The 55,454-nt window shown below is 71.5% G+C and carries 54 protein-coding genes and 5 pseudogenes (1 of these 59 running past the window's edge); 29 read left to right on the top strand and 30 right to left on the bottom strand.

Annotated features, from left to right (window positions below; genetic code table 11):
• Together HYE82_RS02810 and HYE82_RS02815 are read left to right on the top strand one after the other, a co-directional pair.
• Window positions 1-1,176 (top strand): AI-2E family transporter (locus HYE82_RS02810; RefSeq protein ID WP_179172291.1); only part of this gene is annotated, 1,176 nt, incomplete at its 5' end.
• Entirely contained in the window at window positions 1,160-1,852 is a 693-nt protein-coding gene (locus HYE82_RS02815; RefSeq protein ID WP_179172292.1) for a hypothetical protein, read from the top strand. The genes HYE82_RS02810 and HYE82_RS02815, both read left to right, overlap by 17 nt.
• Window positions 1,853-1,921: 69 nt before the next feature.
• Here HYE82_RS02815 and HYE82_RS02820 read toward each other — a convergent pair whose 3' ends face one another.
• Together HYE82_RS02820 and HYE82_RS02825 are read right to left on the bottom strand one after the other, a co-directional pair.
• The gene (locus HYE82_RS02820) at window positions 1,922-2,458 is read right to left on the bottom strand and encodes an alkyl hydroperoxide reductase (protein ID WP_179172293.1); all 537 of its coding nucleotides are present in this window, start codon (window positions 2,456-2,458) and stop codon (window positions 1,922-1,924) included.
• A gap of 3 nt (window positions 2,459-2,461) precedes the next feature.
• Window positions 2,462-3,016, bottom strand: coding sequence for a peroxiredoxin (locus tag HYE82_RS02825; protein ID WP_179172294.1), 555 nt, complete (start codon window positions 3,014-3,016; stop codon window positions 2,462-2,464).
• 134 nt (window positions 3,017-3,150) lie between these two features.
• Here HYE82_RS02825 and HYE82_RS02830 point away from each other — a divergent pair, with 134 nt between their 5' ends.
• Window positions 3,151-4,098, top strand: coding sequence for a hydrogen peroxide-inducible genes activator (locus HYE82_RS02830; protein ID WP_179172295.1), 948 nt, complete (start codon window positions 3,151-3,153; stop codon window positions 4,096-4,098).
• Window positions 4,099-4,170: 72 nt separating this feature from the next.
• On the opposite strand, the gene HYE82_RS02835 is transcribed toward HYE82_RS02830, so the two are convergent.
• Genes HYE82_RS02835 through HYE82_RS02845 form a run of 3 tightly spaced genes read right to left on the bottom strand, consistent with a single transcriptional unit; the run spans window position 4,171 to window position 7,720 of the window.
• Window positions 4,171-6,516 carry an FtsX-like permease family protein gene (locus HYE82_RS02835; protein ID WP_179172296.1) on the bottom strand — a complete coding sequence of 782 codons (2,346 nt, stop codon included), beginning with the start codon at window positions 6,514-6,516 and terminating at the stop codon, window positions 4,171-4,173.
• The gene (locus tag HYE82_RS02840) at window positions 6,513-7,199 is read right to left on the bottom strand and encodes an ABC transporter ATP-binding protein (protein WP_179172297.1); all 687 of its coding nucleotides are present in this window, start codon (window positions 7,197-7,199) and stop codon (window positions 6,513-6,515) included. The genes HYE82_RS02835 and HYE82_RS02840 overlap by 4 nt, the downstream gene beginning before the upstream one ends.
• Window positions 7,196-7,720 carry a PadR family transcriptional regulator gene (locus HYE82_RS02845; protein ID WP_179172298.1) on the bottom strand — a complete coding sequence of 175 codons (525 nt, stop codon included), beginning with the start codon at window positions 7,718-7,720 and terminating at the stop codon, window positions 7,196-7,198. The genes HYE82_RS02840 and HYE82_RS02845 overlap by 4 nt, the downstream gene beginning before the upstream one ends.
• Window positions 7,721-7,924: 204 nt before the next feature.
• Here HYE82_RS02845 and HYE82_RS02850 point away from each other — a divergent pair, with 204 nt between their 5' ends.
• The gene (locus tag HYE82_RS02850) at window positions 7,925-9,415 is read left to right on the top strand and encodes a DUF2079 domain-containing protein (RefSeq protein ID WP_179172299.1); all 1,491 of its coding nucleotides are present in this window, start codon (window positions 7,925-7,927) and stop codon (window positions 9,413-9,415) included.
• 70 nt (window positions 9,416-9,485) lie between these two features.
• Here HYE82_RS02850 and HYE82_RS38840 read toward each other — a convergent pair whose 3' ends face one another.
• On the bottom strand, window positions 9,486-9,758 hold the full coding sequence (locus HYE82_RS38840; RefSeq protein ID WP_179172300.1) for a hypothetical protein: 273 nt from the start codon (window positions 9,756-9,758) through the stop codon (window positions 9,486-9,488).
• Complete coding sequence (locus tag HYE82_RS02860; RefSeq protein ID WP_179172301.1) at window positions 9,755-10,663, bottom strand: SPFH domain-containing protein; 909 nt, start codon at window positions 10,661-10,663, stop codon at window positions 9,755-9,757. The genes HYE82_RS38840 and HYE82_RS02860 overlap by 4 nt, the downstream gene beginning before the upstream one ends.
• Window positions 10,664-10,896: 233 nt before the next feature.
• On the opposite strand from HYE82_RS02860, the gene HYE82_RS02865 reads away from it, so the two are divergent.
• The gene (locus tag HYE82_RS02865; protein ID WP_179172302.1) at window positions 10,897-13,155 is read left to right on the top strand and encodes a transglycosylase domain-containing protein; all 2,259 of its coding nucleotides are present in this window, start codon (window positions 10,897-10,899) and stop codon (window positions 13,153-13,155) included.
• 116 nt (window positions 13,156-13,271) lie between these two features.
• On the opposite strand, the gene HYE82_RS02870 is transcribed toward HYE82_RS02865, so the two are convergent.
• The 4 genes from HYE82_RS02870 to HYE82_RS02885 form a co-directional block, all read right to left on the bottom strand.
• On the bottom strand, window positions 13,272-15,176 hold the full coding sequence (locus HYE82_RS02870) for a SpoIIE family protein phosphatase (protein ID WP_256986882.1): 1,905 nt from the start codon (window positions 15,174-15,176) through the stop codon (window positions 13,272-13,274).
• Window positions 15,177-16,104: 928 nt separating this feature from the next.
• Window positions 16,105-16,800: a DUF402 domain-containing protein gene (locus tag HYE82_RS02875; RefSeq protein ID WP_179172304.1), complete on the bottom strand. Its 696-nt coding sequence runs from the start codon at window positions 16,798-16,800 to the stop codon at window positions 16,105-16,107.
• Window positions 16,801-16,903: 103 nt separating this feature from the next.
• Window positions 16,904-18,322: an aspartate ammonia-lyase gene (locus tag HYE82_RS02880; RefSeq protein ID WP_179172305.1), complete on the bottom strand. Its 1,419-nt coding sequence runs from the start codon at window positions 18,320-18,322 to the stop codon at window positions 16,904-16,906.
• A 377-nt stretch (window positions 18,323-18,699) separates the two neighbouring features.
• Window positions 18,700-19,464, bottom strand: a complete 765-nt coding sequence (locus HYE82_RS02885) for a glycerophosphodiester phosphodiesterase family protein (protein WP_179172306.1) — start codon at window positions 19,462-19,464, stop codon at window positions 18,700-18,702.
• Window positions 19,465-19,516: 52 nt separating this feature from the next.
• Between HYE82_RS02885 and HYE82_RS02890 the strand changes: the two genes are divergently transcribed.
• The gene (locus tag HYE82_RS02890) at window positions 19,517-19,873 is read left to right on the top strand and encodes a hypothetical protein (RefSeq protein ID WP_179172307.1); all 357 of its coding nucleotides are present in this window, start codon (window positions 19,517-19,519) and stop codon (window positions 19,871-19,873) included.
• A 219-nt stretch (window positions 19,874-20,092) separates the two neighbouring features.
• Here the strand turns inward: HYE82_RS02890 and HYE82_RS02895 are convergent, their stop codons facing one another.
• Window positions 20,093-21,760, bottom strand: a complete 1,668-nt coding sequence (locus HYE82_RS02895; protein WP_179172308.1) for a fumarate hydratase — start codon at window positions 21,758-21,760, stop codon at window positions 20,093-20,095.
• A gap of 151 nt (window positions 21,761-21,911) precedes the next feature.
• Between HYE82_RS02895 and HYE82_RS02900 the strand changes: the two genes are divergently transcribed.
• Together HYE82_RS02900 and HYE82_RS02905 are read left to right on the top strand one after the other, a co-directional pair.
• Window positions 21,912-22,607, top strand: a complete 696-nt coding sequence (locus HYE82_RS02900) for a DUF1707 domain-containing protein (protein WP_309144182.1) — start codon at window positions 21,912-21,914, stop codon at window positions 22,605-22,607.
• Window positions 22,608-22,803: 196 nt separating this feature from the next.
• Entirely contained in the window at window positions 22,804-23,181 is a 378-nt protein-coding gene (locus HYE82_RS02905; RefSeq protein WP_218782197.1) for a WhiB family transcriptional regulator, read from the top strand.
• A 126-nt stretch (window positions 23,182-23,307) separates the two neighbouring features.
• Here HYE82_RS02905 and glpX read toward each other — a convergent pair whose 3' ends face one another.
• A complete protein-coding gene (glpX, locus tag HYE82_RS02910) occupies window positions 23,308-24,339 on the bottom strand; it encodes a class II fructose-bisphosphatase (protein ID WP_179172310.1) in 1,032 nt (343 codons plus the stop codon).
• Between the two features lie 259 nt (window positions 24,340-24,598).
• On the opposite strand from glpX, the gene HYE82_RS02915 reads away from it, so the two are divergent.
• Window positions 24,599-25,117, top strand: coding sequence for a DUF4245 domain-containing protein (locus tag HYE82_RS02915; RefSeq protein WP_256986884.1), 519 nt, complete (start codon window positions 24,599-24,601; stop codon window positions 25,115-25,117).
• Between the two features lie 216 nt (window positions 25,118-25,333).
• Here HYE82_RS02915 and HYE82_RS02920 read toward each other — a convergent pair whose 3' ends face one another.
• The 3 genes from HYE82_RS02920 to xseA form a co-directional block, all read right to left on the bottom strand.
• Window positions 25,334-25,924 (bottom strand): malonic semialdehyde reductase, encoded by a 591-nt coding sequence (locus tag HYE82_RS02920; RefSeq protein WP_179172312.1) that lies wholly within the window; start codon window positions 25,922-25,924, stop codon window positions 25,334-25,336.
• 97 nt (window positions 25,925-26,021) lie between these two features.
• Entirely contained in the window at window positions 26,022-26,258 is a 237-nt protein-coding gene (locus tag HYE82_RS02925) for an exodeoxyribonuclease VII small subunit (protein ID WP_179172313.1), read from the bottom strand.
• A 134-nt stretch (window positions 26,259-26,392) separates the two neighbouring features.
• A complete protein-coding gene (xseA, locus tag HYE82_RS02930; RefSeq protein ID WP_179172314.1) occupies window positions 26,393-27,673 on the bottom strand; it encodes an exodeoxyribonuclease VII large subunit in 1,281 nt (426 codons plus the stop codon).
• A gap of 347 nt (window positions 27,674-28,020) precedes the next feature.
• On the opposite strand from xseA, the gene HYE82_RS02935 reads away from it, so the two are divergent.
• Together HYE82_RS02935 and ppgK are read left to right on the top strand one after the other, a co-directional pair.
• A complete protein-coding gene (locus HYE82_RS02935; protein WP_179172315.1) occupies window positions 28,021-29,028 on the top strand; it encodes a 4-hydroxy-3-methylbut-2-enyl diphosphate reductase in 1,008 nt (335 codons plus the stop codon).
• A gap of 21 nt (window positions 29,029-29,049) precedes the next feature.
• Window positions 29,050-29,847 (top strand): polyphosphate--glucose phosphotransferase, encoded by a 798-nt coding sequence (gene ppgK / locus HYE82_RS02940; RefSeq protein WP_256986875.1) that lies wholly within the window; start codon window positions 29,050-29,052, stop codon window positions 29,845-29,847.
• Here ppgK and HYE82_RS02945 read toward each other — a convergent pair.
• Window positions 29,844-30,353 (bottom strand): DUF6542 domain-containing protein, encoded by a 510-nt coding sequence (locus HYE82_RS02945; protein WP_179172316.1) that lies wholly within the window; start codon window positions 30,351-30,353, stop codon window positions 29,844-29,846. The two genes, ppgK and HYE82_RS02945, sit on opposite strands and share 4 nt — an antisense overlap.
• Before the next feature lie 134 nt (window positions 30,354-30,487).
• Here HYE82_RS02945 and ychF point away from each other — a divergent pair, with 134 nt between their 5' ends.
• The 3 genes and pseudogenes from ychF to HYE82_RS02960 all read left to right on the top strand — a co-directional run bounded on the left by ychF (window position 30,488) and on the right by HYE82_RS02960 (window position 33,568).
• Window positions 30,488-31,576, top strand: coding sequence for a redox-regulated ATPase YchF (gene ychF / locus HYE82_RS02950; RefSeq protein WP_179172317.1), 1,089 nt, complete (start codon window positions 30,488-30,490; stop codon window positions 31,574-31,576).
• A 278-nt stretch (window positions 31,577-31,854) separates the two neighbouring features.
• Window positions 31,855-32,342: pseudogene (locus tag HYE82_RS02955) on the top strand (hypothetical protein).
• A 119-nt stretch (window positions 32,343-32,461) separates the two neighbouring features.
• Window positions 32,462-33,568, top strand: a complete 1,107-nt coding sequence (locus HYE82_RS02960) for a hypothetical protein (protein ID WP_179172318.1) — start codon at window positions 32,462-32,464, stop codon at window positions 33,566-33,568.
• Window positions 33,569-33,650: 82 nt separating this feature from the next.
• Here the strand turns inward: HYE82_RS02960 and HYE82_RS02965 are convergent, their stop codons facing one another.
• Both HYE82_RS02965 and HYE82_RS02970 read right to left on the bottom strand, forming a co-directional pair.
• Entirely contained in the window at window positions 33,651-34,175 is a 525-nt protein-coding gene (locus tag HYE82_RS02965) for a hypothetical protein (RefSeq protein ID WP_179172319.1), read from the bottom strand.
• A 202-nt stretch (window positions 34,176-34,377) separates the two neighbouring features.
• Window positions 34,378-34,650, bottom strand: coding sequence for a hypothetical protein (locus tag HYE82_RS02970; RefSeq protein WP_179172320.1), 273 nt, complete (start codon window positions 34,648-34,650; stop codon window positions 34,378-34,380).
• 326 nt (window positions 34,651-34,976) lie between these two features.
• On the opposite strand from HYE82_RS02970, the gene HYE82_RS02975 reads away from it, so the two are divergent.
• Window positions 34,977-35,696 carry a hypothetical protein gene (locus tag HYE82_RS02975; RefSeq protein WP_179172321.1) on the top strand — a complete coding sequence of 240 codons (720 nt, stop codon included), beginning with the start codon at window positions 34,977-34,979 and terminating at the stop codon, window positions 35,694-35,696.
• A gap of 139 nt (window positions 35,697-35,835) precedes the next feature.
• Here HYE82_RS02975 and HYE82_RS02980 read toward each other — a convergent pair whose 3' ends face one another.
• The 3 genes from HYE82_RS02980 to HYE82_RS02990 form a co-directional block, all read right to left on the bottom strand.
• Complete coding sequence (locus HYE82_RS02980) at window positions 35,836-36,264, bottom strand: hypothetical protein (RefSeq protein ID WP_179172322.1); 429 nt, start codon at window positions 36,262-36,264, stop codon at window positions 35,836-35,838.
• 422 nt (window positions 36,265-36,686) lie between these two features.
• On the bottom strand, window positions 36,687-37,040 hold the full coding sequence (locus HYE82_RS37595; protein WP_256986876.1) for a hypothetical protein: 354 nt from the start codon (window positions 37,038-37,040) through the stop codon (window positions 36,687-36,689).
• A 110-nt stretch (window positions 37,041-37,150) separates the two neighbouring features.
• Window positions 37,151-37,315: a helix-turn-helix domain-containing protein gene (locus HYE82_RS02990; protein ID WP_256986877.1), complete on the bottom strand. Its 165-nt coding sequence runs from the start codon at window positions 37,313-37,315 to the stop codon at window positions 37,151-37,153.
• 143 nt (window positions 37,316-37,458) lie between these two features.
• Between HYE82_RS02990 and HYE82_RS02995 the strand changes: the two genes are divergently transcribed.
• From HYE82_RS02995 to HYE82_RS37605, 5 genes and pseudogenes are all read left to right on the top strand, one after another.
• Window positions 37,459-38,022, top strand: coding sequence for a hypothetical protein (locus HYE82_RS02995; RefSeq protein ID WP_179172324.1), 564 nt, complete (start codon window positions 37,459-37,461; stop codon window positions 38,020-38,022).
• 180 nt (window positions 38,023-38,202) lie between these two features.
• Window positions 38,203-39,177: a site-specific integrase gene (locus HYE82_RS03000; RefSeq protein ID WP_256986878.1), complete on the top strand. Its 975-nt coding sequence runs from the start codon at window positions 38,203-38,205 to the stop codon at window positions 39,175-39,177.
• A 284-nt stretch (window positions 39,178-39,461) separates the two neighbouring features.
• A pseudogene (locus HYE82_RS03005) lies at window positions 39,462-39,764 on the top strand (hypothetical protein); the annotation flags it as partial.
• Between the two features lie 191 nt (window positions 39,765-39,955).
• Complete coding sequence (locus tag HYE82_RS37600; protein WP_256986879.1) at window positions 39,956-40,117, top strand: DUF2716 domain-containing protein; 162 nt, start codon at window positions 39,956-39,958, stop codon at window positions 40,115-40,117.
• Window positions 40,118-40,202: 85 nt separating this feature from the next.
• A complete protein-coding gene (locus tag HYE82_RS37605; RefSeq protein ID WP_256986886.1) occupies window positions 40,203-40,367 on the top strand; it encodes a DUF2716 domain-containing protein in 165 nt (54 codons plus the stop codon).
• Between the two features lie 198 nt (window positions 40,368-40,565).
• Here HYE82_RS37605 and HYE82_RS37610 read toward each other — a convergent pair.
• The 5 genes and pseudogenes from HYE82_RS37610 to HYE82_RS03035 form a co-directional block, all read right to left on the bottom strand.
• A pseudogene (locus tag HYE82_RS37610) lies at window positions 40,566-40,931 on the bottom strand (hypothetical protein); the annotation flags it as partial.
• 242 nt (window positions 40,932-41,173) lie between these two features.
• Complete coding sequence (locus HYE82_RS03020; RefSeq protein ID WP_179172326.1) at window positions 41,174-41,803, bottom strand: DUF6000 family protein; 630 nt, start codon at window positions 41,801-41,803, stop codon at window positions 41,174-41,176.
• 8 nt (window positions 41,804-41,811) lie between these two features.
• Window positions 41,812-41,943 carry a hypothetical protein gene (locus tag HYE82_RS03025; protein ID WP_256986880.1) on the bottom strand — a complete coding sequence of 44 codons (132 nt, stop codon included), beginning with the start codon at window positions 41,941-41,943 and terminating at the stop codon, window positions 41,812-41,814.
• A gap of 84 nt (window positions 41,944-42,027) precedes the next feature.
• Window positions 42,028-42,417, bottom strand: a complete 390-nt coding sequence (locus tag HYE82_RS03030) for a CPCC family cysteine-rich protein (RefSeq protein ID WP_179172327.1) — start codon at window positions 42,415-42,417, stop codon at window positions 42,028-42,030.
• A 341-nt stretch (window positions 42,418-42,758) separates the two neighbouring features.
• A pseudogene (locus HYE82_RS03035) lies at window positions 42,759-42,936 on the bottom strand (type II toxin-antitoxin system RelE/ParE family toxin); the annotation flags it as partial.
• A 173-nt stretch (window positions 42,937-43,109) separates the two neighbouring features.
• On the opposite strand from HYE82_RS03035, the pseudogene HYE82_RS03040 reads away from it, so the two are divergent.
• Window positions 43,110-43,310, top strand: a pseudogene (locus HYE82_RS03040) (type II toxin-antitoxin system Phd/YefM family antitoxin); the annotation flags it as partial.
• Window positions 43,311-43,383: 73 nt separating this feature from the next.
• Here HYE82_RS03040 and HYE82_RS03045 read toward each other — a convergent pair.
• A complete protein-coding gene (locus HYE82_RS03045) occupies window positions 43,384-44,370 on the bottom strand; it encodes an SMP-30/gluconolactonase/LRE family protein (protein ID WP_179172329.1) in 987 nt (328 codons plus the stop codon).
• Between the two features lie 129 nt (window positions 44,371-44,499).
• Here HYE82_RS03045 and HYE82_RS03050 point away from each other — a divergent pair, with 129 nt between their 5' ends.
• The 4 genes from HYE82_RS03050 (at window position 44,500) to HYE82_RS03065 (ending at window position 48,536) form a co-directional block, all read left to right on the top strand.
• A complete protein-coding gene (locus HYE82_RS03050; protein WP_179172330.1) occupies window positions 44,500-44,937 on the top strand; it encodes a MarR family winged helix-turn-helix transcriptional regulator in 438 nt (145 codons plus the stop codon).
• A gap of 550 nt (window positions 44,938-45,487) precedes the next feature.
• A complete protein-coding gene (locus tag HYE82_RS03055; protein WP_256986887.1) occupies window positions 45,488-46,465 on the top strand; it encodes an esterase family protein in 978 nt (325 codons plus the stop codon).
• 173 nt (window positions 46,466-46,638) lie between these two features.
• Complete coding sequence (locus HYE82_RS03060) at window positions 46,639-47,745, top strand: esterase family protein (protein ID WP_179172331.1); 1,107 nt, start codon at window positions 46,639-46,641, stop codon at window positions 47,743-47,745.
• A gap of 8 nt (window positions 47,746-47,753) precedes the next feature.
• A complete protein-coding gene (locus tag HYE82_RS03065; RefSeq protein ID WP_179172332.1) occupies window positions 47,754-48,536 on the top strand; it encodes a trypsin-like serine protease in 783 nt (260 codons plus the stop codon).
• A 154-nt stretch (window positions 48,537-48,690) separates the two neighbouring features.
• Here HYE82_RS03065 and HYE82_RS03070 read toward each other — a convergent pair whose 3' ends face one another.
• Both HYE82_RS03070 and HYE82_RS03075 read right to left on the bottom strand, forming a co-directional pair.
• A complete protein-coding gene (locus HYE82_RS03070) occupies window positions 48,691-49,500 on the bottom strand; it encodes an isocitrate lyase/phosphoenolpyruvate mutase family protein (protein ID WP_179172333.1) in 810 nt (269 codons plus the stop codon).
• Window positions 49,501-49,675: 175 nt separating this feature from the next.
• On the bottom strand, window positions 49,676-50,788 hold the full coding sequence (locus tag HYE82_RS03075) for a pyridoxal-phosphate dependent enzyme (RefSeq protein ID WP_179172334.1): 1,113 nt from the start codon (window positions 50,786-50,788) through the stop codon (window positions 49,676-49,678).
• 243 nt (window positions 50,789-51,031) lie between these two features.
• Here HYE82_RS03075 and HYE82_RS03080 point away from each other — a divergent pair, with 243 nt between their 5' ends.
• From HYE82_RS03080 to HYE82_RS03095, 4 genes are all read left to right on the top strand, one after another.
• Window positions 51,032-52,606 (top strand): S8 family peptidase, encoded by a 1,575-nt coding sequence (locus HYE82_RS03080; RefSeq protein WP_179172335.1) that lies wholly within the window; start codon window positions 51,032-51,034, stop codon window positions 52,604-52,606.
• 277 nt (window positions 52,607-52,883) lie between these two features.
• The gene (locus HYE82_RS03085) at window positions 52,884-54,071 is read left to right on the top strand and encodes a DUF4190 domain-containing protein (RefSeq protein ID WP_179172336.1); all 1,188 of its coding nucleotides are present in this window, start codon (window positions 52,884-52,886) and stop codon (window positions 54,069-54,071) included.
• A 139-nt stretch (window positions 54,072-54,210) separates the two neighbouring features.
• Entirely contained in the window at window positions 54,211-54,963 is a 753-nt protein-coding gene (locus tag HYE82_RS03090) for a GntR family transcriptional regulator (protein ID WP_179172337.1), read from the top strand.
• 433 nt (window positions 54,964-55,396) lie between these two features.
• Window positions 55,397-55,454, top strand: the 5' end (the start) of a protein-coding gene (locus tag HYE82_RS03095; protein WP_179172338.1) for an SPOR domain-containing protein. Its footprint extends 128 nt past the window's final position; only the first 58 of its 186 coding nucleotides appear in the window; the start codon lies at window positions 55,397-55,399; the stop codon falls past the right edge of the window.

The following is a 55,454-nucleotide window of genomic DNA, read 5'->3' on the forward strand; positions in this document are numbered from 1 at the left end:
CCCGCGCATCCCGCGCTGCCCGAACGCCCCGACCCGGCGAGCGTGCTCCCCTGGGGCATGCGGGTCGCGGCCGAGGCCAGCTGGCGGTTGCTGCTGCTCGCCGGGATGCTCTGGGTCCTGATGAAGGTGATCAGCGAAGTCCGGCTGGTCGTCCTCGCGTTCGCCGCGGCCATGCTGGTCACCGCGCTGCTCCAGCCCTTCGTGGTCCGGCTGCGCCGGCTCGGGCTGCCGCGCGGGCTCGCCACCGCCGTCACGGCCGTCCTCGGCTTCGTGATCATCGGCCTGGTCGGCTGGTTCGTGGTCTGGCAGGTCATGGAGAACCTCGACGACCTCTCCGCCCGGGTCCGCGACGGCATCAACGAGCTCAAACTCTGGGCACTGGACAGTCCGTTCCACGTGACCGAGAAGCAGATCAACGACATCGCGAAGAACCTCAGCGAGACCATCGGCACCAACACCGAGCAGATCACCTCCGCCGGCCTCCAGGGCGTGACCGTCCTGGTCGAGGTGCTCACCGGGATGCTGCTCGCGATGTTCTCGACGCTGTTCCTGCTCTACGACGGCGCGCGCATCTGGGGCTGGGCGCTGGGCCTGGTCCCGGCCGGCGCCCGCCGGGGCGTGGCCGGCGCCGGCCCGCGCGCCTGGCGGACCCTGACGGCGTACGTGCGCGGCACCGTCCTCGTCGCGCTCATCGACGCCATCTTCATCGGCCTGGGCATCTACTTCCTCAACGTGCCGATGGCGGTGCCGCTGGCCGTGTTCATCTTCCTGTTCGCCTTCATCCCGCTGGTCGGCGCGGTGGTCTCCGGCGCCCTCGCCGTGGTCGTCGCCCTGGTGACGCAGGGGCCGGTCGCCGCCCTGCTGGTGCTGGCCGTGGTGCTGGCGGTGCAGCAGATCGAGGGGCACGTGCTCCAGCCGTTCATCCTCGGCCGGGCCGTACGGGTGCACCCGCTCGCGGTGGTGCTGGTGGTGGCCGCGGGCGGCCTGGTCGCGGGCATCGGCGGGGCGGTCGTCGCCGTCCCGCTGGTCGCCGTCACCAACACCGTGGTCGGCTACCTGAAGGCCTACTCGCGTGACCAGCTCCTGCACGGGGCCGCGCCGATCGGCCCCGGCCCGCACGGGGCGACCGCAGTGGACCAGGCCGCGCGGGAGGCCGGCCGTGATCAGCGAGCCTGAGCTGGAGGGCGGCTGGGAGGACGACCGGCCGGCGCCGCAGCAGCAGGGCGATGCGGAGGGCACCGTACACAGGCCGCGGGCGCCGTGGATGTGGGCGCTGGGCGGGGCCGTGCTGGCCTCGGCGGTGTGGACGGCCTTACCGGTGCTGCAGGACCGTTCCTTCGGGGCGCCCCGCGTCGCGTACCGGCACACCGAGGACCTGTGCAAGGAGACCCGGCTCGACACCCTCGTCAAGACCACCGCGCCCGTCATGTCGAACCACCGGGCCCACCGGGAGAGCCCGGCCCTGGACTGGTCCCACTGCGAGTACTTCACGGAGTGGGAGGAGAAGGGCACCTCGTACCAGATGCAGATCATGGTCGAGCTGCACAAGAGGACCGACCCGGCACCGGAGTTCGGAGTTGCCCCGGGCCCCTTCCGGGAGTCGCTGTCGAACACCGGCGAGGCGGAGCAGGTGCCGGGGCTCGGCGAGCGGGCCCTGGTGAACGGCAAGTCCCCGTACACCTCGGGTCCCCGGCTCCAGGTGCTCGACGGCGGGGCGGTGTTCACCCTGTCCGTCGGGTGGCTCGGGGACACCGACGAGACGGGCGCCGGGGGCCCGCAGCCGGACGAGGACGCCGTCAAGGCGGCGATGATCGAGGACATGCGGATCCTGATGGCCCGGCTGAAGAAGTAGCCGCGAAAGCGGCGGAACGAGGAAGGGCCCGCTGCCGGGACGGCAGCGGGCCCTTCCTCGTACGGGCTGCTACTCGGCGAGGGCGGCCTCGGCGTCGAGGGTCACCGCGACGGCCTGGATCACCGAAGCGATCTTGAAGGCTTCCTGGATCGTGTCGCGCTCGACACCGGCCTTGCGCAGGACCTGCTCGTGCGAGTCGAGGCACTGGCCGCAGCCGTTGATCGCGGAGACCGCGAGCGACCACAGCTCGAAGTCGACCTTCTCCACGCCCGGGTTGCCGATGACGTTCATCCGCAGGCCCGCCCGCAGCGTGCCGTACTCCGGGTCGGAGAGCAGGTGGCGGGTGCGGTAGAAGACGTTGTTCATCGCCATGATCGCGGCGGCCGACTTGGCGGCCGTGTACGCCTCCGGCGACAGGGCCGCCTTCGCCTCGGGCTCCAGCTCACGCAGGACGCGCGGGGAGCGGGCGGCGATCGCGCAGGACAGGACCGTGCCCCACAGCTGCTGCTGCGTGAGGGTGTCCTGGTTGCCGATGACCGACCCGAGGTTCAGCTTCAGGTCCTTGGCGAAGTCCGGTATCGAGGACTTGAGGGAGTCGAGGGACATCCGTCACTCACCGGCCAGCAGGGCGCCGGCGTCCAGGGTGTCCTCGCCCTTGTTCCAGTTGCAGGGGCACAGCTCGTCCGTCTGCAGGGCGTCGAGGACCCGCAGGACCTCCTTGGGGTTACGGCCGACGGAGCCGGCGGTCACCATCGAGAACTGGATCTCGTTGTTCGGGTCGACGATGAAGACGGCGCGCTGCGCGAAGCCGTCCGCACCCTGCACGCCGCAGGCCTGCATCAGCTCGTGCTTGGAGTCGGCCAGCATCGGGAAGGGCAGGTCACGCAGGTCGGCGTGGTCCTTGCGCCAGGCGTGGTGGACGAACTCCGAGTCGCCGGAGACGCCGAGGATCTGGGCGTCGCGGTCGGCGAACTCCTCGTTCAGCTTGCCGAAGGCGGCGATCTCGGTCGGGCACACGAAGGTGAAGTCCTTCGGCCAGAAGAACACCACGCGCCACTTGCCCTCGTAGGTCTTGTGGTCGATCTGCGCGAACTCCTTGCCGGCTTCCAGCGAGACGCAGGCGGTCAGGTCGTACGTGGGGAACTTGTCACCGACAGTGAGCACGTGCTCTCCTTGCGAGAGAAAAGCGCCCTGATTGGGCGCTTTTCGAGGGGTTGGACGTGTCTCACATGCTGGCACAGCCAGCATTGATTGCGGAAATAGCTAGTCTTGTAGTGGGTGATCGGAGGTGCTTATCAGTGGCTGTCGGTAATAGAGGAGCGAAGCAGGCGACGCTCGCACAACTGCGCGCGTTCGCCGCCGTCGCCGAACACCTGCACTTCCGCGATGCCGCCGCCGCCATCGGAATGAGCCAGCCCGCGCTCTCCGGCGCCGTCTCCGCGCTGGAGGAGGCCCTCGGCGTACAGCTGCTGGAGCGCACCACCCGCAAGGTGCTGCTCTCCCCGGCCGGCGAGCGGATCGCCGTCCGCGCCCGGGCCGTCCTCGAAGCCATGGGCGCCCTGCTGGAGGAGGCCGAGGCGGTGCGGGCCCCCTTCACCGGGGCGCTGCGGCTCGGGGTGATCCCCACGGTCGCCCCGTACCTGCTGCCGACCGTACTCGGCCTGTTCCACCGCCGCTATCCGGGCATGGACCTCCAGGTGCACGAGGAGCAGACGGCCTCCCTGCTGGAGGGGCTCGCCGCCGGCCGGCTCGACCTGCTGCTGCTCGCCGTGCCGCTCGGTGTCCCCGGTGTCACCGAACTCCCCCTGTTCGACGAGGACTTCGTCCTGCTCGCGCCCCGCGAGCACCCGCTCGCCGGGCGCCGGGACATCCCGCGCGAGGAACTGCGCGGCCTGCAGCTGCTGCTGCTGGACGAGGGCCACTGCCTGCGCGACCAGGCCCTGGACATCTGCCGGGAGGCCGGGCGCACCGACGGCGCCGACGTCACCACCACCGCCGCCGGGCTGTCCACACTCGTCCAGCTGGTCGCGGGCGGGCTGGGCGTCACCCTGCTGCCGCGCACCGCGCTGCGGCTGGAGACCGCCCGCAACGAGTACCTGGCCACCGGATACTTCGCCGAGCCCGCCCCCACCCGGCGGATCGCGCTCGCCATGCGCACCGGCACCGCCCGGCAGGAGGAGTTCCGCGCCATCGCCGGCGCCCTGCGCGAAGCCGTGCGCCCGCTCCCGGTGTGGCCCGCCGCGTAGGCGGACCACCGGGAACGGGCGCACGGGAGTGCGGGCGCACGGATGTGCGTACGGCGCCGGGCGGCGCGGGCGTCACTCGGTGCGCAGGCCGTCCGGGCGCACCATGCGCAGCAGCGGCGGCAGGCTGACCAGGGTCACCACGACGACCACGCCCCCGCCGATGCCGGCCATCGCCGCGACCGACGCCCAGTCGATGCGGACGGGCACGGCGGTCATCCGCATCAGCACCGCGCCGAGCGTGAGGCCGACGGCCGTGGCCAGGGCCAGGCCGAGGAGGACCGGCAGGGCCGTCTGCCACAGCACCGACAGGCCGAGCGTCGAGCGCCTGGTGCCGAAGGCGACCAGGGCGGCCAGGAGCCTGCGGCGCTCGCGCAGCTGCTCCAGCTGGGACACCAGCAGGCTGGTGCCGATCAGGACGAGCACCAAGGTGGCGCCGATGAACAGGCCGGTCCGGATGGAGCCGAACTCGCCTGCCGTACGGGTCGACCGGAGGGTCATGACGGTGGCGAGCGGATCGGCCTTGTAGGCCGCCGTCCGGGCCCGCTCCATCGCGTCCGGCACGTTCGGGTCCAGCTGGACGAACACCTGGGCCGAGCCGTAGCCGCCCTCGCTCTTCGGGGCGGCCGCCGGGGTGACCAGCAGGCCGCTGCGCAGCCGGCCGGTCGGGTCCTTGCGGGCCTGCGCCGGGCGGGCCGAGGCGGGTACGGTCCAGGCGACGGGAGCCGGTCCGTCCGGGGCGTGGACGTTGCCCGTGAGCAGCTTCTCGCCGGGCGCCGCGGTGCCGCTGTCCCGGCCGCGCCCGGCGGCGGCGCCGGTCAGGACGAAGGCGTCGCCGTCCTGGCAGGAGGGCAGTTCGGCGACCTCGCGCAGGGCCGTGCACGTACCGATGGTCAGCTCGATCGTGTCCCCCTCCGCGCCCCCCGACGGGCCGTGGGAGGCAGCCCTCGTGGCCAGCGCATCGGCCCTGGCCACGCCCTTGGCACCGGATATCGCCGCCCCGAGGGCCTCCAGCCGCTCGTCGGTGCCGGAGCGCTTGAGGATCGACAGCGAGGCCCGGACGGGGTCGTGGTCGGTCTGCTCGGTGTACTCGCCCTCGACGCCCGCGAAGAGCATCTGCAGGGCGATCGCCCCGGCGACCGCGACCGCGATGCCGCCGACCAGCCGGGCCGCGGTGCCGCTGGTGAGCTGCAGGCGGCGCACGGCCAGCTGCCAGGAGACCGGACCGGCCCCGCCGAGCGGGCCGACGACCCGCTCCAGCAGCCAGGGCAGCAGGGCGATGACGCCGATGAGGAGCAGCACCACACCGGCGGAGACCTGCCACCCGTTGAACGGGCCGCCGTTCTTGACGCGGCCCATCATCGGGACCAGCAGGGCCAGACCGGCCGGCGGCAGCAGCAGCCGCCACCAGATGCGGCGCCTGACGGGGGCGGCCGAGCGCACCACGCCCAGCGGCTCGATGATCGCGTTGCGCAGCGCGAACAGGGTCACCAGGACGGCCGCGGCCGGGACGGCGACCGCGACGATCAGGGCCAGCGGCCCGTCGGGGGCGAGGTCCTCGGGGAAGAGGCTGCGGTCCTGGATGCTGACGTACGGGGTGAGCCGGCGGGCCGCCAGGAAGAACCCGGCGCCGAGGACCAGGCCGATCAGCGAGCCGGCGAGTGCCTCTCCGGCAGCGATCCGGCGGGTCATCCCGCCGTCCGCGCCGACCAGGCGCAGGGCGGCGAGCCGCTGGTCGCGGCGGTCCCCGCCGAAGCGGACGGCGGCCGCGACGAACACCGCGACCGGCACCAGCAGGACGGTGAACATGACCAGCACGAGGAGTGTCAGGACCGCGTCGAGGGGCGGGGAGTCGAGGTCGCTCTCGAAGGCGGTGATCCGCTCGACGGAGCGGCTGTCCGCCTCCTTGGACAGCCGGTCGGTGCCCGCGTAGTAGTAGAGCTCGCCCGGCCCGGTGAGGCCGGCGTCGCCGATGACCGCCGTGATCCGCCCGTCGAGGCGCTCGCGCAGCAGCTTGCCCTCGTCGCTCTTCAGCAGCCGGTCCAGGGCGGGGGAGACGGCGAGCTCGCCCGGGCCCGGGTACTTCTCCAGCCCGGGCGCGAGCGGCGCGTCGGGGCCCTCGGGCTCGACCAGGCGCCCGCTCACGTCGGCCGAGTGGTAGTTCATGTTCCCGCGGGCGGTCAGCAGGGTGTTCCGCCCCGGCGCGTCGGCGGTGGGCGAGGTGATCGTGTCGCGGGCCGCGCCCCGTGCGTCGCGGGCGGCCAGCGCGTTGGGCAGGCCGGTGGTGCCCAGCAGCAGGGCAACCCCGAGGCCGACGCCCACACCGGTCAGGAGGGTGCGTACCCAGCCCCCGCGGCCGCCGGCGACGGCGAACCGGACGCCCATGACCAGGTCGCGGGCCCAGGTCCGGAGCATGTTCATACGAACCGCTCCATGTCGCGGGACCGGCCGTCGCGCACGACGATCTCGCGGTCGGAGTAGGCGGCCACCCGGGTCTCGTGCGTGACGAGGACGACGGCGGTGTTGGCGGCCCGGGCGGACTCGGTCAGCAGCTGCATCACGAGTTCGCCGTTGAGCGAGTCGAGGGCCCCGGTGGGCTCGTCGGCGAAGATCACCCGCGGGGCGGTGACCAGGGCGCGGGCCACGGCCACGCGCTGGCCCTGGCCGCCGCTGACCTCGCCGGGGCGCTTGCGGGCCAGGTCGTCGACCTGGAGCTGCTCCATCCAGTGCAGGGAGGTCCGTTCGGCCTCCTTGCGCTTGACGCCGGTCAGCCGCAGCGGCAGGGCGACGTTCTCCACGCAGGTCAGCTCGGGCACGAGCCGGCCGAACTGGAAGACGAAGCCGAAGTCCGAGCGGCGCAGGGCGCTGCGCTCGCCGTCGTTCATGGCGGTCAGTTCGCGGCCCGCGTAGGTGATGGTGCCGGAGTCGGGTACGACGATCCCGGCCAGGCAGTGCAGCAGGGTCGACTTGCCGGAGCCGGAGGGCCCCATGACGGCGACGACCTCGCCGGCGTGAATGGAGAAATCGGCGTCGTCCAGGGCGTACGTGGACCCGTACGCCTTGCGGAGGCCGGTGGCGGCGAGCAGTGAGCCTGCGGGGGTCACCGGGTCACCTCCCGTCGGAGTTGGTCGAGGCGGGCGGCGGTGAGCTCCAGCCACCGCAGGTCGGCCTCCAGGTGGAACAGGGCGTGGTCGCAGATCAGCTGGTCGGCGAGGTCCCCCTTGCGCTTGCGCTGGGTCAGGACGCGCATGAGCCGCAGGTGTTCGCTGCGCTGGCTGTCCAGCAGGTCGGCGGCGCTGCGGCCGGTCAGGAGGGCGAGGACGACCTTGGTGTAGAGGGTCGACTGGAGGTAGGGCTCGGGTTTCTCGGGCTGGGCGAGCCAGGCGGAGACGTCGGTGACGCCGGCGTCGGTGATGGCGTAGCGCTTGCGCTCGGGTCCGCCGCCGGCCTCGATCCCGTCGACCTCGACGAGGCCGTTCTTCAGGAGGCGGGACATGGTCGAGTAGACCTGCCCGTAGGCGAGGGGGCGGTCGTGGCCGAACTTCTCGTCGAAGGCGCGCTTGAGGTCGTAGCCGTGCCGGGGGCCGGCCTCCAGGAGGGCGAGGAGCGTGTGACCGATGGACATGATCAGGACTATACACACGATGTATACCTGCCATGTATACATGCCGTGCATACGCGCGCCGCAGAGCCGGGTGCGCGGGTCCTGCGGCCATTCGAAGGGACTTGGGGGCCGGAAGCGGCGGCTCGGTGCGGCGGTCGGGGGCGGCTGGCACTTTGTGAGCAATGGCCCTGATTTGCATCGGTCTCGATCTCCGAAAGGCGCGCCATGCACGCACCTCCCGCGAACACCCCCGCGCTCCCGCCGCAGCAGTCCGTCATCCCGGCGCGGACGGAGGGGCAGCCGGCGCCGGGCGCCCCGCCCGACGGCCGGTCCGCACCACCGTGGTGGATGTGGGCCGTGGTCTCGGGGCTCTTCCTCGTCTACGCGACGCTGTCCCTGCGCACCCACGAGCGGCTGCTCTCGCACAGCTTCGACCTGGCGATCTTCGAACAGGCCGTCCGCTCCTACGCGGAAGGGCACCTGCCGGTCTCCGAGGTCAAGGGCCCCGGCTTCCCGCTGCTCGGCGACCACTTCTCGCCGGTGCTGGCCCTGCTGGCCCCGCTGTACTGGATCCAGCCGTCGGCCCGCACCCTGCTGCTGGCGCAGGCGGCCCTCGTCGCGGTGAGCGCCCTGCCGCTGATGCGGTGGGCGCACCGGGCACTGGGCACCGCCGCGGCCGTGGCGCTCGGGCTCGCCTACGGGCTCTCCTGGGGCCTCGCGAGCGGGATCGGCTTCGACTTCCACGAATGGGCCTTCGCCGTCCCGCTGCTGGCGTGCTCACTGGCGGCGCTGGGCCAAGGGCGGCTGCGGGCCGCCGTGCTGTGGGCGCTGCCGTTGCTGCTGGTGAAGGAGGACATGGGACTCACCGTGGCCGCTATCGGCCTGCTGGCCGCCCGGTGCGCCGGCAAGGGCGGGCGCCGGCTCGGGATCGCGGCCGCCGTGGCCGGGGTGGTGTGGATGGCGCTGGCGATGCTCGTGGTGCTGCCGGCGCTCAACCCGAGCGGCTCGTACTTCTACGCCGGCTTCCTCGGCGGCGGGGACGGCGCCGGCGGAGGACTCGGGCAGCTGCTGCACAAGGCCACCATCGGGCTCGTCACACCCGAGACCAAGGTGGCCACGCTGGTGATGCTGCTGGCACCGACCCTCTTCCTGGCCCTGCGCTCGCCGCTGGTCCTGGTCGCGGTGCCGACCCTGCTGTGGCGGGGGGTCTCCGACTACGCGTCCCACTGGGGGACCGGCTTCCACTACTCCCTCACCCTGATGCCGATCCTCTTCGCCGCGTTCACCGACGCCCTGCAGCGCCGCGGCACCACCGCCGCGGGACTGCGCCGCTACCTGCTGGGCGCGGTCGGGGTCTGCCTCGTGATGCTGCCCAGCCACTCGCTGGGACAGCTGCTCCAGCCGTCCTTCTGGCAGACCGATCCGCGGGTCGCGGTCGCGCACCACGTGATGGACCGGATCCCGGACGGCGCCACCGTCCAGGCTTCCGACCACCTCGTGCCCCACCTGGTCCACCGGACCAGCGTCAGCCTCTTCGGCTGGGCCGACAGCCGGCCCGACCCGGAGTGGATCGTGGTGGACACCCGGGTGCCGCCCGAGCTGCGCTGGCCGCTGAACCCCATGGACGAGTCCATCGCGCTGGCAGAGGCCAGGAGCCGCGGCTACCGCACCGCGGCCGAGGAGTCCGGCTTCGTCCTGCTCAGCCGCACCCGCTGAGCGGCGGCAGCCGGCGTACGGGCGCCGGGGCCGCAGTCGGAGGCCCGGGCCCCGGCCCCGGACCGGGTCCTCAGGAGCCCGGCCCCGACCGGGGCCGGCCGCGCGGCGGGATCGGGGCCGCCCCGCCCGGGAGCCGGCCGGTCTCCGCCAGGGCCCGCCGCAGCAGGAACTCGATCTGGGCGTTGGCGCTGCGCAGTTCCTCGCCGGCCCAGCGCGCGAGGGCCTCGTACACCTGCGGGTCGAGCCGCAGCAGCACCTGCTTGCGCGCCTGCCGGCCGGCGCGCGCAGCCCGCTTCGGCTCGGGCGCGCGCGCCGGTTCCTCCGCCTCCCCCGAGGGGCTCACTGGTAGAGGGTGCCCGTGTTGACGACGGGCTGGGCGGCGCGGTCCCCGCAGAGGACCACCATCAGGTTGGAGACCATGGCGGCCTTGCGCTCGGGGTCCAGCTCCACGATGTCCTCCTCCTGCAGGCGGGTCAGGGCCAGTTCCACCATGCCGACCGCCCCGTCGACGATCTGCTTGCGGGCCGCCACGACCGCGCCCGCCTGCTGGCGCTGGAGCATCGCGGAGGCGATCTCCGGAGCGTACGCGAGATGCGTGAAACGGGACTCGATGATCTCGACGCCGGCCGCGTCCACCCGCGCGGCGAGTTCCACGGCGAGCTTCTCGGTGATCTCCTCGGCGTTGCCGCGCAGCGACAGCCCGCCCTCCTCGTGGGCGTCGTAGGGGTACTCGATCGCGATGTGCCGGACCGCCGCCTCGGCCTGGGTCTCCACGAACTCGGCGAAGTCCTCCACCTCGAAGGTGGCGCGGGCGGTGTCCTCGACCCGCCACACCACGACCGCGGCCAGCTCGATCGGGTTGCCGTACGCGTCGTTGACCTTCATGACGGCCGTCTCGTGGTTGCGCACGCGGGTGGAGACCTTCTCCCGCGAGGTGAGCGGGTTGACCCAGCGCAGGCCGTCGGTGCGGACGGTCCCCCGGTAGCGGCCGAAGAGCTGCACCACCCGCGCCTCGCCCGGGGCCACCGTGTTCAGCCCGCTCATCGCCAGCAGCGAGGCGATCGCCAGCAGCCCCCCGGGCACGATCAGGCCGGCCTGCGGGGTCCCGGACCCGCCGCCGATGCCGAGGGCGGCCAGCAGCACCCCGGCCGCGACCCCCAACAGCCCGCCCAGCAGGGCCAGTCCGCCGCCCACGCTGCGGGCGGGGAACTCCCGTACGCCCGTCTCGGTCCGGGTCGTGTCTGTCATGGCATGCCCCCGTTTCGGTCGGTCCGCTCGATCGGACGTCCTAGCAAAGTGATATCACTTTTCGGGGCCACCGCAACCCTTGGGTGCCTACGTGCGTCGGTTCCGTTGACGTGGGTGCTGATTCTCACGTCCGAATTGAGCGGTTTTGTTCATGACTGGCAAATCTTTGCCACAACCTGCGGTGTTAGCTTTTTCAGCTGACGTCGGGGGGGAATTCGAGCGGAGCGGGAGCGATGGGCCGAGCAGAAGCGCGTAAAGCGCAGCAGCAGCGCAGCGCGCGGCGGGCGCCGCGCGGGCGCGCCACCGGAAAGGGCCAGGCCGGCAAGCGCACCGGCATACGCCGCTTCTTCACCTGGAAGACGATTCTCGGGACGCTCTTCGGGATGATGCTGCTCGGCATGGCCGCGCTCGTCGGCCTCTACTTCTACGTGGACCCGCCGGACCCGAACGCCACGGCGACCGCGCAGAGCAACACCTACAAGTACGCCGACGGGACCCTCATGGCCCGCGTCGGTGAGATGAACCGCGAGATCGTCCCGATCGAGAAGGTCCCGAAGGAGATCCAGACGGCGTTCATCGCCATCGAGAACAAGTCCTTCTACGAGGACCGCGGCGTCGACTTCATGGGCGTGGCCCGCGGCCTGGTCCGCACGGCCACCGGCAAGGGCGCCGCCGGCGGTTCGACGATCACCCAGCAGTACGTCAAGAACTTCTACCTGACGCAGGACCAGACCGCGACGCGCAAGCTGAAGGAGCTGGTGATCTCCCTCAAGGTCGACCAGAAAATGACCAAGGACCAGATCCTCGCGGGCTACCTGAACACCAGCTACTTCGGACGCGGCGCGTACGGCATCCAGGCCGCCTCCCAGGCCTACTACGGCGTCGACGTCGAGAAGCTGACGCTGGAACAGGGCGCCTACCTCGCGGCCGTCCTCCAGGCCCCCAGCGACTACGACTGGGCGACCGCCAGCCAGAAGGGCAAGGAACTCGTCACCATCCGCTTCAACGGCGTCTTCCAGAACATGGTCGAGATGGGCGCGCTGGACGAGGCCAAGCGCCAGACGCTGAAGTTCCAGCAGCCCATCCAGCCGAAGCCCGCCCCGGGCCTGGAGGGCCAGAAGGGATACCTGAAGCAGGCCGCGGACGCCGAGCTGCGCCGCCAGACCGGCATGACCGCCGCCGAACTCCAGGCGGGCGGCTGGGAGATCCAGCTCAACATCGACCCCAAGAAGCAGGCGGCGCTGGAGAAGGCCGTCAAGGACGAGCTGGAGTCCGAGCTCGACCGCAAGAACCGGCCCGTCGACGCCGCCGTGCAGGCCGGCGCCACCTCCGTCGACCCCAAGACCGGCGCCATCGTCGCCATGTACGGCGGCACCGGCCTGTCCGACCACTGGGCGAGCAACGCCCTGCGCACCGACTTCCAGCCCGGCTCGACGTTCAAGCCGGTCGTGCTGGCCTCCGCCCTGGAGAACAAGTCGACCACGCAGGACAAGAAGCCGATCACGCCGAACGCCCTGTACGACGGCACCAGCAAGCGCCCCGTCGTCGGCAGCAGCATCCCGTTCAACCCGCAGAACCAGGACGACAAGGACTACGGCACCCCGCTGATGACGGTGCAGGAGGCCACCAACTTCTCGGTGAACTCCGTGTACGCCCAGATGATCGTCGACGTGAAGCCGCCGAACGCGAAGAAGACGGCCCTGGAACTCGGCATGAAGGACCGCCAGGGCTGGCCCGAGGACAAGCCGGCCATGTCGCTCGGCACCATGAGCGCCAACACGGTCGAGATGGCCGCCGTCTACGCCACCCTCGACAACCACGGCAAGAAGGTCGTCCCCTCGATCATCAAGTCCGCCGAACACGCCGAGCGCGAGTTCAAGAAGCCCGAGTCCGGCCAGCAGGTCATCACCCGCGAGACCGCGGACACCGTGACCAAGGTCCTCACCGGCGTCGTCAACGAGGGCTCCGGCAAGACCGTGCGCAGCTCCGCGTACGAGGCCGCCGGCAAGACCGGCACCACCGAGTCCAACGTGGCCGCCTGGTTCACCGCCTACACGCCCGAACTCGTGACCGTCGTCGCGATGTTCGGCGAGGAGCCGGGAACGGGCAAGCAGACCACCCTGACCGGTACCGCGGGCGGCGGACGCGCCGGCGGCTCCAGCTTCCCGGCGGAGATCTGGAAGGCGTACACGCTGGCCGCGCTCAAGGGTGTGAGCACGGCGAAGTTCGACCTGTCCGAGGCGGACATGGGCCCCGTGCAGGCCCCGTCGCGCAGCTCCTCCCCGTCGGCCTCCGCGGCCACGACCAGCCCGTCGCCGAGCTCCAGCCAGACCTCGCCCAGCCCGGACCCGAGCAAGGTCTCGCCGAACCCGGACCCGAGCAAGAGCACGGGCAAGCCGGATCCGACCAAGAGCAGCTCGACGAAGCCGGACCCGACCAAGAGCAGCGGGACCCCGCCGATCCCGCCGCCGATCAACAACCAGAGCCAGTAGGCCCCGGCCGTAGGGCCACGAACGAGGACCGCCGCCCCGCAGGACACGAGCTGCGGGGCGGCGGTCCTTTTCGGTGCGGGGAGGTGTCCGGCGGGCGCGAAGGGCTGCGCGGGCGCTCAGCGGCGGTCGTGGGACCCGGGCAGCGGGAGCTCGAACCAGACCACCTTGCCGCTGCTGAGCCGGGTCGCACCCCAGCGGCGGGCCATCCGGTTGACCAGGAACAGGCCGCGCCCGCCCTCGTCGGTCTCCCGGGCCCGGCGCTGCCGCGGCAGCTGCGGGGAGTCGTCGCCGACCTCGCAGCGCAGCACGTCCGTCCGCAGCAGGCGCAGGGTCACCGGCCGCTCGGCGTACCGGACGGCATTGGTGACCACCTCACTGACCAGCAGCTCCACCGAGTCCTCAAGCTCCTCCAGGCCCCACCGCGCCAGCGCCCGGCGGGCGAACCGGCGGGCCCGCCCCGGGGCGGTCTCCTCCGGATCGAGGAACCAGTACGCGACGTCGCTGGGCGCGATCCCGTCGAAGCGGGCCGCGAGCAGCGCGATGTCGTCGTCCCGGTCGCCGGGGCCCAGCATGTCGAGGACGTCGTCGCAGAGGGCCTCCAGCGGCGGCGGGTGGTCCAGCCCGGTCAGCTGGGCGGTGGTGGCCAGGCGCTCGCGGAGCTGCTCGATGCCGGTCCACACGTCCCGCAGCCGGGACTCCACCAGCCCGTCGGTGTACAGCAGCAGCGTGGCCCCGGCCGGGGCGTCCAGCTCCACGGCCTCGAAGTCGACGCCGCCGACGCCGATGGGCGCACCCGGGGGCACCCGGAGCACCTCCGCCCGGCCGCCCAGGTGCAGCAGCACCGGCGGCGGGTGGCCGGCGTTGGCGATGGTGATCCGGTGCGACACCGGGTCGTACACGGCGTACATGCAGGTCGCCATGCGGTCGGAGCCCAGCCGCTGCGCCTGCTCGTCCAGGTGGTGCAGCACCTCGGCGGGCGGCAGGTCCAGCTGGGCCAGGGTCTGCGCGGTGGTCCGCAGCTGGCCCATGATCGCGGCGGAGGTCATGGAGTGGCCCATGACGTCGCCGACGACCAGCGCGACCCGGCTGCCGGGCAGGGGTATGGCGTCGTACCAGTCCCCGCCCACCCGGGCCGTCTCGGCCGCCGGCAGGTAGCGGGAGGCCAGCCTGACCCCCGTGGGCTGGGGGAGGCTGTGCGGGAGCATGGTGCGCTGCAGCTCGTCGGCGATGTACGCCTCACGGCCGTACAGGACGGCCTTGTCGATGCCGAGCGCGGTGTGCGTGGCCAGCTGGGCGGCGACCAGCAGGTCGTTCTGCTCGAACGCGGGCCGCTCGGGGCTGCGCAGGAACACCGCGGCACCGATCACCCGGCGGCGGCCGCGCAGCGGCGCGAGGACGGCCCTCCGGCCGCGCGGAACCGGGTGCTCCGCGCCCAGCAGCTCCGGCAGCGCCTCCTGCGCGCCCTCGGAGGACGCGAAGACGGGCCGTACGCCGCGCAGCACCTCGGCGAGCGCCCCGCCGGGCAGGATCTCGCACAACTCGGCCGCCGGCAGGTCGCCCTGCGGGCCGACCATCGGCAACTGGCTGAAGTCGAGCTCCCCGGCGCCCCCCGCGGCACCGGCGCCCTCTGCTCCGGTCAGGTCGTCGATCGGCCGGAGCCGGTCGGTGCGGCGCAGCCTTAAAACGACCGAGCCGACGGGGCGTTCGTCGCCCACCGGGAGGGGGTCGCGCAGGTAGACGAGGATCGCGTCGGAAAACGTCGGCACGGTGGCCCGGCACAGCCCGAGCACGATCTCGTCCAGGTCGATGCCGCGGGCGATGCGGCGCGTGGCGGCGCCGACGAACCGCAGCCGGTCGCCCTCGCGGCGCGCGAGCACCCCCTCGACGGCGCCGGTGGAGACCGTGGCGCCGGCCGCTGCCGCCGCCCGTGCACCCGCTTCCGCCGTCGGCGTGTCGTGGTCGTCGGGTGCGCCGGGCGGCGGGGTGCCGTCCGGGTCGGCGGGATCGACCGGGTCGACCAGGTCGACGGGGTCGAATCCGGCGCACCGGGAGCCGGCGGCGGCTTCGGCGGCGCTGGTGCCCGTACCGCCGTCGTCGGCCGCGCGGCGGCGTACCGGGTCCGGTATGGCGCCACCGGCCGCCGCTGTCGCGGCCCTCGGCGCCTGACCGGCCGGCCGGTCCGCCTCACGCCCGGAGCGGGGCGCCGCGGCGCCCCGTGCGGCCTCGGCGTCCCGGGCGGCCCCGGCGTCCCGGGTACGGCCGCGCCGGCGCCGGGAGGCCCGCGGCGCGGCCTGCGCCGCCGGACGGCCCTCCTCGCGGGCGGGTGCGGCCGCGGGGCCCTGACCGGGGGCCGCCTCGCCGTCACGCGGGCGCGGGACGTCCGGGCCGCGCCCGGCGGAGTCCGCGTGCGCCCGTGCCGGGTCGGCGCCCGGCCCGGCCGCACCGCGTACGCCCTCGGCGGCCGGGGCGGGAGCCTTCCCGTGGCCCAGTTCTTCCGCGCACCCGCCGGAGACCGAGGCGCGGGCGCGCGCGTCCGCGGCGCCGGCGGCAGCGGAGGAGGGCAGGCCGTGGCCGCCCTGGGCCGGTGCCGCGGCGGCTGCGGCAGGCTGCGGACCCTCCTGCGGGGTGGGGTACTCCGTCACGCGTGGCATTCCGTCCGTTTGCGCTCGATGTGCGCTGCACTCAACTTGGTCAGTCGCGGTATACCCGCTCAGCGGCGGGGACACCGTCGCCCCGCGGTTCCTCCCCAAACTTCGTCCGGAGGGCCACCCGCCCCGGCTTCGTCGGCGGGGAGCCCCACCCGCACGTTACCCTCTCGCCCGGGCGTTGACCTCCAGTCAAGTTCCGCGTCCGGCACGACATTTAGGGGCGTGCGGCCGGGTGCGTCAACCGCACTCGACCTTGCGGAGGGAGATATTACGGTTCAACCCCGGGGGCGCATCAAGGGTCTCATGAGGTCATGTGCGCCGGAGTGCGGTCCCAGTCCTCGGGCAGGGCCGGAACATCCCAGGACGGATCGGGCCGCCAGTCCTCCCACCCGTCCGAGAACGGAGCCCCCCACGCCTTGACGACGTCCAGAGCGGCCTGCCCGGCCTGCTGCACCCGCAGGGCCTGTCCGGCGTCCATCAGCCCGGACCGCTGCGCCTGCGCGAACTCGTCCTCGTCGCGCCACTTCCACGTGCGGTCCGGGTAGACGGAGATGTCCAGGAAGTGGTCGACGGAGTCGACCCCGCCCGCCCAGCGCGACCGCGGCTCCTCGAGATTGACGTACCAGCTCTTGAACCGCCAACCCGGCTCCCAGAACAGCCACACCGACCACGGGTCCCCGGGCCGGGCCAGCTTCAGCACGCCCGTGCCGAACCAGCGGGAGCGCACGGTGGTGCGGGGCGCGGTGTAGCGGGTGGCGAGCGGTTCGGCGTGCACCGGTGTGCCGTCGGCGAGCACCGGCTTGACGCACTCGGTGCCGGGCGCCATCCACACCGCCAGCAGGTCCGCGGTGTCCCGCACCACGGTCACCGGACGGCAGATGTGGACCGCGCCCGCCGGGCCGGGGGCGTGGTCGCGGTACCGCCAGAGGATCTGCTCCCCCGGCCGCCAGCGGTTGCCCTGTGCGTCGCCGCCCCCGCGGCCTCCGGTACCTGTCATGCGCAGATACTAGGGCTGGGGCCCGTACGCTCGCTGCGGTGCAGGTCACGGAGGTGTCGGGGGACGTGAAACGACCGGTTCCGGCCCCTGGCCGGAACCGTTTTCAGGGCCGGGTCATGCGCAGGACGTCGAGGGCCTCGTCGAGCTGTTCCAGGGTCAGGTCTCCGCGGTCGACGTAGCCGGACTCCAGGACGACCTCCCTGATCGTCTTCCGCTCGGCGAGCGACCGCTTGGCGACCTTGGCGGCCTCCTCGTAGCCGATGTACCGGTTGAGCGGGGTCACCACGGAGGGGGAGGACTCCGCGTACTCCCTGGCCCGGGCCGGGTTGGCGGTGATGCCGTCGACCGTGCGGTCGGCCAGCAGGCGGCTCGCGGAGGACAGCAGGCGGATCGATTCGAGGAGGTTGCGGGCCATCACGGGGAGCATCACATTGAGCTCGAAGTTGCCTGCGGCGCCCGCCACCGCGACCGCGGTGTCGTTTCCGGTCACCTGCGCGGCGATCATCAGTACGGCCTCGGGGACGACCGGGTTGACCTTCCCTGGCATGATCGAGGACCCCGGCTGGAGATCCGGGAGATTGATTTCGGCCAATCCGGTGCGCGGCCCGGAGGCCATCCAGCGCAGGTCGTTGCAGATCTTGGTGAGCGAGACCGCGATCGTGCGGAGCATGCCGGAGGTCTCCACCAGCGCGTCCCGGGCGCCCTGGGCCTCGAAGTGGTTGCGGGCCTCCGTCAGCGGCAGCCCGGTCGCGGACGCCACCTCGGCGATCACGTCCGCGGAGAAGCCCGCCGGGGTGTTGATCCCGGTGCCCACGGCCGTCCCGCCCAGCGGCAGTTCGGCCAGCCGGGGCAGGACCGCCTCCAGCCGCTCGATGCCGTAGCGGACCTGGGCGGCGTACCCGCCGAACTCCTGGCCCAGGGTCACCGGCGTGGCGTCCATGAGGTGGGTCCGGCCGGCCTTGACGACCTCGGCGAAGGCGGCGGCCCTGCGCTCCAGGGCGAGTTCGAGGTGGCGCAGGGCCGGGACGAGGTCCCGGGTGACGGCGGCGGTCGCGGCGATGTGGATGGACGACGGGAACACGTCGTTGGAGCTCTGCGAGGCGTTGACGTGGTCGTTGGGGTGCACGTCGCGGCCGAGCCGTTCCGTGGCCAGGGTGGCGATCACCTCGTTGGCGTTCATGTTGGACGAGGTCCCGGAGCCGGTCTGGAACACGTCCACGGGGAAATGGTCGTCCCAGCGGCCCTCGGCCACCTCGGCTGCGGCCGCGACGACGGCCTCGGCGAGGTCGCGGTCGAGCACCCCCAGATTCGCGTTGACCGTCGCGGCGGCGGCCTTGATCCGGGCGAGCGCCTCGATGTGGGCGCGCTCCAGGCGCTGCCCGGAGAGCGGGAAGTTCTCCACCGCCCGCTGGGTCTGGGCCCGCCACTTGGCGTGGGCGGGAACCTTCACCTCACCCATCGAGTCGCGCTCGACGCGGTGCGCTCCGGTCCGGCCGCCGGGGTCGTGCTGATCGTTCGTCATGTTCGTGGCCTCCTCGGAAAAGTGAGCAATTGTCCTGTCGGACGTGTTCCCGTTCCGCCTGCCTGGCAGCGGATCCCGGCGGTAACGCCGATATCGGGGAGGCGTACACGACACGCGTGCGCAGGACACCCGGGCTCAGATGTACCGTCGCCGCAGCCACGGCGTTCGCGGCCGCCCTCGGGGCCGTCACCCCCGTCACCCCCCTGGCCCAGGCCGGGCCCGCCCCGCCGGCAGTGCCTCACGCTCGGCGCGGCCGAGGAGCCCTCCGGCTCCGGCCCTGCAACGGCTCCTCGAACCGGCGCCTCGCCTGCCGCCCCTCCCCGGGCACGACCTCCACGCCCGGCCGGAGACCGGTGCCGATCGGCAGAGCGCGAGGATCAACGGGCGTTGATGTACTCCCGCACCTCGCGCGGCCGGTTGGTGATGATCGTCTCCACCCCGAGCCGCAGGCACAGCTCGACGTCCTCGAACTCGTCCACGGTCCACACCCGCACCCTCAGCCCCTTGGCCCTCAGCCGCGCCACCAACCCCGGATCCCGGCGCACCAGGTCGATCCCCGGCCCGGCATGCCCCGCGAACGGCGGCCGCGGCGGCCGCACGGCCCGCTCGATCAGGTACACGGCGGGCACGCCGGGCGCGAGCCGGTTCATCCTGACCAGCGCGTTCCGCGAGAAGCTCATCACCTCGACGCGCCCGTCGGCGCCGTCGGCCAGCCCGTGGTCCTTCAGCACCCGCACCAGCTCGGCCTCCAGCCGGCCGCCGGCCCGGGTGGGGTGCTTGGTCTCGACCGCCAGCCCGACGGGCCGGTCCGCGGCCAGCGCCTCCTTCAGCAGGTCCTCGAAGAGCAGCACCTGCGCCCCCCGGTGCTCCTCGCCCTTCCAGCCGCCGAAGTCGAGCGCGGCGAGCTGCTCGTACGTCATCGCGGACACGGTCCCGCGCCCGTCCGAGGTGCGCTCCACCCTCCGGTCGTGCACGCACACCAGCCGCCCGTCGGCGGTCAGCCGCACATCGCACTCCAGCGCGTCCGCGCCGTCGGCGATGGCCTGCCGGTACGCGGCGAGGGTGTGCTCGGGGTGCTCGTGGGAGGCCCCGCGGTGGGCGATGACCCGCACGTCGCGGGCGGTGGGGAGCAGCTGCGTCATGGGGAGACGTTAACCGGCTGCGCCGGGCCCGCAGGTACCGCATCATCCACACATGGCCGAACATCTGATGACGCTCCACTGCGAGCCGTGCCCCTCCTGCCGCCACGAGGCACGCCAGCTGATCGTGGACGGGCGCCTGCGCTGGGAGGAGCAGGAGCACTGCTCCGCCTACGGCGTCCAGGCCTGCGGGTCGGGCTGGGGCCCGCCGCCGCCGTGGGTCCGGGAACGGATCACCGCCGTGGAGGGCACGGTCCGCGTAGCCGTCGGCGGCCCGGACGGGGCGCCGCTGAAGGCCGTGCGCGAGGTGTTCGGCCTGACCTTGCGGGAGCTGGCCGAGGCGCGCCACCACGGCCTCGACGCAACCCCGGTCGAGGCGGAACTGCTGCGCACCATGGCGGCCCGGGGCTGAGTCGGGTGGCGCGGTTCGCGAACGCCCCGGGACGGGGCGGGGCCGGCTACGCAGCCCCCGCGGCGTCGAACAGGGAGCCGGGAGGCCGTCTCCTCGGCGGGGCAGCGCTCCGCCCCCGCCGGCAGGAGCCGGCTGGGGCGCAGGGGGCGAGAACGCGGCGGGAACGGCGAGAGCCCGCGGCGGGTGCCGGGGGCTCTCGGTGGGCGTGAGGATGCAGCGTTACGCCAGGCCGGGGCCGCGGACGGGGATGCTGGTGAAGGTCGGCTGCTGGGGTTCGGGCGAGGTGAAGAAGTCGTTGCCCTTGTCGTCCACCACGATGAACGCCGGGAAGTCCTCGACCTCGATCTTCCAGACCGCCTCCATGCCGAGCTCCTCGTACTCGACGACCTCGACCTTCTTGATGCAGTCCTGCGCGAGCCGGGCGGCGGGGCCGCCGATCGAGCCGAGGTAGAAGCCGCCGTGCGTGCCGCAGGCGCTGGTCACCTGCTGCGAGCGGTTGCCCTTGGCCAGCATGACCTTGGAGCCGCCCGCCGCCTGGAACTGCTCGACGTACGAGTCCATGCGGCCGGCCGTGGTGGGGCCGAAGGAGCCGGAGGCGTAGCCCTCGGGGGTCTTGGCCGGGCCGGCGTAGTAGACCGGGTGGTCCTTGAGGTACTGCGGCATGTCCTCGCCCGCGTCCAGCCGCTCCTTGATCTTCGCGTGGGCGATGTCGCGCGCCACGACCAGCGGGCCGGTGAGGGAGAGACGGGTCTTGACCGGGTGCTTGCTCAGCTCGGCCAGGATGTCGTCCATCGGCTGGTTGAGGTCGATGGTCACGACCTCGCCGTTCGAGAGGTGGTCCTCGGTGGTGTCCGGGAGGAAACGGGCCGGGTCGCGCTCCAGCTGCTCCAGGAAGACGCCCTCCGCGGTGATCTTCGCGACGGCCTGGCGGTCGGCGGAGCAGGAGACCGCGATGGCGACCGGGCAGGACGCGCCGTGGCGGGGGAGGCGGACCACGCGGACGTCGTGGCAGAAGTACTTGCCGCCGAACTGGGCGCCGATGCCGAGCTTCTGCGTCAGCTCGAAGACCTTCTCCTCCAGGTCGAGGTCGCGGAAGCCGTGGCCGAGCGGGGAGCCCTCGGTGGGGAGCTCGTCCAGGTAGTGCGCGGAGGCGTACTTGGCGGTCTTCAGCGCGTGCTCGGCCGAGGTGCCGCCGACGACGATCGCCAGGTGGTACGGCGGGCAGGCCGCCGTGCCGAGCGAGCGGATCTTCTCCTCCAGGAACTTCATCATGGAGGCCTCGTTGAGGACCGCCTTGGTCTCCTGGTAGAGGTAGGACTTGTTGGCGGAGCCGCCGCCCTTGGCCATGAAGAGGAACTTGTACGCGCCGCCGTCGGTCGCGTACAGCTCGATCTGAGCGGGCAGGTTCGAGCCGGTGTTCTTCTCGTCCCACATGGTCAGCGGGGCCATCTGCGAGTAGCGCAGGTTGAGCTTGGTGTACGCGTCGTAGATGCCGCGGGAGAGCGCTTCCTCGTCACCGCCCGACGTGAGGACGTTCTGGCCGCGCTTGCCCATGACGATCGCCGTACCCGTGTCCTGGCACATGGGCAGGACGCCGGCCGCCGCGATGTTCGCGTTCTTGAGGAGGTCCAGGGCCACGAACTTGTCGTTCGCGGAGGCCTCGGGGTCGTCGATGATCCGCCGCAGCTGCGCGAGGTGGGCCGGGCGCAGGAAGTGCTGGATGTCGTGGACGGCCTCCTCGGCGAGCTTGCGCAGCGCCTCCGGCTCGACCTTGAGGAACGTACGGCCGTCGGCCTCGAAGGTCGAGACGCCCTCGGAGGTCACCAGCCGGTACGGGGTGGTGTCCTCGCCCAGGGGCAGCAGGTCGGTGTACGCAAACTCTGGCATGACGGCAGTCATCCTCACTCGGGCGGACAGCGCTGACGACCGATTTGGCAGCGCGGTCAACCAGCCTAGGACCTCCTTGTGTGGATGTGTCTGTGAGGTAAGGCTCACCCGCGACTATCGCGATCTATCGTGTCTCGCTATGCTGGTCGACGTGGACATGGAAAAGCACCCCGCAGACCCGGCCGCTCCCGTCGCGCCCGCCGCCGGAGGGCTGCGTGCCTCCGACGCCGACCGCGACCGGATCGCGCAGATCCTGTCCGACGCGCTCGCCGAGGGCCGGCTGACCCCGGACGAGCACTCCGAACGCCTGGACTCCCTGTACACCCGCAAGACCGTCGCCGAGCTCGACGTCCTGGTACGCGACCTGCCCGCGCCCGGCGGCGCCCCGGCGTCGTCCGCGTACGCGCCGGGTGCCGCGGGCCACGCCCCGGCGGGACCGGCCGGCCTGCCCGGCGCCGCCGAGACGGTGGTCGCCGTGTGCAGCAGCTCCGCCCGCAAGGGGCGGTGGCGGCCGGCGGCGCAGACCCGGGCGGTCTCCGTCATGGGCGACATCACCATCGACCTCACCGAGGCCGTCTTCGAACAGCAGGTCACCGAGATCAACGTGGCGTGCGTGCTGGGGAACGTGGAGGTCCTGGTCCCGGAGAACGTCACCTTGCGCGGCCACGGCAGTGGCGTCCTCGGCAACTTCGAGGTCCACGGCGAGGGGCGGCCGGGTACGGACCCGAACGCCCCGGTGGTGATCATCCGCGGCTTCGCCCTGCTGGGCAACATCGAGGCCCGCCCCAGGCTCGGCGCCCGCCTGGTCGACCTGGCCCACACACTGCACAAGCGCCTGCACCGATAGCCGCGGCCGGCCGCTCCCTCGGGTTCGCGGCGGCGGCGTTCCCGCGTCGTCGGATTTCGGTCGAGTTTTTCCGGAGCCCCGGGCGCGTCGCACGCAGTGCATAGGGCCGCGTACAGCGGGTAGGGACAGGTGCATCGTCTCTCGCTTGCGTATCCGTCGTCAGGAGTAGACCGTGCAGCATCCGCCGCATCAGTCCCTGCAGGTAGCCGCCGTACAGACCCTTCAGGCACGTCCGGCCGCCGTGCCGAAGGCGCGGGTGCCTGCGCGGGAGGATGACGGCCCATGGCATGCGGAGGCGGTGTGCCGGCGGGACGAGGCGGGACTGTTCTTCGCGCCGTCCAAGGAGCCCACGGCGGCCCGGCTGTCCCGCGAGGAGGCCGCCAAGCGGGTCTGCGCACGCTGTCCGGTGATGGTCGCCTGCCGTGAGCACGCCCTGCTCCAGCCCGAGCCGTACGGGGTGTGGGGCGGGCTCACCGCGGCCGAGCGGCGGGTGGTGCTGGCCCGGCGCCGGCGCAGGGCGGCGGAATTGCGCCAGGCGGCGCCGGGAGCGGGGCCGATAGCCGCCGCGGGTTGAGGCCCGTACGCGCATGCGAGAGGGGCGGTCCCGCCGCACACGGGAACCGCCCCTCTCGCTGTGCCGGCACGGTCGCCGGCGGGGGTGCGCTCGCACCCGGCGCCCGTATCCGGGCGGCCCGGACTCCTACTTCGCGCGGTCGAAGTCGATGGCGCTGTACGCGCGCAGCTTCGACAGGCGGTGGGTGGAGTCGATCTGCCGGATCGTGCCGGACTTCGAGCGCATGACCAGGGAGGAGGTGGTCGCGGTCTCCGAGCGGTAGCGGACGCCGCGCAGCAGCTCGCCGTCCGTGATGCCGGTGGCGACGAAGAAGACGTTCTCGCCGGACACCAGGTCGTTGGTGTGCAGGACCCGGTCCAGGTCGTGGCCCGCGTCGATGGCCTTCTGCCGTTCGGCGTCGTCCTTCGGCCACAGCTTGCCCTGGATGACACCGCCCAGGCACTTTATGGCGCAGGCCGAGATGATGCCTTCCGGGGTGCCGCCGATTCCCATCAGCATGTCCACGCCGGTACCCTCGCGCACCGCCATGACCGAGCCCGCGACGTCGCCGTCGGAGATGAACTTGATCCGGGCGCCGGTCTCGCGGATCTCCTTGACGATGCCCTCGTGGCGGGGGCGGTCCAGGATGACCACGGTGACGTCCTCGACGGACATGGCCTTGGCCTTGGCGACGCGGCGGATGTTGACGGACACGGGGGCGTTGATGTCGACGAAGTCGGCGGCCTCGGGGCCGGTGACCAGCTTGTCCATGTAGAAGACCGCGGAGGGGTCGAACATGCTGCCGCGGTCGGCGGCGGCCAGGACGGCGATGGCGTTCGGCATGCCCTTGGCGTTCAGGGTGGTGCCGTCGATCGGGTCCACGGCGATGTCGACCTCGGCGCCGGTGCCGTCGCCGACCCGCTCGCCGTTGTAGAGCATCGGGGCTTCGTCCTTCTCCCCCTCGCCGATGACGACGACGCCGTTCATCGAGACGGTGGAGATCAGGGTCCGCATCGCATTGACGGCAGCGCCGTCGGCGCCGATCTTGTCCCCGCGCCCGACCCACCGGCCGGCGGCGAGGGCCGCGGCCTCGGTCACCCGGACGAGTTCCAGGGCGAGGTTGCGGTCGGGTGCCTCGGGGGCGACTTCGAGCTGGGGCGGCAGGTTGTGCTCGGTCATCGGAGCGCACCTTTCTGTACGACGACGGCCGGGAAGGTGAGGGTGCTGGAACTCTATCCCTACGTCGACAAACTGAGCAGGGCGGGGCACGTATGAGCGGAATATCGGTCAGGCGGTTGTCCTGAGCGGACGTCTTGCGGAGGGCTCGCAGAGGCGGTGCGGAGGGCGCGCCCAGGCCCTGGGGGCGGGCCTGCGCGGGTCGCGCCCACCCCGGCGGTGATCGCCCGGGGCCATGGGGGACGATGGTGGCGTGGCAGGTATGAAGGGCAAGCAGACGGTCTGGGACATGGTCCGGTCACTGGCGGTGATCGGCGTCGTCGTCGCGGGGATCTACATTTTCATCCCGCATGACGACAAGGCCGATCCCACGCACGTGGTGGACTACCGCGTGGAGACGATCACGGCGCGGCGCGCGGCGCCGTACCCGGTCGGGGCGCCGGTGGGGCTGCCGGCCGAGTGGCGGGCGACGTCCGTCACCTTCGACCGCAGGGACGCCAACGCCTGGCACCTGGGCTTCCTGGACCCGAACGGCCAGTACGTGGCCGTCGAGCAGTCCAGTGACGTCTCGGCCAAGTACCTCTCCAGGGTCACCCAGGAGGCGGCGGCCACCGGGGAGACGCAGCAGGTCGGCGACGTGGCGTGGGAGCGCTGGGACGGCGGGAAGTACGACGCCCTCGTGCGGCGCGAGCAGGGCCACGTCACGGTCGTGACCGGGACGGCCCCGTTCGAGGACCTCGGCAGGATGGCGGCGGCCCTGGAGTTCAAGCAGGGCCGGTGAGCCCCCGCACCCCGGGTGCGCAGGGCCGGTGAGCCCCGGCGAACCCGGGTGCGCAGGGCCGGTGAGCCCCGGCGCACCCCGGGTGCCGGTACCCGCGTACGCGTACCCCGCGCATCACACGGAACGGTGAAAAGGCCGTGCGCCCCGGAATCCCGGGGCGCACGGCCTTCTGCGTGGTGCTGCGGCGACCGTCCGAGGGGGCTCGGCGCTCGGGGCTCAGACGGTGGTGATGACCTCGTCGGCGGTCAGGCGCGGGCCGCGGGGGTGTGCGACGTCGCCCTCGGCCTTGCCGATGTTGACGACCATCAGCGGGGTGTGGTCGTCGTCGAGGAACTCCTTCTGGACGCCGGCGTGGTCGAAGCCGCCCATCGGGCCCGCCGCCAGGCCCGCGGCGCGGACGCCGACGATGAAGTACGCGGCCTGCATGGCGGAGTTCATCAGCGCGGCCCGCTCGCGGGCCGGGCGCTCGCTGAAGAAGGCGTCCTTGGCCTGCGGGAAGTGCGGCAGCAGGGTCGGCAGCTCCTCGTGGAACTCGTTGTCCGCGGAGAGGATCGCGACCAGCGGGGCGGCGGCGGTCTTCGCCTGGTTGCCCTGGTCCATCAGCTCCACCAGGCGCTCGCGGGCCTCGGGGGAGCGGACCAGGGTGACGCGCAGCGGCGTCGAGTTGAAGGCGGTGGGGCCGAACTTGACCAGGTCGTAGATCGCCTGGACCTGCGCCTCGGTCACCGGCTCGTCCGAGAACGCGCTGGTGGTGCGGGCCTCGCGGAACAGCAGGTCCTGGGCGGCGGTGTCGAGAACGAGGGACATCGGAAAGCCTTCTTCCATGCGGGGGTGGAGCGTCACCACCGACTCTACGGCCAGTTTGGTCAAATATTCAACTAAATCCGGCCATGAGTGGCGTGGATCACTCCCCCCGGCCCCCCTGCCCCTCGGCCGCCGCCTCGCGGGCGGCGAGTGCCGAGTCCAGGCGGGCGCGGGCGCCCTCCAGCCAGTGCCGGCAGACCGTCGCGAGCTCCTCACCTCGCTCCCAGAGCGCGAGCGACTCCTCCAGGGAGGTGCCGCCGGCCTCCAGCTTCCGGACGACCTCGATGAGCTCGTCGCGTGCCTGCTCGTACCCCAACGAGGTATCGGCTTCCGTCATTCCTCTACCGCCTCCGGTCTCGTGCCCGCCAGTGCAACGGGAAAATGTGTCATGTCCGCTCCGAGCCGCCCGGAGCGTCCCGCGGCTTCAGCCGCCTCCGGGCCGCTCGGGACGCTCCGGGTCCGCTCCAGGGGTCACTCCGCAGGCGGTTCCGGCTCCGGGTCCGCGGCCCGCCCGGCGGCCCGCTCGGTGACCCGCCCGGCGGCCCGCTCGGTGACCCGTACGGAGAACTCGCCCTCGGCCACCCGCGCCCGCAGCACCTCGTCCGGAGCCACCTCCTGCGGCGAGCGCACCACGTGCCCGTCCGCGCGCTGCAGGACCGCGTAGCCCCGCTCCAGCGTCGCCGCCGGCGACAGCGCGACCACCCGGGCCAGGGTGTGCGCGAGCTCCGAGTCCGCCCGGTCCAGCAGGTGGCCCAGCGTGCGCCGGCTGCGCCCCAGCAGGGCCTCCAGCTCGTCCTCCCGGGTCTCCACCATCCGCTGCGGATGGACGAACACCGGCCGCGCCAGTGCGTGCGCGAGCCCCCGCTCCTCCCGGTCGAGCAGGGCGCGCACCGCGCGCAGCCCCCGCTCCTGGAACTGGCGCACCCGCTCCAGCTCCTCCCCGACGTCCGGGACCACCTTCTTCGCCGCGTCGGTCGGGGTGGACGCGCGCAGGTCGGCGACGAGGTCCAGCAGCGGCGAGTCCGGCTCGTGCCCGATCGCCGAGACCACCGGTGTCCGGGCCGCCGCGACCGCCCGGACGACCTCCTCGTCGGAGAACGGCAGCAGGTCCTCCACGCTGCCTCCGCCGCGCGCGACGATGATCACGTCGACCTCGTCCAGGGCGTCGAGCTCCTTGACCGCCTGGATGACCTGGGGCACCGCGTGCACGCCCTGCACGGCGACGTTGCGGACCTCGAAGCGGACCGCCGGCCAGCGGCGCCGGGCGTTCTCCAGCACGTCCCGCTCGGCCGCCGACGCCCGCCCCACCACCAGCCCGATCAGCTGCGGCAGGAACGGCAGCGACCTCTTGCGGTCCAGCGCGAACAGCCCCTCGGCGGCCAGCGACCGCTTGAGCCGCTCCAGCCGGGCGAGCAGCTCGCCGATGCCGACCGGCCGTATCTCGGTGGCCCGCAGCGACAGCTGGCCGCGCGGCGCGTACCACTCGGGCTTGGCCAGCAGGACGACCCGCGAGCCCTCCGTGACCGCGTCCGCGACCTCCTCGTAGACCTGCCGGAAGCAGGTCACGCTCAGCGAGATGTCGTGCGAGGGGTCGCGCAGCGTCAGGAAGACCACCCCCGCCCCCGGCCGCCGCGAGAGCTGCGTGATCTGCCCCTCCACCCAGACCTGGCCGAGCCGGTCGATCCAGCCCCCGATGAGCCGGGACACCTGGCCGACCGGCAGCGGCGCGTCGGCCGACGTATTCAGACCCATGGAGGCAGGCTAGCCGCCGGGACCGACAGCGTCTGCGGGGCCGCCCCGATCAGCAGCGCCGTCCAGCCCGCGACAGGCCCGGCCCGCACGGCCGCCCGTACCCGACCGGCTCCCGGAAGCCGAGGCTCCGGGCGGAGGCGGCGGTCAGGGGCCGCCGCGGAGGCGCCGAACCCGCGCCGGAACCGGAACCCGTAACCCCCGCCGTCATCCCCGCGAGGGCACCCGGAACGGACACGCGGAACGGACACGCGGCACGGATGCCCGGCACGGATGCCGGCACGCGCCCGACGCGGCCCCGGCGGCCGGGCCGAACGGGCGGCGTACGGCCCCGCAGGGACCCCCGTACGATGGACCGCATGAGTGCTGCCGCCGCCCCTGCTCCCGCTTCCCGCCGCGTCCTGCTCGCCGCCCCCCGCGGCTACTGCGCGGGCGTCGACCGAGCCGTGATCGCTGTCGAGAAGGCCCTCGAGCAGTACGGTGCGCCGGTCTACGTCCGGCACGAGATCGTGCACAACAAGTACGTCGTCCAGACGCTGCAGAAGAAGGGCGCCATCTTCGTCGAGAAGACGGAGGAGGTCCCCCCGGGCAACATCGTCATGTTCTCCGCCCACGGCGTGGCCCCGGTCGTGCACGAGGAGGCGGAGCGCGGCAAGCTCGCGACGATCGACGCGACCTGCCCGCTGGTCACCAAGGTCCACAAGGAGGCCATCCGGTACGCGAAGGAGGACTTCGACATCCTCCTGATCGGCCACGAGGGCCACGAGGAGGTCATCGGCACCTCCGGCGAGGCCCCGGACCACATCACGATCGTCGACGGCCCCGACGACATCGACAAGGTCACCGTCCGCGACGAGTCCAAGGTCGTCTGGCTCTCGCAGACCACCCTGTCGGTCGACGAGACCATGGAGACCGTCGACGCGCTCAAGACGAAGTTCCCGCTGCTCGTCTCCCCGCCGAGCGACGACATCTGCTACGCCACCTCGAACCGGCAGGCCGCGGTCAAGGCCATGGGCGCCGACTCCGACCTGGTCATCGTCGTCGGTTCGAAGAACTCCTCCAACTCGATCCGCCTGGTCGAGGTCGCGCTGGACGCGGGGGCGCGCGCCGCGCACCTCGTCGACTTCGCGAGCGAGATCGACGAGGCCTGGCTGGACGGCGTCACCACGGTCGGCCTGACCTCGGGCGCCTCGGTGCCGGAGGTGCTCGTCGAGCAGGTGCTGGAGTGGCTCTCCGAGCGCGGCTTCGCGGACGTGGAGATCGTCAAGACGGCCGAGGAGTCCATCACCTTCTCCCTGCCGAAGGAGCTGCGCCGCGACCTCCGGTCGGAGGCCGCCGCACTGGTCGCAGACGAGTAGCCCTTTCCGTACCGTGAGTCCATGCAGATCTTCGGCGTGGACATCGGCGGCAGCGGGATCAAGGGCGCGCCCGTGGACCTGGACCGCGGCGGCCTGGCGCAGGAGCGCCACAAGGTACTGACACCGCAGCCGGCCACCCCCGACGGGGTGGCCGGCTGCGTCGTCGAGGTGGTCCGCCACTTCGACTGGGACGGCCCCGTCGGGGTGACCTTCCCGGGCGTCGTCACCGGCGGCGTCACCCGGACGGCGGCCAACATGGACCCGTCGTGGATCGGCGTCGACACCGCCGCCCTGCTCGCGCGGCGGCTGGACGGCCGCCCGGTCACCGTCCTCAACGACGCCGACGCCGCCGGGATCGCCGAGATGACGTACGGCGCCGGCCGCGGCCGCGACGGCACCGTCATCCTCCTGACCCTCGGCACGGGCATCGGGAGCGCCGTGTTCACGGACGGGCGGCTGGTCCCGAACTCGGAGCTCGGCCACCTGGAGCTCAAGGGCCACGACGCGGAGAAGCGGGCGTCGGTCCGCGCCAAGGAGGAGGGGGACCTCACCTGGGAGCGCTGGGCGCGCCGGCTGCAGAAGTACCTGGCGCACGTGGAGATGCTCTTCTCGCCGGACCTGTTCATCCTCGGCGGCGGCGTCAGCCGCAAACCGGAGAAGTTCCTGCCGCTGATCGACGGCATCAGGGCGGAGATCGTCCCGGCGGTACTCCAGAACGACGCGGGCATCGTGGGCGCGGCGATGGCGGCGGCCCCGGGGACGGCGGGGGGAGCGGCGAACCGCAAGGACGAGCCGGACCGGAACCGGGACGAGGACTAGGAAGCCCGGCGGGGGAGGCGCCGCCGCCCGATCAGCACGGCCTTCCGCACGACGGCGATCAGTGCCGCGACCAGGGTCCCCCCGTACAGCCAGCCGGCGTGCAGCGACAGGGCCGACACCAGGCCCATCACCTGTGCGCCGAAGCCGCCCGAGTCGCCGCAGATCGGCCAGACCCCGACGGCGAAGGCGATCGGCACGGCGATCGGCGCGGTGACCAGGTCGGCGGGCCGCACCCACAGCGCGGTCGCGGCCGCGACGGGCACGAACAGCAGCCCGTACACGAACAGCGAACCGTCGAACAGCAGCCAGGCCAGCCCGGCGACGAGCGTCATCGCCACGCACGCGAACAGCCCGCCGCCGAGCCCGGTCAGCCGCGGCCGCGGCAGCCTGCGCACGGCAGCCGGCCGGGGCCGCCCGCCCCCGCCCTGGGCGGGCACACCGCCGGGGCGCCGGGGCTGCTGCCGCTGCGGGTGGTGAGGGGCCGAACGCGTCCTGTAGTGCTCCACCCTTCAAAACTAGGCGGGCCGGGTGCGCTATCGCCGTGGGGACACGCGTACAACGCGACCCGCTCATCGGAAAGTAAACTGTCCGGTGGCCCGCTCCGGGCCGCCGCCCCCTCCAGCTACGGGAAGTCGCCAACGTGTCGCTCACGATCGGAATCGTCGGCCTGCCGAATGTCGGCAAGTCGACCCTGTTCAACGCCCTGACCAAGAACGACGTACTGGCGGCCAACTACCCGTTCGCCACCATCGAGCCCAACGTGGGCGTCGTCGGCGTCCCGGACGAGCGCCTGGCCAAGCTGGCCGAGGTCTTCAACTCGCAGCGGCTCCTCCCGGCGACCGTCGACTTCGTCGACATCGCCGGCATCGTCCGCGGCGCGAGCGAGGGCGAGGGCCTGGGCAACAAGTTCCTCGCGAACATCCGCGAGTCAGACGCGATCTGCCAGGTGATCCGCGCCTTCAAGGACGAGAACGTCGTCCACGTCGACGGCAAGGTCTCGCCCAAGGACGACATCGAGACGATCAACACCGAGCTGATCCTCGCCGACCTGCAGACCATCGAGAAGGTCCTGCCGCGCCTGGCCAAGGAAGCCCGCATCAAGAAGGACGTGGCCCCGAAGGTCGCGGCGGTCGAGGCGGCCAAGGAGATCCTGGAGAAGGGCGACACCCTCTTCTCCCAGGGCGTCGTCCAGGGCTCCGAGAAGGCCGAGCTCCTGCACGACCTCCACCTCCTCACGACGAAGCCGTTCCTCTACGTCTTCAACGTCGACGAGGACGAGCTGACGGACGACTCCTTCAAGGCCGAGCAGCGCGCCCTGGTCGCCCCCGCAGAGGCGATCTTCCTGAACGCCAAGCTGGAGGCGGACCTCGCCGAGCTCGACGAGGCGGACGCCATGGAGCTCCTCCAGTCGGTCGGCGCCGAGGAGCCCGGCCTGGCCACCCTGGCACGCGTCGGCTTCGACACCCTGGGGCTCCAGACCTACCTGACGGCCGGCCCGAAGGAAGCCCGTGCCTGGACCATCAAGAAGGGCGCCACGGCCCCCGAGGCGGCCGGTGTCATCCACACCGACTTCCAGAAGGGCTTCATCAAGGCCGAGGTCATCCACTTCGCCGACCTGATCGAGTGCGGCTCGGTCGCCGAGGCCCGCGCCGCCGGCAAGGCCCGCATGGAAGGCAAGGACTACGTCATGCAGGACGGCGACGTAGTCGAGTTCCGCTTCAACGTGTAGTGGCTGATTCCTTGATCGGCGGAAGTGGCTGGTCAGGATAGGAAACCCCAGGTCAGGGGCCAGATCTTCGGGTCTGGCCCTTTCCTGTTTTCTCCGGCTGGATCAGCCTCTTTCCTGCCCCTGTGCTGACTTGGTGCTGACCTGCTGGGCGGGTCTGTACGTCCTCTGAGCTGGGTTTTCCGGGGTTCTGTGAGAGGCCGGACGGAACGAGGGGTGTACCTGGAGCCGGGCATGGAAACCCGGTACCCATGTGGAGGGCTGCCGCGCAGGATGGGGGGATGGCTGACCTGCTGTGGGATGAAGTCAGAGGGTTCTTCGACCCCGATCTGATGGGCGCGCTGCCGGAGTGCTCGTTCCTGGGGCCTCGGTCGAGGACTGGCAGGCTGTCCTCGACCTTGTTGACGTGAGCGGATGGAAGCACCAGTACTCCGTAGGAGAGTCGGTACTTCCGGTGCCTCGGGCGGAGACAGTGCTGTCCCGCCCGGCCGACGCTGAGTGTCCGCAGCTGAGGGTCTGGCTGGCCGCCGATGTGCTGGTGATCTTCCGCTTCTATTCGTCGGGCGAGATCGACTTCGATGTCGACCTGCGGGAACTCCAGGGGCAGGAGCGGCTCGACTTGTTCTGCGGGTTCCTCACGGTCATCGGACGGCGGTTGGGGAAGCCGGTGCTGATGGATGCAGAGGGCGGCGACGGCAGCCATCCCGTCCTCGGGTTCGACGTCGAGAGCGATCGGGTCGTGCTGTTGGCGGAGCCGTTTGTTCCCTGACTGCTGCCGCGGGCATGCATCGCTGACCCTGTGGTGCCGTTCCCGCAACGGATGAGAAAACATGTTGGTGGGCCGTCGGCGAGTTGCGACAATGCGTCTGTTTCCCAGGCGGAGGACACTTGTTCGTTTTCGTGTGTGCGGGATGCGGCGCCGAGTTGACCACCCTGCTGTCCCAGGTCTCACTGCCAGTCCACGCTCGTCAGAAGTACGGGAACGGGGCCCAGCTTCCGGTGCTCATGGAGTCCGGGACGTTTGCCGTGGACCCGGACCCCTGGGGAGGGCCGTGGCGGATGTGGGACGAGATCGATCCGGGCGAGGCGGAGGCACGAGGCATCTACGCGCCGGTCTACGCCCTGTCCGACAGCACGCCCGGGGCGAGTGTCATCGCGCCGGGTGATATCCGTGGAACCCGGCTGATCCCTGAGAAACGCGGCGGTGCCTGCTGCGGTCTCGACGGAGCCGACGGGCCCAACATGGCCTGTGAGACATGCGACCTCCCCGTGGCGACCAGGGTCGACGACTGCTCGCTCTGGCAGGCAGTGCGGCTCAGCCCGGACGCCGTGCACCGCGTCCCCGTTGACGGCATCCACGTTGCGCCCCGCTCTTGGTCGGAGCTGGCAGAGAAGGGGGACAAGACGCCCCCGTTCGAGCCGATTGCCACGTGGGGAGGACGGATGGGGTCGAACCACTACTGGTCGTGGAGCCCGCAGTGGGAGGCGGCGGCGGGCCAGGCGCTCGCCCACCTGCTGGTTGCCTCCGAAGGGCAGCCGGTGAAGGTTCCGGGCGGTCTGACCGCGGACGTGTTCCAACGCGCGCTCGACGCCCTGCTGCCCGCAGGCCCTCCGAAGCGGCGCGCCGTCCTGGCTGGACCGGGACAGCCCTCCCCGGACGCGGCCGTCGACATCCTTCTCGTACCGGTCCATCCCCAGACAGGTCAGACCTGGACCCCCGCCGGCCCCACTGCGTCGGCATACCTGGTGCCCCTGCCGCTGGGGGTGTGGCTGTGGCTGGTCTCTCCCCAGCCCTACTTGCCGGTGCCTGCGTCAGGTCGCATACCCCAAGACGTACTCCGCGACGACCCTCTCCCGCTGCGCCCCAACTATCTGTTCCGGGCCGACCGGGAAACGTTCCTGCACACCTTGGTCCGGCTGCCAGCCGTGCGCAGCCCGTGGCTGCTGACGATCGTCGAGAACCTCACGCAGCGCACCTCGGCCCACCTCTTCTAGCCGTCTGGCAATCGAACAGCGCCAGACGCTCGTGCCTCCCGAAGTGGTCGACATCTGCTGTCCAATCTTCGGACCTCACCCGTCAGAAGCGCGGCCCGACAGTGGGATGCGAGACCAACGCGCAGGCAGCGATCTGCAGTTGCGCTTCCCACGTCGCCTCGTCGAGCCCCAATGTGTACTCGATGCAGCACGCGCATGGCGGGAGTAGCGCCAGGAATGCTTGCTCCTCAGTGGTCTCGACCTTCATCTCCGACCACTCGTCCGATGCCAACTCGGCGAGATCCACCTCCCCGGCGGTGAATCGCGTGGCCAGCCTGCGCAGCGCGTACCGACGGGCCAGGTGGCGATCGGGCAGATTGATCCCCAATTCTTCAAGAGCCTGCTCGAACGTGTCGCGGATGTCCCGGGGGTCCGCGTGACGCGGCAGGCCGGCGAGCTCGCACAGGGTCGGCGTGTCCATTCCCGCTGCGAGTGCCTGGGCAGCGGTCATCGGTAGGTCTTCCAGACACAACTGATCCGCCTGATACAGCCACGCACCCTCCACGAGGGGCGGATAAGTGCTGTGGACAGGGCTGTCAGGTTCGAATGTCTCGTCTATCGCTGCCATGGTTCATACGATGCCAGCACGGCTCGCGAGACAGCCTTGCAATTTGGACTGTGCCGGCAAACCGCCCTGTGGTCCGACCCAGCACTGTTACCCCGGTGACACTCCGCGACCGCTCCCCAAGATCTGTGCCAGAACCCCGATCTCGTGAACAAAGCCACCGCATAGGTAAGCCCCGGGGAACTGGGGCCGAAGGGGGTGTGCGTCAGGTGACTGGCGACGCGCACGCTAGGAACGGCCCGGCCGCCTTACTCCAAGACTCGCCCCGTCCGAGTGCGGCTGCTCCCTCCGTACGTAGCGACTCGACGACGGGCGAGAGGAAGTCTGCACGCCAGTGTCGTACGGCTTGCTCCTGCATCCCGCTTGCGTCGACGACTGCACCCACCTTCGCTTCGAGCACGGCCACGCCCTCTGCGATGTCTTCACCGGTCCACTCGTCCATGCGGTCGGCCACCAGGGCCCAGGTCAGCTTGATCATGCGCCGGATCGTAGAGGCGACGGCGGCGAGCAGGGAGAGGTTGTGGGGGGTGGGGTATGACCCCTTGGCCCTGGCGTCACCACCGCCTCGTCTTGGCAGCGCAGATTCCGCCACGGTTCCAGACCCGCTCTGACCCTCAGCCGATGACTTGCTAGGGGTTGTATCCGCAGCCCAGAGCAGTGTCGGGGCTGTATCCGTCGGCGGCCCGAGTGCATAGGAACGGAGAGTTTGCCCTTCACACGACGCTAGGTCGATGAGTCCTGCCGGAGGCGTTCATGGATGCGGAGTCGTCCCCGGCAGCTTTAGGACGGTTGAATGCTCAGGTGGTGAACTGGGCGCAGATGTACGACTGTCACGGGGATGTTGATCGCGTCCCCGAGCTCCTGGCGCGGGTCGAGCTCGAGGACGACGCAGAGGCATGGGACGAGCTGGGTTACCGGCTGGTCCTCGAGCACGACCTGGTGTTCCCCGCGAGTTTCGCCGCACTGCCGCGTCTGGTGCGTCTCGCGTCGCGGAGCGCGCGGGCGCGCGGGCTGGCCGGGGCGATCGTGCGGTGCGCCGCAGGGGGCCACGGGTGCGACGATCTGCTGGCGGGCTGTGCCGACGCGATCGCGGCGTTCCGTGAGCTGCTGGATCGGCACCTGCGGTCGCGGCCGGACGACTACTTCGCGTCCTTCCTCGACTTGCTCGCGGTCGAAGAGCAGTACCACTGGAGTGCGGCCATGGGGGACTTCTCGGATGACTTCTATGAGGTCGCCTGCCCTCACTGCGCTGTCGAGGTGACGATCGCCATCGGCGGTTACGGTCGCTACTCAGCGATCCGGGACTGGAACCTGGGCGACGTGGACCGACGGGGACTGCGGCCGGCGTCCCTCGAGGGCCTCTCCGGCATCGGTCGATGGATGCACGAGACTGCCGTCCGCGATGGCGAAGCCGTGCTCGCCGACGGTATCGCCCATCTCTTCGGCGATGCAGAATGCCCGCGCTGTGCCAGCGTCTTCAACATTGCGGATGAGTACGCGGCTTCCAATCGTCCCGTTATGTGAGCGGCATGTCGGGAGCGAGCGGCTCTGCTCCTGCAGCAGAGCCGCAGCCCAACCGAGGCGACAGCGACCGTGTCGTGGAACTGAGGCCCGTTTGTTGTAGCGGGTAGCGACCCCATGGGGAGAGGGCGGGGCTCCCTCTCTATGCGGCGTTGGGCGGAGTGATCAGCTCACGGCGTGCTCCCGGCTGGTTATGCAGGAACAGCCACATGCGGGCCAGCTTCTGCGACTCCTTGGCCGCAGGGCGCTTGCGGAGAACGGAGGTGCTCCACTTGTCGAACTTCACGTGGCACGACTTGCACAGCGCCACGTAGCGCGTCGGGTCCATGCTGTACGGGATGCCCGCGCTGAGCCCGTCGACGTCACGGCGCTCGTTCGGATCGGTGTGGTCGTACGCCCACTCGTCCGCCGCCGCGCCGCATCGCAGCCAGCACCGGTACCCGCTGGCCGGACCCAGGGCCTTCCGGATGTTCCTGTGAGCCTGTGCGTACTGGTTCGGGGAGAGGTGAGCCGGTCCACGGCAGGACCGGGTACGCCCTGCGGTCAGGTTCGCCAGGTTGAAACTCTTCATTTCGCCGCAGTCACAACGGCAGAGAACGTACCGGGGCCTCTCGTCATAGCCGATCAAGGTCAGTTGTCCCCATCGGTGACCAGGCTTGTACTTCCGTCGCGACGGCGCGCCAGCGGCGGAGCGGCGGCGAGAGGGAGAGTTTGTCATCGACTTGCTCAAGAGGTAGAGCCTCCTTGCAGACTTGCTTGATCTACTGGCTTGCAATGTGGCGGCCCTGATGGGCCGCACTTGGGCTGGCGGGCATACGACCGGGCCGAGCGAAGCTCGGCCGTACCTGGTGAAGACGCTTTGGGGCTAGCGCTGGTGTTCTTTCGCCGCTGCCCTAACTAGATAGAGAGACCGCGAACGTTTTCCCAGGTCAGACCCGATTTCGGTACATGTCGCGGCTGTACTAGGTACGTTCCTCCGCTGTACCAGTGCAGCTACGGGCGCTCGGGGTGCGTGCGGCAGGGCGACGGGGCGCCCCTCTCTTTCTGGAACACGTGACTGCCCAGCACGAGGCAGGCCGCTGACGAACGCGGCGATACGAGGTCAAGGCGCTTCGCGCTGGCGACGGCGCCGGTAGTGCTCTGCTTGCTGAGCGGTGTGCCGCTTTTGGACAAGACGGCCGCGAGCCCGTTGGGCCCGAACGATGCGTGCCCGTGCCTGTCGGCCCAGCCGAGAGCCGCGAAGTGCACGCGGTGCGCGAGGGCGAAGCGCTCATCACGCGCCATGCGTCGGTACTCGTGCTGTGAGACCGCACCCCAGGGCTTGCCCGGTCCGAAGTTGATAGCCACTCGACGTGGCCCCCTTTCCCTCCTTGCGCGGCGCGGTGCGCCGGCGCCCCCGCCGGACGGCGGGACATGTGCCTCCCTTCGGTTGGCTGTGAGTAATGAGGATGGGTCGGTCAGGCCGACACGGGGCACTCCCGGTCGATCCAGTGGTCAACCTCTGACAGTCGGAAACGCAGGCTGCCGCCGACCTTCCGGGACGGGATACCGAGTGCCCGGTGGTTGTTGTAGATCCACGCGGGCTTCTTGCCCAGGTACTCGGCCAGCTCGTCAACGGTCATGAGGCGGTGGTGGCGCAAAGGCGGACTCCTGTCGATGGGAGGGCGGGACCTCCACATCTTGAGCGCACAAGTTCAGCCTGGTCAAGTCCGGCTTTGTCACACCCGGACTTGACCGCGGTGTGTCACCTGCTTACGGTGCAGCTATGAACTCGACACCTCAGCCACCGGATGCCGAGCCGCGAACCGGTGTGACGGTCATCAAGCGCATGGGTGCATGGGAGGTGGCCATGCATTGGCCCGCGGGCACTGGCGGAACGGTAGGTCCGCGAGAGATCCACGTCGTTCCTGCGGACGACGCTGACCCGCAGGAGATCGCACGCGGTATCTCCAGCACTGTTCTTCGGCGGATCAACACCACGCCGAGTGAGGACTTCGCCGCGATGCGGTCACTGGCGGAGGCTGCCGACCTGGAAATCCGCGAGCTTGGCGAGCGGCTGGCTTCCCTCCCGGGCGGCCTCACGGATGAGCGGCTGGCGGTGCTGTCTGCCCTCTACGTGCACTTCGTCGATGCGGGAGAGCGCGCCCCGGCGCAGCGTCTGGCGGTGGGATTCGACTTGAATCCGGCCACTGTGAAGGGGCACCTGCGCGCCGCGCGGCAGCGGGGCTTCCTGACCAAGGTCGAAGGCAAGGCGGGCGGGCAGCTCACGGACAAGGCAGAGCAGACACTCAGGGGGATGAAGCGTGGCGCAGGTACTGAAGAAGTGTGACTGCCGGAACAAGACCCGGTGCGCGCACCTGTGGACCGTCCGGTACCGCGAGCCCGGAGGACGGGGCGGGCGTCAGCGGGAGAAGTCGTTTCCCATGAAAAAGGAAGCTGAGAGCTTCGGCGTCAAGGCGGAGACAAGCGGGCCGGGGTCTACATCGACCACCAGCTTGGGCAGATCTCCATGCGCAAGTGGGCGGAAGAGTGGCTGTCGCAGCACCAGGTGAACGAGTCGACCCGACGGAACTACCAGAGCTTCATCTCGAACCACCTGCTTCCCGCGCTGGGTGCACGCACCCTTGCCAGCGTCACCGTCCCGGACGTGAAGAAGCTCCAAACCGCCATGGTAAACGGTGGGTTGGCGGCGTCGACGGTCAACGACCGCATGAACATCCTGCGCGCCATGATGGCGACGGCCGTCAAGGAACGCCGCATACCTGAGAGCCCGTGCGACGGGGTGCCGCCGATCAAGACGGCGGGTGCGGCTGTCGACCCGGACGAGATACCGACGCTGGCGGAGGTGTACGGCGTATCCGCCGCCATGTCCGATCAGTACCGGCTGACCGTGTGGCTCCAGGCGGGCGCTGGGCTGCGTATCAGCGAGGCTCTGGGGCTGACCTCCGACTGCCAGCGAGAGGGCTTCCTGCGGCTGCGCAGGCAGATCAGCGCCAAGGCGAACCAGGGCGACTGCGTGACGCGGTTCGTGCCGCTCAAGCACCGCACGGCTGACGAATACCGGGGCGTGCCCACACCGAAGTTCCTTGACCAGGAGATCGGCAACCACCTCAAGCGCTGGGGCACGGTCGAGGTCGACGGCGTAGAGGCGCTGTTCGCGCCGCGCGAGCGGGGCAAGGGGAAGATGCCCACGGCCTCGACGTACGGCTACCACTGGCGGAAGGCGTGCACGGCGGCAGGCGTGGTCACCCCGGACGGGAAGCCGAAGTACACCCCGCACTCGCTGCGCCACTTCTTCGCCTCGACGGCCCTCGCGAACGGCGTTCCGATCCACGAAGTGAGCCGCTGGCTCGGTCACCGGAACATCAAGACCACCGTCGACACGTACGGACACCTCGTGCCGGAGGCATGGGACCGGTGCCGGGACGTGATGCAGCAGGCGCTTCGGCCGTCGCCGGTACGCGCCGTTGCCGTGGCGGCATGACGTGCTGACTCGGCGACACGGTGCTGACTTGGTGCTGACCCTGCGCCCCTTCGAGGAGAAGAAACCCTTGGGAATACTGGGAAGGAAGGGATCCCATGAACGTTCCGCTTCAACGTCTGATACGTCCGGTGAAAGGCCGTCTGACCTGCGACGGAGCGGGTTGGGCGGCCTTTGCGGTCCGCACAGAGTCCGCAGCGTGCTGGATGAGTCCGGCACGCGGGGGAGCGGCTACGCCGCTTCGCCGACCTGTGGCTGGGCATCGGCGGACCGATCCGCGTACGCCTACCGTGAACTCAGCGCCGGCGGTGGTCTTCCGGATCATCGGCGAGGACCCGCCGACGCTGCTGGTGGGCGAGGCCGACACCATCTTCGGCCCGAAGGCCGGCGACAAGGAGGACCTGCGTGGCCTGCTGAACGCCGGACACCAGCGCAACCGCCCCGCCTGGCGGATATCCGGCCCTGAGCACAAGCCGACCGCGTTTCCCGACCTTCGCCATGGCCGCGCTGGCAGGCATCGGCGCCTGCCGGACACGATCATGGACCGCGCCGTCGTGCTCCGCATGCAGAAGCGCAAGCCCGGCGAAAGGTCACGCAGACGGCGGTCGGCGTGATCAGCGCCGCCGCCCACCAGCCCGGTCAGAAGTTCGCCGGATTCGCCGGGGACGCCGCCCTCGCCGTCGCCCTGGGCAGGGCGGGGACCCGGCAGCCACCTACTCCCAGCTCGCCAAGCGCCTCGACCACCACATCGACCTGCGGACCCGCGAAAGAGGATCGGGCCATGAAGGAGAGTCCCCTGGTCGAGCTGCTTGAGACCGAGTATGGACGCGTCTGGGACCGCTTCTACGACGAGTTCAAGTTCCAGCCGAGTACGAGTCCTTTCAAGTGGCCAGCCATCAAGGAGCCCGTCGCATCGGATTACCTGGAGCCTTCCCGCGCTTGACGACGACCCTGAATACGAGCGTTTGGACCGCCTGGTCGAGGTGGTCGAGTAGGGGCTGACTTCCTGCATTGGCCCGAGCGGCACACTGCTCGCGCTCGACTGGCAGCACACGTCGTATCGCTTCGCACCGCAGGGCGTCGGTGGCCCGGGGCAGCCGGCATGGCCTTTGAGTCCTTACCCCGACGGGGATTACTACATCTACCTCTCGGAAGACTTCCGCATAGGCAGTTTTGGGCACCCCTGGGAATAGTCCCTCTGTCTGTTCGGTCAGGAATTCCTCGACGCCGCATCCGCGGAGGTAGAGAAGCTTCTCGGCCAGCCGATCCGCAGGTCCGGCAGGGCAGTCGGCACCGCCTGAATTGGATCCGACTCCAAAGGCACCCAGGTAGTCAGACCCAACAATGCACCCTGATGCCCTCGCCGCCCGTAGCAGCGAGGGCATCAGTCGTCAGGCAGCTCGGACTGTGGGTAACTGCGCGACCCACTTCGTCACCTCGGTCAGGTGGTCGGGCTGCAGCCGGAAGTGTGGGTCGGGCTGCACGAGGAAGGTCGCCGTTCCGTGGGCGGTGCGCTCCTCCGCCCAGGCGTGGTCGAGGCCGGTGAAGTCGTCGTCGATCCAGACGGCGGGGGGCGTCGCCCAGCCAGGCGTCGACGTGGTAACGCTTCCACAGGTAGCCGTTGAGGTGGCTGGTGGTGATCTGCGGACGCGGGAGATCGACGTACGGCAGGGTTGGAAGGCCGAGGAGCGGGCCGATGAGGGTGGTGGCGTCCTGGCGCCAGCTGGTGCACCAGACCGGGTCGCGACGAGGCCGGTCGTCGCCCGAGGGGCTTCGGCCGCCACGCTGCGGGTGCGGGACGGAGAACGCGAGCACCCGGCCGGACGTGAGGCGCTGGGCAAGGGCCGGGAGCAGGAACTCGGGGGCGACGAGGCCGACGGCTCGGAGCAGATCGCGTCGAACTGCTCGTCGGAGGCGTGCAGTAGGCCAGGGCGTGGCCGGTGACGAAGGTGAGGTTGATGGCGTACGCGGACTTCACGTAGCCGAAGTCAGGCGGCTGCTACGGCCGGGTCCAGCCGTTGGCGAAGTCGCAGTGGAGGTCCGTCCAGCGACGCAGCTCGGCGGGGGTATGGCTGGGGTAGCCGAGGCGTCTCACGCCCTCGCCCCAGTGGTCCCAGAGGCCAGCGGGCTGCGTGAAGCGGGTGGCGTGGTGGGTGCCGAGGCGGGCGTCGAGGTGGAGGAGGGCGCCGAGGGCGTCGGGCTGGTCGTAGTGGAGGTCGGTGCGGGGGAGGTAGCGGTCGAGGTAGGCGGTGAGGATCTCGGCGTCCGCGTGCGTGCCGAAGCGGGCGAGGGCGAAGCAGTAGGCGCCGCCGGAGTAGCAGACCTCGCTGGCGAGGAGCAGGTCGCCGATGCGCTCGCGGAACGATTCGCGGCGGTCGACGCCGATGAGCCAGGCGGCGGTGAGGCGCGAGCGCCATTCGTAGGCGAGGAGGGCTTCCAGTTCGGCGTCGGTGATGGTGGCGGCGTCGCGGATCAGGTGGCGGGCGAACCGTTTGGCGTGTCGCCACCCCGGCCGCAGGACGCGTGCGCTGTTCAGTTCGAGGTAGCGCGGGTGGTCCGAGTCCTTCCTCGTTACGTAGCGCTCGATCACGTAGCCGTAGCCGGTCTCCTCGGGGTGCTGGGATGGCATCGGTCACCTCACCTCTCCGGGTATAGGTCGGTACGGTCGATCCAGGTGGGGGCGACGAAGATGTTGTCGCCGACGGGGGCTTCGGAGGCTTCCAGCAGGGACCATGTGCGGGACTCTTCGGCGAGGTGCTCCCAGGGCACGGTCAGTCGAGTTCCCAGTCCAGGGCGGTGCCGGCGATGCCGTACTGCCGTCGAGCTGTTGGACGAGGGCTTCGACGGGGGACGTCATGGCGTTGCCGGGTGGTCGCGGCGCCAGAAGGTGGGGAGCCACCAGCAGAGCACCGATCGGTCATCAGGCCACGGGGCGCAGTCCTCGGCTTCCCAGTCCTCGAAGGAGTCGCGCGTCAGGTCGATGGGGCGCCAGGCGGGGTCGAGCGGCTCGTCGTCGGCCGGAGGGCGGACGTACTGTCGGACGCGCTGCTTGCAGGCACCGAAGTCCTGATAGTTGAGCTGGGCCTCGATCAGGGAGACCTTGTTCGCCCCGCCTGCCATGGCCGGCCAGCGGAATTGGATTCCGTCGTCCTCCCAGAAGCAGATGGGGCAGATCTCGTACGAGCCGGGCATCTCGCCCAGCACGCGGTGCCCGCAGCACGGGCAGGGGTAGGAGTCGCTCACCTGCGCAGTTTCGTTGCAGGTCCCGCCCGTGTGCCATGGATTTCTCTGCCTTGGGACCCCCGGCCGGTCCGCAGCCAGTCCGCAGGACACCCGTAAACGGCCGTCGGGAGCCAACGTATGCCAACGAGGAAATCCCAGGTCAGGCGCATACAGAGGGCTCCGCCGCAGGTCAGGATCAGGCCGCAGACATTCCGCTTCAACGTCTGAGCGGATGAAGTATCACCACGTCGCTGACCTGGCAAACACGCAGGTCAGAAGGGGTTGGACTCGGTCGGGTCCAACCCCTTCGTCGTCACCGTGCTGGATCCGTGCCGGATTTCCCGCTGTGGGGTCAGCGGCGATCAGGTCTCGTGAACAGGGGAACGGTGTCCCACGTGGACGGCCCAGACCACCAGCTCTCCGTTGTCGATCGTGTGGACGACGCGGTGGTCACCGACGCGCAGGCGGCGTCGGGCGGGCTGGACACGAGTGCGGTGGTTTGAGGCCGAGGGGGTCGGTCTCCAGCTCGGTCAGCTTGGCCGGCCAGTCCTCCGCGAACCGGCCTTGCGCGCGTGGCGGGCGCATCCGGGCGGGCAGTGCGGGCACGGCCTCACGGCAGCGGCACGACGGGCGGGCGGAGAGCCTGCGACCGCGTTCGGGCGCGATACCGGTTCGGGAGCGTTGTCCGGTGTCGGGCGGGGAAGGGTCCGGGCATGTTCGTAACTGCGCGTGCAGCCCGCAAGGGGCTCCTTCCGCTGATCAAGAAGGTCAACGAGAGCCACGAGGCCATCGAGATCGTCTCCGAGCACGGCGATGCCGTCCTGCTGTCCGCCGAGGACTACGCGGCGCTCCGTGAAGGCTCGTACCTGGTGCAGCACCACCCGGCGCACGACCGCCGTGTGCTCATGGCGTACAGGAGTCCCGGCGTGGCGTGAGCGCGCGCGCCCGGCGCCCCGGACGGGAGCGTCGGGCGCGCTTCGCGCGTCGTCACAGGCCGCGGACTGCGGCGACGGTGAAGGTGGTCGGGGTGCCCGTGCCGCCCGCGGGGCCGCCCTTGTCGAACTGGGACCGGACCACCAGCGTGCGGCCCGGGGTGTGGGCCAGAGTCGTCGGGATCTGCAGGGACGGGTCCGTGAGGGTGTGGACCAGGCGGGCGCGGGTCCCGTCCGGGGTCAGGCGCCACCGGGTCAGGGTGTTGGTGGTGTTGTGGGCCACCCGCAGGCTGCCGTCGGCGGCGAGGTCCAGGCCGTCGGCGTGGACGAGGCCGCCGCCCTGGAGGGTGACGCGCGACAGCGCGCCGGTGCGCAGGTCGATGCGGTGGAGGTCGCCCGCGATCATGTCCACGGTGAGCAGGTACCGGCCCGCCCGATCCGAGGTGATGCCGTTGAGGCTGAAGGCGCGCCCCGGGACCGGGGTGAGCCGGCTGCTCAGGTCGTACGCCGGGGTGAGGGTGCCGGAGCCCGCCGTGAGCTCGTGCGGGGTGACCCGGTAGACGACCGCGCGGACGCTGTCCGTCAGGTACGCCGTGCCGTCCGGGGTGATGGTGAGGTCGTTGACGAAGCGGGGGCCGGCCCCGGGGACCTCGAAGCGGGCCAGACGGGCGCCGGTGGCGGTGTCGTAGACGGTGACGCCGGCGGTGGAGTCGGTGACCCACAGGCGGCCGCGGGCGTCGACGCGCAGGCCGTTGGCCGTGCGGCGGCCGTCGGTTCCGGCGGGCAGGAACACCTCGGCGCCCGCCCGGCCGGGCAGGGCCCGGTAGACGGTGCCGTCCGCGTACGAGCCGACGTAGACCGCACGGGTGCGGGGGTCCGTGGCGATGCCCTCCGGGTAGACCTTGTCGCCGGGCAGGGTGAAGGCCGTGGTGATCCGGCCGCCGCCGCCGTGCGGTTCCGCCGCCACCGCCGTCGGTGCCGTGGTCAGGGTGAGCGCTGCCGCCACGGTGAGGACCGAGACGGGCAGGAGCTTCTTCGGCATCCGGCTTCCTCCTTCTTCTTGCTTCTTCTTGCTTCTTCTTGCGGGCTGGGGGCGTTAGGGGTCTTTCAGTGAGGTGAGCAGGAATCTAAGTTAGAGTTCTAATATTCGCAAGGGGGCTACTATTTGGTGATGACCTCCATGCCCCCCGAGGAGCGGATCGGCTCGCACGTCAAGCGCGCCGAGCAGGCGCTCCTCGCGGCGAAGAACGCGGCGCTCAAGCCCTCCGCGGTGACGGTTCCGCAGTACGCGGCCCTGCTCTGGCTCGCCGAGAAGCCGGGGATCTCCGCGGCCGCGCTGGCCCGTCTGTGCGGGGTGACGCCCCCGACCATGACCACCGTCCTGAAGAACCTCCAGGAGCGCGGGCTGATCGAGCGCTCCCCGCACGAGTGGCACCGCAACGTCCTGGAGACCCGCCTCACGCAGGAGGGGCGGGCCGTCATGGAACAGGCCGACGCCGCCGCCGTGGCGGTGGAGCGGGCGCTCGCCGCCGAGTTCTCCGAGGAGGAGCGCGAGCTGCTGGTCCGGCTGCTGGGGCGGTGCGCGCAGGTGCTCGACGCCCGGAGGTGATGCGGGCCCGGAGGTGATCCGGGGTCGGCCGGTTCCCGCGAGCCGATATCCGGCTCGTCTTTTTGCCGGTTCTTGGAACGGAATGCTGCATTCGCACATCAGAAGCAAGGGGGATGCCCACAGCTTCTGTCCCGCTCGGGGGCAGCCATGACCGTTCGGAGCGAAGTCCGTGCACCAGTACCCGCAGCGCCAGCGGCCCGACGGCCAGCCGCGATCGCCGTACCCGCAGTACGAGGACCAGCCGCCGCGGCAGGCGCCGCAGGAGTACCCGCCGCACGCGGAGCAGCGCGGCCGCCGGCCGTCCCCGGCCCCGCACGCGCAGCAGCCGCCACCGCCGCCGGGTTCCGGGGCGTACGAGCACCCGTACGAGCAGCACCCGGCCGGCCCGCCCTGCCCGGACCCGAGCGCCCACATACGCCCGCGGCCCGGCGAGGACGCGTACGGGCCGGGCGACTCCGAGCCGCCCCGCAAGCGCTCCCGCCGCGCGATATGGATCAGCGCCGCCTTGGCCTTGGTGCTGCTGCTGGGCGGCGGCTTCGCGGCCTGGAAGATGGAGTGGTTCTCCGGCAACGGCGAGACCGTGAGCTTCGGCAAGGACCCGGCGTCCGGCAAGGGCTCCGGCGACGGCTCCCAGGGCGGGGCGCAGGCGGCCACGCCCTCCGGTGACCCGGACGTGCTGATGCCGACCGGCCCGAAGGCCGACTTCAAGCAGGTCGCCAAGCTGGACGACGGCACGATCATCGCCAAGACGACGCTGGCGGGCGCCAAGTCGGGCTTCACCGGTGACGTGTGGGTCTGGGCCCCGAAGCAGTACGACGACCCGAAGTACGCCAAGAGCGGCTTCCCGGTGCTCATCGCGCTCCCCGGCGGCGAGGGCTACCCGACCAACTACTGGGCCGACCGCAGCCTCGGCCTGCACAAGGCGATCAGTGACGGCGTCAAGGCGGGCACCAGCCTCCCGTACGTCGTGATCATGCCGGTGCTCAACCCGGACGCCAAGTACTACTACGACGGCTCCGACATCCCGGGCCAGCCCAAGATGGGCACCTGGATGGCCGAGGACGTCCCGAACTTCGCCAAGGCCAACTTCCGGACCTACAAGTCCCGTGACGGGTGGGCCTTCATGGGCTCCTCCTCCGGCGCCTTCGTCGGCATGAAGACCGTCCTCCAGCACCCGGACAAGTTCAAGGCCGTGATCGCCAGCGGTGGCGAGATCGTCCCCGACTCCCCGCTGTGGAAGGGCCACCAGGCGGAGATGGACGCGAACAACCCGGAGAAGCTCGCCAAGAAGCTGATCGACAGCAACGGTCCGGAGGTCTACATCAACTTCCAGATCGGCACGAAGGAGACCGGCAAGGACCGGATGGTCAAGTTCCAGCAGCAGTACGGGAAGGGTCCCGTCAAGACCACCATCCGCGACATCCAGAACGGCGAGCACAACGGCTGGCACTACGTCCGGGGCATGAAGGAAGGCTCCCTGGAGTGGATCAGCAAGGTGCTCAAGGCCCCCAAGCCCGAAGCGGGCTGACCCCCCGGCCGACCAGGCGTGCAGCACGCTGCCCGGGACGGGCGTGGCCCACACCACGTCATGCCCGTCCCAGGCAACCCATCCGGTCGTTGAAGCCTCTGTAACGGGTGTAAGGGGGACCGATCGGTCCGACCCGCGCCCGTTCGGGCGCCGGAGAAGGAACGGGACAATTCGTGCAGCATGACCAGCTTCAGGGCGACGGCCGCCTCGCGGTCGAGGAAGGCCCCGTGACCACGGGCCGGCCGCGCCCCAAGCGCCGCCTGCGCAGGCTTCTGATCGTCGGCGGGCTCGCGCTCGCGCTGACCGCCGGGGGCGGAGCGGCCGCGTACAAGTTCGGCCTTTTCTCGGACATAGGGGACCCCATGTCCTTCGACAAGGTCAAGGAAACGGCCGCGACCCCGGGCGTCCGGCCGGGGGTCAGCATGCCCACCGGCCCGAAGGCGTCCTTCGTCCGCACCAGCCGGCTGCCCGACGGCACCCAGATCGCCAAGACGACGCTGACCGGCGCGAAGTCGGGTTTCACCGGCGACGTGTGGGTGTGGGTGCCCAAGGAGTACGACGACCCGAAGTACGCCAGGAGCGCCTTCCCGGTCCTGATCTCCCTGCCCGGCGGCCGCGGCTACCCCAAGAACTACTGGGGCACGGGTCCCGGCCTGGGCCTGCAGCAGGCCGTGACCGACGGGGCGAAGGCGGGGACCAGCCTGCCCTTCATCCTCGTCATGCCGGTGATCAACGCCGACACCAAGCACCACTTCGACGGCTCGGACATCCCCGGGCAGCCCAGGATGGGCACCTGGATGGCCGATGACGTCCCCGCTTTCACGAAGGCCAATTTCCGCACCTTCACCTCCCGCGACGGCTGGGCCATCATGGGCTCTTCGTCGGGCGGCTTCGGCGCGTTCAAGCACGTCCTGAAGCACCCCGACCGCTTCAAGGCGGCCATCGCCAGCGGCGTCGACATCGTCCCCGACTCCCCGCTGTGGAACGGGAACAAGCAGGCCATGGACGCGAACAATCCGGAGAAGCTGGCCGCGAAGCTGATCGCAGCGGGCGGCCCGGAGGTCTACATCAACTTCCAGATCGGCACCGCGGAGAGCGGCCGCGACAAGGCCGAGAAGTTCATGAAGGAGTACGGCAGGGGCCCCGTGCACACCCGGCTGCAGGTGATCCAGGATGGTGAGCACAACGGAAAGTCGTATGTTCGCGGTATGAGGGAGGGCTCCCTGGAGTGGATCAGCAAGGTGATGTCGGCACCGACCCCCGATCCCGGCGTGCGCTGAACGCCGTCGTGAGGGGGGCCTCCGCGGCTGCCGCCGCCGGTGTGGCGGCCGCCCTCGCCGTCGGCTTCGTCAAGGCGACGGACGAGGACGCGGGCGCCGTGCACCCCTTCCCGGGCGTCGGCGTGCTCATGGCCAACGGGGAACACTGGTGCACGGCGAGCGTGATCGACAGCCCCAAGGGCACCGTCGTCGCGACCGCCGCGCACTGCGTGGCCCCGGCCGGGCAGAACGGCGAGCCCGGCGAGGTCGCCCACGACGGCCGGGAGATCGGCGAGCTGTCCTTCGCCCCCGCCTTCTCGGGCGAGGGCGCGGGCAGGCAGCCGCTCGGCGTGTGGAAGGTCCGGGCGGTCCACGTGGACGAGCGGTGGACGAGGTGGGGCGAGGACACCGCCGACTACGCGTTCCTCAGCATCGAGCCGGACGAGGACGGCATGACCGTCCAGCAGGCCGTCGGGCCGGGGGAGGCCCCGGCGCCCGAGTGGACCTCCGGCTACGAGCGGGACGTGACGGTGGTCGGCTATCCCGAATCCGGCCGCAACCCGCAGAACAAACCCGTCTCCTGCACGACGCAGACCACGCACGACGAGGACGACCCGGCCATGCTGTACATCAGCTGCGCCGGCTTCTGGACGGGCACCAGCGGCAGCCCCTTCATCGCCGACCGGGGCGGGCCGGGAAGCCCCGGCCGGCTGATCGGCGTGCTGAGCGGCGGGGACACGGACGTGGACTCCACGGCCGCCCTGTTCGACGGGCGGGCCAGGGCCCTGTACGAGCAGGCGGCCGCGGACTGACGGGCCCGCGGGCCGGCCCCGCCGGGACCGGCCCCGGGAGGCTCATCCGGTCCGGGCGCCTGATCCGGTCGGCTGATCCGGTCGGCTGATCAGGCGGCCGGATCGACCGGTCGGTCGGACCGGCCGGATCGACCGGCCGGATCGGTCGACCGGATCAGCCCTTCAGGAGGGCGTTCAGCTCCCCGTACGCGAGGGCTTCGGTGACCGCGGTGTACGTGCCCTCCGCGAGGAGCTCCTCGGCGGCGCGGCGCACCACCCCGTACGCGGCCTCGGCGACCCAGGAGCCGAGGCTGACGCGCGCCACGCCGAGCTTGCCGAACTCGGCGACGGACGGGGCGCCGGGCCCGGCCAGGACGTTCAGTGGGGCGTCGATGCCGCGGGTGAGCTCGGCGATCACGGCCGGGTCGGTGCACCCGGGCACGAAGATGCCGGAGGCGCCGGCCCGCAGGTAGGCGGCGGCCCGGTTCAGGGTCGCGTCGAGGCGGCCCGCCGGGTTGCCGAGCCCGAAGAGGAACGTGTCGATCCGCGCGTTGACGTACAGCGGGACCCCGGCGGCGTCGGCCGCGGCCCGGGCCGCGGCCAGGCGTTCCGCGTGCTCGGCGGGCTCGCGGGTGCCGTCCTCGATGTTGATGCCGACCGCGCCGGCTTCGACGATTCCGGCGACGGTCTCACCGACCCCGGCCGGGTCGGCGCCGAAGCCGCCCTCGATGTCGGCGGTGACGGGCACGGACACGGCACCGGCCACGCGGGCGACGAGGTCGAGCGCGCGGTCCCGGGCCAGGGAGTCCCCGTCGGGAGCGCCGAGGGACCAGGCGACCCCGGCGCTGGTGGTGGCGACGGCCGGGGCGCCGGCCGCCTCGACGAGCCGGGCGCTCACCACGTCCCAGGCGTTGGCCAGGGCGAGCGGGGCGCCGGGGGTGTGCAGGGAGGCGAAGCGGCGGGCAAGGTCAACACGGTTGGTCATGGGGCCAGTTCAGCAGACCGCCCCGGACGCGTACCGGCGATTTTCCGACATCTGCGTCCGCCGCGCCCCGGAACCGCACCCTCCGCCCTCCACGGCACCCTCCGCGGCACACGCCCGCCCGCCCGGCCGCTCCTGACGGCGGGACCCTGCCGGCCCGCCCCGCCGCCGAACCGGCTCAGGTGGCCAGGCCCGCCTTCAGGCCCGTGCCGCACAGGGGAACCACCGCCGTGCGGCCGCCCAGGGGATCGGACGGGGCCGCCGGGCCCACCGCCGCCCAGCAGGCAGCCGCGGTCGGCTCCACGAAGAGCCCCCGCCCCGCCAGGTCCCGCTGCGCGGCGCGCAGGGCCTCCTCGGACACGGTCAGGAAGGTGCCGCCGGACTTGCGGACCGCCGCCAGGATCTGCCGGGCCCGCGGCGGGGCCGGGATCGCGATCCCCTCGGCCAGCGTGGGCCGCTGCTCCACCGCGTCCGTGTCCTCCGCGCCGGCCTCGAACGCCGCGGCCAGCGGGGACACCGCCGCCGCCTGCACCGCGACCAGCGCCGGCGGGCGCACCCCGCGCCGGGCCAGCTCCTCCACCGCCAGCGCCGCCCCCAGCAGCAGGGTGCCGTTGCCGACGGGGACGACGAGGGCCTCGGGAAGCCGGCCGCCGAGCCCCTCCCAGACCTCGTACGCGTACGTCTTCGTGCCGTGCAGGAAGTACGGGTTGAAGACGTGGCTCGCGTAGAAGACGCCGGGGAGGTCGGCCTCGGCCCGCGCCGCCTCGGCGGTGGCCTCCCGGCCGCCCGGGACGACGCGGACGGCGGCGCCGTGGGCCCGCATCTGCTCGGTCTTCTTCGCCGACGTGCCCTCGGGCACGAAAATTTCACAACTCAGCCCGGCACGGGCGCAGTACGCCGCGACGGCCGTTCCAGCGTTGCCGCTGCTGTCCGCGATCACCCGCTCGGGACCCAGCCGCCGGGCCAGTTCCACGAGCATCACGGCGCCCCGGTCCTTGAACGAACCCGTCGGCATCAGGAAGTCGAGCTTGGCGTGGATCCGCTCTGCCAGCGGGACCAGCGGAGTGTTCCCCTCCGAGAGGGTGACGGAGAAAGCGCCAGGCAGCGGCAGCGCGGCGCCGTAGCGCCACAGCGAGTTGGGGCCGGCGGAGGGGGTGAGCTCGGTGGCCGGATCCGGTGTGAAGTCGAGGTCCCACGGGCCGCTGCAGACGGGGCAGCACCAGGGCGCCGTCCGGGCATCCGCACGCGTGCCGTCGTCGGGGCAGACGTATCCGGGGAGTGCGTGCGTCATGTGCGGAGCACCTTTGCTCATTCATGGCCGGTGTATGGCAGGGATGTTACGCGCTCGCCTTCCCCTTGTGGGATGCCGAGCCGCTGCGCCAACCTTTCGGAGGCGGCAGCGCGGCAGCCTCTCTCGCAATTGTCATGACCATGACCATGCGCGCCATCGTGGTCGTGTCCCCACCCCGCGTGACGCCCCCGGGACGCCGTCCCGGATCCCCGAAGCGCACCACCGACGAGGAGGACCCCCCACATGTCCATGCGTCACACCCGCCGGAAGGCCGCCGGGCTGAGCGCGGCCGCCGCCCTGGCCCTCGCGCTCGGCACGGCCGCCGCGCTCCCCGCCTCCGCGGCCGACTCCGGCGCGCAGGGCGTCATCGAGAACGCCGGCGCCCCCGGCTCCGTGGCCGGCAGCTACATCGTGACCCTGAAGGACGCCACCCGCTCGACCGAGGCCGGCGGCAAGGCGGTCGCCGAGAAGTACGGCGCCCGCATCGACCGCACCTACAGCGCCGCCCTCAACGGCTACTCCGTCGAGGTCTCCGAGGCGCAGGCCAGGAAGCTCGCCGCGGACCCGGCGGTCAAGTCCGTCGTGCAGAACCGCGTCTTCACCGTCGACGGCGCCCAGGGCACCCAGCCCAGCCCGCCGTCCTGGGGCCTGGACCGCATCGACCAGCGCGCGCTCCCGCTGAACAGCAGTTACACGTACCCCGACAAAGCCGGCGAGGGCGTGACCGCGTACGTCATCGACACCGGCGTGCGCATCACCCACACCGACTTCGGCGGCCGCGCCTCCTACGGCTTCGACGCCATCGACAACGACAACACCGCCCAGGACGGCCACGGCCACGGCACGCACGTCGCCGGCACCGTCGCGGGCGGCAGCCACGGCGTCGCCAAGAAGGCGAAGATCGTCGCCGTCCGCGTCCTCGACAACAACGGCTCCGGTACGACGGCCCAGGTCGTCGCCGGCATCGACTGGGTCACCCGGAACGCGGTCAAGCCGGCCGTGGCCAACATGTCCCTCGGCGGCGGGGCCGACTCCGCCCTCGACACCGCCGTCCGCAACTCCATAGCCTCCGGCATCACGTACGCGGTCGCGGCGGGCAACGAGTCCACCAACGCCAGCACCAAGTCCCCGGCCCGCGTCACCGAGGCCATCACGGTCGGCTCCACCACCAGCAGCGACGCCAAGTCCGGCTTCTCCAACTACGGCACCGTCCTCGACCTCTTCGCCCCCGGCTCCTCCATCACCTCCGCCTGGGGCACCGGCGACACCGCCACCAACACCATCTCCGGCACCTCGATGGCCTCGCCGCACGTCGCCGGCGCGGCCGCCGTGCACCTCTCCCAGAACCCGTCGAACACCCCGGACCAGGTGGCCTCGGCCCTCGTGGCCGCGGCCACCCCGAACGTGGTGACCAGCCCCGGCACCGGCTCCCCGAACCGCCTGCTGTTCGTCGGCGGCGGCACCACCCCGCCCGGCGGGCCGCGCTTCGAGAACACCGCCGACTTCGCCATCAACGACAACGCGACCGTCGAGTCCCCGCTGACCGTCAGCGGCGTCTCCGGCAACGCCCCGGCCGCGCTGGGCGTCTCGGTCGACATCAAGCACACGTACATCGGTGACCTGAAGGTCGACCTCGTCGCCCCCGACGGCTCCGTCTACACCCTGCACAACCGCGGTGGCGGCAGCGCGGACAACATCCTGCAGGCCTACTCCGTCAACGCCTCCTCGGAGGCCGCGAACGGCGTCTGGAAGCTGCGGGTGAACGACAACGCCGACATCGACACCGGCAGGATCGACTCCTGGGCGCTGCAGTTCTGAGCCGGATCCGAGCCGGATCCGAGTCGGCTCCGAGCCGGCTCTGAGCCGGCTCTGCATCACGGCCTCGAACCGTGAACCCGAGCCGCGCACCCGAACCGGGAACCCGAACCGGGAACCTCAACCACGGTCCTGGGCAACGCACCTGGTCCGGGATCACCGCCGCACGCCGGCGGCGCGCGGAAGCGGAACCGGCGGGGGCGACCGACACCGCGGTCGTCCCCGCTGTGTACTGTTTCGCGCATTCGTTCGCGTCACCCTGCGATGGAGCCCGTACCCCGTGAGCACCCAGCCGCCGCCCCACTGGCCGGCTCCGTCCCCCCGGCAGGACCAAGGGGAACCGGCACTCAACGGTTTCGCGCTGGCGTCGCTGCTGGTCGGGCTGGTGTGCCTGCCACCGCTCGGCATCGTCTTCGGGATCGTGGCCCTCGTCCAGATCGCCGGGAAGGGCGAGCGGGGCAGGCCGCTGGCGATCACCGGCCTGGCGGTGTCGCTCGTGACGACCGTGCTGCTGTTCCTGGCCGTGGACCGGGCCGCGGAGCCGCTCTTCTCCCGCCTCGACGGGCTCTCGCCGTACGAGGACGTCGCGGGGGAGGTCGCCGACATCGACGAGCTGCGGGCGGGCGACTGCTTCAACGTCCCCGGCGGGGACCTGATGGACGAGGACCCGCTCTTCTACCGGGTCGCCTGCACGGAGCCGCACCACGGGGAGGTCACCTCCTCGGCCCGCTTCGACCCGGCGCACTTCCGCGGCGGCCGGCAGATGAAGAGGGCGGCCACCGAGGCCTGCTGGCGCGCCCAGGACTCCTACGCCATGGACTCCTGGGCGCTGCCGGCGTACGCGGAGCTGTTCTGGTTCGCGCCCTCACGGGAGGGGGCGGGCGGCGGCGAGCGGCGGCTGCTGTGCGTGATCGGCACGGCGGACGAGGAGCACCGCGGCAGCCTGCGCCGCGACGCCGGGCTTCTGCAGCCGGACCAAGTGGCCTTCCTGCACGTGATGAACGAGGCCGACCTGGCGCTGGGGCACGGGCCCGACGAGGACCTCCACGAGGCGCTGCCGGCGTACCGCGAGTGGGCCCGCGAGGTGGACCGGGCGCTGGCCGCGGAGTCCCGGGTGCTGGAGGAGGCCGCGGCGCGCCGGCCGGAGCTGGCCGGGCCGGCGCGGGCGCAGCTGAAGGAGGTCGCGGCGGCGCGCGCGGCGTGGCAGAAGGCGGGCGCGGCGGTCCGGCCCGCAGACTTCCAGGGCGCCTGGGACCAGGCGGTGGCCTCACTGACGGTGGCCACGGAGAAGGCGCTGCGCGGGGCGTACGGCCTGTCGGCGGTGGTGCCGGAATGGCTGTCGGAGGACGAGCGGCGTGGTGGGGCGGACGAGGGCCCGGACGCCGGGTCCGGCGGCGGATCCGGCGGCGGGGCGGGCGGCGGGTCCGGTGGGCGGCCGGGCGGCCGGGCCTCGACGGCGCCCGCCTGACACCGCAGCGGCTGACGCGCGACAAGAGGTTTCAGTGACCAGCCTTCATCACTTCGAGTGAAACCCTGGCCCTCGCTTGCGGTGCACAACCGACCGTTGCCAGGGTGTGGCTGTCTGTCAACCTGATGGGAGGGCCTCAGTGGCTTTCGGTGAGCAGCCGGCCTATCTGCGCGTCGCCGGGGATCTGCGACAGAAGATCGTCGATGGGTCCCTGCCCCCGCACGCCCGGCTCCCCTCGCAGGCCCGGATCCGTGAGGAGTACGGGGTGTCCGACACCGTGGCGCTGGAGGCGCGCAAGGTGCTCATGGCCGAAGGCCTGGTCGAGGGCCGCTCCGGGTCGGGCACGTACGTACGGGAGCAGCCGGTGCCGAGACGGGTCGCCCGCTCCGGCTACCGCACGGGCGGGCCGTCGACGCCGTTCCGCCAGGAGCAGGCGGAGGCGGGTGCCCGCGGGACGTGGGAGTCCGGCAGCGAGCAGGCCGCCGCCCCCGCCGCGATCGCGCAGCGGCTCGGCATCGAGGCGGGTGAACGGGTCATGCGGACGCAGTACGTCTTCCGCGACGCGGGCGAGGTGATGATGCTGTCCACCTCGTGGGAGCCGCTGGCCCTGACCGGCCGGACCCCGGTGATGCTGCCCGAGGAGGGGCCGCTGGGCGGCTCCGGCGTGGTCGACCGGATGGCCGCGATCGACCTCGTCGTCGACAACGTGGTGGAGGAGGTCGGGGCGCGGCCGGGCCTCGCGGAGGAGATCGCCCTGCTGGGCGGCGTCCCCGGGCACGTCGTGCTGGTGATCGGCCGGACCTACTACGCCTCCGGGCGCGCCGTCGAAACCGCCGACGTGGTGGTCCCGGCGGACCGCTACCGCCTCGCCTACCACCTCCCGGTGCGGTAAACCTACCGGCGGGTTTCGGCGCGATCGCGACCGGGACCGGTGGCTCCGTTTCGCTGCGGGCCTGCGCGGTTGCGCCGGACTCCGCTTGCGCCCCTCACCCGCGCCTGCGCCGACGCGCTCCGCATGCCCCCGCCGCGCCCCTTCTCCCCGGGCCGCCCGCCGAGGGGGCGTCCGCCGCGCACGGGCCGTCCGGCCAGGGCCGGAGTGCCGGCGCGGGCCTCGCGGAGGGGCGCGTCGGGGAGCCCGCCCGCCCCCGTGGTGCGCCGGGTCCGGACCGGCGTGCGCGGCTCACTCGTACGCATGGCCGGATGCATACGCCGCCGAGGTTCCTCTTCGTGAAAACCCGTATCCGCTCAGTAAAGGTCGGGCGTAAGCTCGGGCATATGCGCAATGGGGTTTCCCGGGCAGGTGGATCGGCGGAGGGTGAGACGCGATGAACGACAGCGGTGCCCTGCTCCCGTGGCTGGTCATACGTCAGGACGACAACGGCA

Source organism: Streptomyces sp. BR123 (assembly GCF_013401435.1).
Taxonomy (GTDB): Bacteria; Actinomycetota; Actinomycetes; order Streptomycetales; family Streptomycetaceae; genus Streptomyces.

Coding starts and splice junctions, on each gene's coding strand:
- HYE82_RS02820 (WP_179172293.1), bottom strand. CDS start 2,458: ATGTCCCTCGACTCCCTCAAGTCCTCGATACCGGACTTCGCCAAGGAC.
- HYE82_RS02835 (WP_179172296.1), bottom strand. CDS start 6,516: ATGAACATGCTCCGGACCTGGGCCCGCGACCTGGTCATGGGCGTCCGG.
- HYE82_RS02845 (WP_179172298.1), bottom strand. CDS start 7,720: ATGTCCATCGGTCACACGCTCCTCGCCCTCCTGGAGGCCGGCCCCCGG.
- HYE82_RS02850 (WP_179172299.1), top strand. CDS start 7,925: ATGCACGCACCTCCCGCGAACACCCCCGCGCTCCCGCCGCAGCAGTCC.
- HYE82_RS02860 (WP_179172301.1), bottom strand. CDS start 10,663: ATGACAGACACGACCCGGACCGAGACGGGCGTACGGGAGTTCCCCGCC.
- HYE82_RS02865 (WP_179172302.1), top strand. CDS start 10,897: ATGGGCCGAGCAGAAGCGCGTAAAGCGCAGCAGCAGCGCAGCGCGCGG.
- HYE82_RS02875 (WP_179172304.1), bottom strand. CDS start 16,800: ATGACAGGTACCGGAGGCCGCGGGGGCGGCGACGCACAGGGCAACCGC.
- HYE82_RS02880 (WP_179172305.1), bottom strand. CDS start 18,322: ATGACGAACGATCAGCACGACCCCGGCGGCCGGACCGGAGCGCACCGC.
- HYE82_RS02885 (WP_179172306.1), bottom strand. CDS start 19,464: ATGACGCAGCTGCTCCCCACCGCCCGCGACGTGCGGGTCATCGCCCAC.
- HYE82_RS02890 (WP_179172307.1), top strand. CDS start 19,517: ATGGCCGAACATCTGATGACGCTCCACTGCGAGCCGTGCCCCTCCTGC.
- HYE82_RS02895 (WP_179172308.1), bottom strand. CDS start 21,760: ATGCCAGAGTTTGCGTACACCGACCTGCTGCCCCTGGGCGAGGACACC.
- glpX (WP_179172310.1), bottom strand. CDS start 24,339: ATGACCGAGCACAACCTGCCGCCCCAGCTCGAAGTCGCCCCCGAGGCA.
- HYE82_RS02915 (WP_256986884.1), top strand. CDS start 24,599: ATGAAGGGCAAGCAGACGGTCTGGGACATGGTCCGGTCACTGGCGGTG.
- HYE82_RS02920 (WP_179172312.1), bottom strand. CDS start 25,924: ATGTCCCTCGTTCTCGACACCGCCGCCCAGGACCTGCTGTTCCGCGAG.
- HYE82_RS02925 (WP_179172313.1), bottom strand. CDS start 26,258: ATGACGGAAGCCGATACCTCGTTGGGGTACGAGCAGGCACGCGACGAG.
- xseA (WP_179172314.1), bottom strand. CDS start 27,673: ATGGGTCTGAATACGTCGGCCGACGCGCCGCTGCCGGTCGGCCAGGTG.
- HYE82_RS02935 (WP_179172315.1), top strand. CDS start 28,021: ATGGACCGCATGAGTGCTGCCGCCGCCCCTGCTCCCGCTTCCCGCCGC.
- ppgK (WP_256986875.1), top strand. CDS start 29,050: ATGCAGATCTTCGGCGTGGACATCGGCGGCAGCGGGATCAAGGGCGCG.
- HYE82_RS02965 (WP_179172319.1), bottom strand. CDS start 34,175: ATGGCAGCGATAGACGAGACATTCGAACCTGACAGCCCTGTCCACAGC.
- HYE82_RS02970 (WP_179172320.1), bottom strand. CDS start 34,650: ATGATCAAGCTGACCTGGGCCCTGGTGGCCGACCGCATGGACGAGTGG.
- HYE82_RS02980 (WP_179172322.1), bottom strand. CDS start 36,264: ATGAAGAGTTTCAACCTGGCGAACCTGACCGCAGGGCGTACCCGGTCC.
- HYE82_RS02990 (WP_256986877.1), bottom strand. CDS start 37,315: ATGACCGTTGACGAGCTGGCCGAGTACCTGGGCAAGAAGCCCGCGTGG.
- HYE82_RS02995 (WP_179172324.1), top strand. CDS start 37,459: ATGAACTCGACACCTCAGCCACCGGATGCCGAGCCGCGAACCGGTGTG.
- HYE82_RS03000 (WP_256986878.1), top strand. CDS start 38,203: ATGCGCAAGTGGGCGGAAGAGTGGCTGTCGCAGCACCAGGTGAACGAG.
- HYE82_RS37600 (WP_256986879.1), top strand. CDS start 39,956: ATGAAGGAGAGTCCCCTGGTCGAGCTGCTTGAGACCGAGTATGGACGC.
- HYE82_RS03020 (WP_179172326.1), bottom strand. CDS start 41,803: ATGCCATCCCAGCACCCCGAGGAGACCGGCTACGGCTACGTGATCGAG.
- HYE82_RS03045 (WP_179172329.1), bottom strand. CDS start 44,370: ATGCCGAAGAAGCTCCTGCCCGTCTCGGTCCTCACCGTGGCGGCAGCG.
- HYE82_RS03050 (WP_179172330.1), top strand. CDS start 44,500: ATGACCTCCATGCCCCCCGAGGAGCGGATCGGCTCGCACGTCAAGCGC.
- HYE82_RS03055 (WP_256986887.1), top strand. CDS start 45,488: ATGGAGTGGTTCTCCGGCAACGGCGAGACCGTGAGCTTCGGCAAGGAC.
- HYE82_RS03070 (WP_179172333.1), bottom strand. CDS start 49,500: ATGACCAACCGTGTTGACCTTGCCCGCCGCTTCGCCTCCCTGCACACC.
- HYE82_RS03075 (WP_179172334.1), bottom strand. CDS start 50,788: ATGACGCACGCACTCCCCGGATACGTCTGCCCCGACGACGGCACGCGT.
- HYE82_RS03080 (WP_179172335.1), top strand. CDS start 51,032: ATGTCCATGCGTCACACCCGCCGGAAGGCCGCCGGGCTGAGCGCGGCC.